This window comes from Flavobacterium sp. LB2P53 (assembly GCF_003970305.1).
Taxonomy (GTDB): Bacteria; Bacteroidota; Bacteroidia; order Flavobacteriales; family Flavobacteriaceae; genus Flavobacterium.
The window spans coordinates 403,700-461,370 of sequence record NZ_RYDG01000002.1 but is presented as its reverse complement, the minus strand read 5'-3'; the positions used below and the strand labels follow the sequence as shown (position 1 = coordinate 461,370).

45 protein-coding genes, 1 tRNA gene and 2 pseudogenes (2 of these 48 running past the window's edge) are annotated in these 57,671 nt (G+C 35.2%); 18 read left to right on the top strand and 30 right to left on the bottom strand.

The features are described 5' to 3' along the window. The 5 genes from EKL95_RS04475 to EKL95_RS04455 all read right to left on the bottom strand — a co-directional run. Positions 1 to 241, bottom strand: the 5' end (the start) of a protein-coding gene (locus EKL95_RS04475; protein ID WP_126553895.1) for a TonB-dependent receptor. 1,967 nt of this gene lie to the left of the window's left edge; only the first 241 of its 2,208 coding nucleotides appear in the window; it begins with the start codon at positions 239 to 241; the stop codon falls past the left edge of the window. 128 nt (positions 242 to 369) lie between these two features. Next, positions 370 to 723: a hypothetical protein gene (locus EKL95_RS04470; RefSeq protein WP_126553897.1), complete on the bottom strand. Its 354-nt coding sequence runs from the start codon at positions 721 to 723 to the stop codon at positions 370 to 372. 100 nt (positions 724 to 823) lie between these two features. Continuing rightward, positions 824 to 1,813 carry an aspartate-semialdehyde dehydrogenase gene (locus EKL95_RS04465; RefSeq protein WP_126457529.1) on the bottom strand — a complete coding sequence of 330 codons (990 nt, stop codon included), beginning with the start codon at positions 1,811 to 1,813 and terminating at the stop codon, positions 824 to 826. Positions 1,814 to 2,176: 363 nt separating this feature from the next. Next, entirely contained in the window at positions 2,177 to 2,593 is a 417-nt protein-coding gene (gene mscL / locus EKL95_RS04460; protein ID WP_126563629.1) for a large conductance mechanosensitive channel protein MscL, read from the bottom strand. 92 nt (positions 2,594 to 2,685) lie between these two features. Next, positions 2,686 to 5,127, bottom strand: a complete 2,442-nt coding sequence (locus EKL95_RS04455) for a bifunctional UDP-N-acetylmuramoyl-tripeptide:D-alanyl-D-alanine ligase/alanine racemase (RefSeq protein WP_126563628.1) — start codon at positions 5,125 to 5,127, stop codon at positions 2,686 to 2,688. 223 nt (positions 5,128 to 5,350) lie between these two features. Between EKL95_RS04455 and EKL95_RS04450 the strand changes: the two genes are divergently transcribed. Then, the gene (locus EKL95_RS04450) at positions 5,351 to 5,956 is read left to right on the top strand and encodes a hypothetical protein (protein ID WP_126563627.1); all 606 of its coding nucleotides are present in this window, start codon (positions 5,351 to 5,353) and stop codon (positions 5,954 to 5,956) included. On the opposite strand, the gene EKL95_RS04445 is transcribed toward EKL95_RS04450, so the two are convergent. The 6 genes from EKL95_RS04445 to EKL95_RS04415 all read right to left on the bottom strand — a co-directional run bounded on the left by EKL95_RS04445 (position 5,951) and on the right by EKL95_RS04415 (position 12,937). Further along, positions 5,951 to 6,652, bottom strand: a complete 702-nt coding sequence (locus tag EKL95_RS04445) for a porin family protein (protein WP_126563626.1) — start codon at positions 6,650 to 6,652, stop codon at positions 5,951 to 5,953. The genes EKL95_RS04450 and EKL95_RS04445 overlap by 6 nt on opposite strands. 1,039 nt (positions 6,653 to 7,691) lie before the next feature. After that, positions 7,692 to 9,170 carry a Fic family protein gene (locus tag EKL95_RS04435; protein WP_126563624.1) on the bottom strand — a complete coding sequence of 493 codons (1,479 nt, stop codon included), beginning with the start codon at positions 9,168 to 9,170 and terminating at the stop codon, positions 7,692 to 7,694. A gap of 617 nt (positions 9,171 to 9,787) precedes the next feature. Beyond that, positions 9,788 to 9,875: transfer RNA gene (locus tag EKL95_RS04430), tRNA-Ser, on the bottom strand. Between the two features lie 60 nt (positions 9,876 to 9,935). Then, positions 9,936 to 10,964: an asparaginase gene (locus EKL95_RS04425; protein WP_126553903.1), complete on the bottom strand. Its 1,029-nt coding sequence runs from the start codon at positions 10,962 to 10,964 to the stop codon at positions 9,936 to 9,938. Next, positions 10,954 to 12,090 carry a 1-acyl-sn-glycerol-3-phosphate acyltransferase gene (locus EKL95_RS04420; protein WP_126457536.1) on the bottom strand — a complete coding sequence of 379 codons (1,137 nt, stop codon included), beginning with the start codon at positions 12,088 to 12,090 and terminating at the stop codon, positions 10,954 to 10,956. Before EKL95_RS04420 ends, EKL95_RS04425 begins: the two co-directional genes overlap by 11 nt. Before the next feature lie 67 nt (positions 12,091 to 12,157). Further along, positions 12,158 to 12,937 (bottom strand): TatD family hydrolase, encoded by a 780-nt coding sequence (locus tag EKL95_RS04415; protein WP_126553907.1) that lies wholly within the window; start codon positions 12,935 to 12,937, stop codon positions 12,158 to 12,160. 155 nt (positions 12,938 to 13,092) lie between these two features. On the opposite strand from EKL95_RS04415, the gene EKL95_RS04410 reads away from it, so the two are divergent. Together EKL95_RS04410 and EKL95_RS04405 are read left to right on the top strand one after the other, a co-directional pair. Continuing rightward, entirely contained in the window at positions 13,093 to 13,530 is a 438-nt protein-coding gene (locus EKL95_RS04410; protein ID WP_126457538.1) for a retropepsin-like aspartic protease, read from the top strand. A gap of 28 nt (positions 13,531 to 13,558) precedes the next feature. After that, positions 13,559 to 14,314: a hypothetical protein gene (locus tag EKL95_RS04405; RefSeq protein ID WP_233584085.1), complete on the top strand. Its 756-nt coding sequence runs from the start codon at positions 13,559 to 13,561 to the stop codon at positions 14,312 to 14,314. A gap of 55 nt (positions 14,315 to 14,369) precedes the next feature. Here the strand turns inward: EKL95_RS04405 and odhB are convergent, their stop codons facing one another. Beyond that, a complete protein-coding gene (odhB, locus tag EKL95_RS04400) occupies positions 14,370 to 15,596 on the bottom strand; it encodes a 2-oxoglutarate dehydrogenase complex dihydrolipoyllysine-residue succinyltransferase (protein WP_126563623.1) in 1,227 nt (408 codons plus the stop codon). 159 nt (positions 15,597 to 15,755) lie between these two features. Next, positions 15,756 to 18,530: a 2-oxoglutarate dehydrogenase E1 component gene (locus tag EKL95_RS04395; RefSeq protein ID WP_126561484.1), complete on the bottom strand. Its 2,775-nt coding sequence runs from the start codon at positions 18,528 to 18,530 to the stop codon at positions 15,756 to 15,758. A gap of 120 nt (positions 18,531 to 18,650) precedes the next feature. Between EKL95_RS04395 and EKL95_RS04390 the strand changes: the two genes are divergently transcribed. Together EKL95_RS04390 and EKL95_RS04385 are read left to right on the top strand one after the other, a co-directional pair. Further along, positions 18,651 to 19,193, top strand: coding sequence for a hypothetical protein (locus EKL95_RS04390; RefSeq protein ID WP_126457541.1), 543 nt, complete (start codon positions 18,651 to 18,653; stop codon positions 19,191 to 19,193). 9 nt (positions 19,194 to 19,202) lie between these two features. Beyond that, positions 19,203 to 20,534 carry an alkaline phosphatase D family protein gene (locus EKL95_RS04385; RefSeq protein ID WP_126457542.1) on the top strand — a complete coding sequence of 444 codons (1,332 nt, stop codon included), beginning with the start codon at positions 19,203 to 19,205 and terminating at the stop codon, positions 20,532 to 20,534. Here the strand turns inward: EKL95_RS04385 and EKL95_RS04380 are convergent, their stop codons facing one another. Both EKL95_RS04380 and EKL95_RS04375 read right to left on the bottom strand, forming a co-directional pair. Next, complete coding sequence (locus EKL95_RS04380; RefSeq protein WP_126457543.1) at positions 20,535 to 20,885, bottom strand: hypothetical protein; 351 nt, start codon at positions 20,883 to 20,885, stop codon at positions 20,535 to 20,537. Positions 20,886 to 21,012: 127 nt separating this feature from the next. Beyond that, positions 21,013 to 21,987, bottom strand: a complete 975-nt coding sequence (locus tag EKL95_RS04375; RefSeq protein WP_126563622.1) for a polyprenyl synthetase family protein — start codon at positions 21,985 to 21,987, stop codon at positions 21,013 to 21,015. 201 nt (positions 21,988 to 22,188) lie between these two features. Between EKL95_RS04375 and EKL95_RS04370 the strand changes: the two genes are divergently transcribed. The 4 genes from EKL95_RS04370 (at position 22,189) to EKL95_RS04355 (ending at position 28,475) form a co-directional block, all read left to right on the top strand. After that, positions 22,189 to 22,788, top strand: a complete 600-nt coding sequence (locus tag EKL95_RS04370; protein WP_126563621.1) for a TetR/AcrR family transcriptional regulator — start codon at positions 22,189 to 22,191, stop codon at positions 22,786 to 22,788. Then, entirely contained in the window at positions 22,785 to 24,149 is a 1,365-nt protein-coding gene (locus EKL95_RS04365) for a TolC family protein (RefSeq protein ID WP_126563620.1), read from the top strand. The genes EKL95_RS04370 and EKL95_RS04365 overlap by 4 nt, the downstream gene beginning before the upstream one ends. A gap of 5 nt (positions 24,150 to 24,154) precedes the next feature. Next, positions 24,155 to 25,222 (top strand): efflux RND transporter periplasmic adaptor subunit, encoded by a 1,068-nt coding sequence (locus EKL95_RS04360; protein WP_126457547.1) that lies wholly within the window; start codon positions 24,155 to 24,157, stop codon positions 25,220 to 25,222. A gap of 76 nt (positions 25,223 to 25,298) precedes the next feature. Beyond that, the gene (locus tag EKL95_RS04355; protein WP_126563619.1) at positions 25,299 to 28,475 is read left to right on the top strand and encodes an efflux RND transporter permease subunit; all 3,177 of its coding nucleotides are present in this window, start codon (positions 25,299 to 25,301) and stop codon (positions 28,473 to 28,475) included. Positions 28,476 to 28,541: 66 nt separating this feature from the next. Here the strand turns inward: EKL95_RS04355 and EKL95_RS04350 are convergent, their stop codons facing one another. From EKL95_RS04350 to EKL95_RS04315, 8 genes are all read right to left on the bottom strand, one after another. Beyond that, positions 28,542 to 29,525 (bottom strand): Gfo/Idh/MocA family protein, encoded by a 984-nt coding sequence (locus EKL95_RS04350; protein ID WP_126563618.1) that lies wholly within the window; start codon positions 29,523 to 29,525, stop codon positions 28,542 to 28,544. 138 nt (positions 29,526 to 29,663) lie between these two features. Further along, positions 29,664 to 30,380, bottom strand: coding sequence for a DsbA family protein (locus tag EKL95_RS04345; protein WP_126455170.1), 717 nt, complete (start codon positions 30,378 to 30,380; stop codon positions 29,664 to 29,666). A 209-nt stretch (positions 30,381 to 30,589) separates the two neighbouring features. After that, complete coding sequence (locus EKL95_RS04340; RefSeq protein WP_233589372.1) at positions 30,590 to 32,668, bottom strand: TonB-dependent receptor; 2,079 nt, start codon at positions 32,666 to 32,668, stop codon at positions 30,590 to 30,592. Positions 32,669 to 32,974: 306 nt separating this feature from the next. Continuing rightward, positions 32,975 to 33,379, bottom strand: coding sequence for an alternative ribosome rescue aminoacyl-tRNA hydrolase ArfB (gene arfB, locus EKL95_RS04335; RefSeq protein ID WP_126457557.1), 405 nt, complete (start codon positions 33,377 to 33,379; stop codon positions 32,975 to 32,977). Positions 33,380 to 33,392: 13 nt separating this feature from the next. Beyond that, positions 33,393 to 35,513 (bottom strand): DUF4301 family protein, encoded by a 2,121-nt coding sequence (locus EKL95_RS04330; protein ID WP_126563616.1) that lies wholly within the window; start codon positions 35,511 to 35,513, stop codon positions 33,393 to 33,395. After that, on the bottom strand, positions 35,468 to 36,097 hold the full coding sequence (gene pnuC / locus EKL95_RS04325; RefSeq protein ID WP_126561472.1) for a nicotinamide riboside transporter PnuC: 630 nt from the start codon (positions 36,095 to 36,097) through the stop codon (positions 35,468 to 35,470). Before pnuC ends, EKL95_RS04330 begins: the two co-directional genes overlap by 46 nt. Beyond that, positions 36,097 to 36,816 (bottom strand): geranylgeranylglyceryl/heptaprenylglyceryl phosphate synthase, encoded by a 720-nt coding sequence (locus EKL95_RS04320; RefSeq protein ID WP_126553936.1) that lies wholly within the window; start codon positions 36,814 to 36,816, stop codon positions 36,097 to 36,099. Before EKL95_RS04320 ends, pnuC begins: the two co-directional genes overlap by 1 nt. Positions 36,817 to 36,954: 138 nt before the next feature. Further along, entirely contained in the window at positions 36,955 to 37,584 is a 630-nt protein-coding gene (locus tag EKL95_RS04315) for a 4'-phosphopantetheinyl transferase family protein (protein ID WP_126563615.1), read from the bottom strand. 281 nt (positions 37,585 to 37,865) lie between these two features. On the opposite strand from EKL95_RS04315, the gene ahcY reads away from it, so the two are divergent. The 3 genes from ahcY to EKL95_RS04300 all read left to right on the top strand — a co-directional run bounded on the left by ahcY (position 37,866) and on the right by EKL95_RS04300 (position 41,040). After that, positions 37,866 to 39,182 (top strand): adenosylhomocysteinase, encoded by a 1,317-nt coding sequence (gene ahcY, locus EKL95_RS04310; RefSeq protein ID WP_126457562.1) that lies wholly within the window; start codon positions 37,866 to 37,868, stop codon positions 39,180 to 39,182. A gap of 96 nt (positions 39,183 to 39,278) precedes the next feature. Then, on the top strand, positions 39,279 to 39,842 hold the full coding sequence (locus EKL95_RS04305) for a transposase (RefSeq protein ID WP_233589377.1): 564 nt from the start codon (positions 39,279 to 39,281) through the stop codon (positions 39,840 to 39,842). A gap of 133 nt (positions 39,843 to 39,975) precedes the next feature. Next, the gene (locus EKL95_RS04300; RefSeq protein ID WP_126553938.1) at positions 39,976 to 41,040 is read left to right on the top strand and encodes a serine hydrolase domain-containing protein; all 1,065 of its coding nucleotides are present in this window, start codon (positions 39,976 to 39,978) and stop codon (positions 41,038 to 41,040) included. A gap of 28 nt (positions 41,041 to 41,068) precedes the next feature. On the opposite strand, the pseudogene EKL95_RS04295 reads toward EKL95_RS04300, so the two are convergent. Beyond that, positions 41,069 to 41,500, bottom strand: a pseudogene (locus EKL95_RS04295) (transposase); the annotation flags it as partial. Positions 41,501 to 41,689: 189 nt separating this feature from the next. Between EKL95_RS04295 and EKL95_RS04290 the strand changes: the two are divergent. Beyond that, entirely contained in the window at positions 41,690 to 42,043 is a 354-nt protein-coding gene (locus tag EKL95_RS04290) for a hypothetical protein (RefSeq protein ID WP_126563613.1), read from the top strand. A 53-nt stretch (positions 42,044 to 42,096) separates the two neighbouring features. Beyond that, positions 42,097 to 43,374: a hypothetical protein gene (locus EKL95_RS04285; RefSeq protein ID WP_126563612.1), complete on the top strand. Its 1,278-nt coding sequence runs from the start codon at positions 42,097 to 42,099 to the stop codon at positions 43,372 to 43,374. 300 nt (positions 43,375 to 43,674) lie between these two features. Here the strand turns inward: EKL95_RS04285 and EKL95_RS15130 are convergent. Continuing rightward, positions 43,675 to 43,967: pseudogene (locus tag EKL95_RS15130) on the bottom strand (transposase); the annotation flags it as partial. A 210-nt stretch (positions 43,968 to 44,177) separates the two neighbouring features. Here EKL95_RS15130 and EKL95_RS04275 point away from each other — a divergent pair. After that, complete coding sequence (locus tag EKL95_RS04275) at positions 44,178 to 44,516, top strand: DoxX family protein (protein ID WP_126516301.1); 339 nt, start codon at positions 44,178 to 44,180, stop codon at positions 44,514 to 44,516. Between the two features lie 7 nt (positions 44,517 to 44,523). Continuing rightward, positions 44,524 to 44,862: a DoxX family protein gene (locus EKL95_RS04270; protein ID WP_126516300.1), complete on the top strand. Its 339-nt coding sequence runs from the start codon at positions 44,524 to 44,526 to the stop codon at positions 44,860 to 44,862. 163 nt (positions 44,863 to 45,025) lie between these two features. On the opposite strand, the gene EKL95_RS04265 is transcribed toward EKL95_RS04270, so the two are convergent. From EKL95_RS04265 to rplU, 4 genes are all read right to left on the bottom strand, one after another. Continuing rightward, positions 45,026 to 48,316: a reprolysin-like metallopeptidase gene (locus EKL95_RS04265; RefSeq protein ID WP_126563611.1), complete on the bottom strand. Its 3,291-nt coding sequence runs from the start codon at positions 48,314 to 48,316 to the stop codon at positions 45,026 to 45,028. A gap of 70 nt (positions 48,317 to 48,386) precedes the next feature. Beyond that, positions 48,387 to 51,974 carry a M4 family metallopeptidase gene (locus tag EKL95_RS04260; RefSeq protein ID WP_158614842.1) on the bottom strand — a complete coding sequence of 1,196 codons (3,588 nt, stop codon included), beginning with the start codon at positions 51,972 to 51,974 and terminating at the stop codon, positions 48,387 to 48,389. A 1,148-nt stretch (positions 51,975 to 53,122) separates the two neighbouring features. Beyond that, complete coding sequence (rpmA, locus tag EKL95_RS04255) at positions 53,123 to 53,389, bottom strand: 50S ribosomal protein L27 (RefSeq protein ID WP_086453627.1); 267 nt, start codon at positions 53,387 to 53,389, stop codon at positions 53,123 to 53,125. 23 nt (positions 53,390 to 53,412) lie between these two features. Next, positions 53,413 to 53,835, bottom strand: a complete 423-nt coding sequence (rplU, locus tag EKL95_RS04250; protein ID WP_126455145.1) for a 50S ribosomal protein L21 — start codon at positions 53,833 to 53,835, stop codon at positions 53,413 to 53,415. Positions 53,836 to 54,072: 237 nt separating this feature from the next. On the opposite strand from rplU, the gene EKL95_RS04245 reads away from it, so the two are divergent. Next, positions 54,073 to 55,398 carry a M16 family metallopeptidase gene (locus EKL95_RS04245; protein WP_126457567.1) on the top strand — a complete coding sequence of 442 codons (1,326 nt, stop codon included), beginning with the start codon at positions 54,073 to 54,075 and terminating at the stop codon, positions 55,396 to 55,398. An 11-nt stretch (positions 55,399 to 55,409) separates the two neighbouring features. Beyond that, a complete protein-coding gene (locus EKL95_RS04240) occupies positions 55,410 to 57,458 on the top strand; it encodes an insulinase family protein (protein WP_233589371.1) in 2,049 nt (682 codons plus the stop codon). Positions 57,459 to 57,553: 95 nt separating this feature from the next. Here EKL95_RS04240 and EKL95_RS04235 read toward each other — a convergent pair whose 3' ends face one another. Next, positions 57,554 to 57,671: the 3' portion of a DMT family transporter gene (locus EKL95_RS04235; protein ID WP_126563610.1), read on the bottom strand. 749 nt of this gene lie beyond the right edge of the window; 118 of the gene's 867 nt are visible here — the last part of the coding sequence; the start codon falls outside the window, past its right edge — the gene reads right to left on this strand; the stop codon is at positions 57,554 to 57,556.

Genomic DNA, 57,671 nt, shown 5'->3' with positions numbered 1-57,671 from the left:
TTTTGTTTTGGGTTGCAAATCCTATGAGTGTAAAGCTTATTTTTAAGTTTCTATTTGGCAGATTAGAAAATGTATATTTTCCGTTCTCATCTGTAGTAGTTCCTTTATGCAATTCTGATGCGTATACTGAAACGCCTTTTATGGGTTGGTTTTTTAAATCGGTTACGGTTCCCGATAGCGTATTTTGTGCTTGAAGCATCGCCGAAAACCCTAAAAACAGGGCTATGATAAATTTTTTCATTGAAAATGATTGTATAGTTTTTCCTCTCCCCAGCCCTCTCCAAAGGAGAGAGAGCCGAGACCGGAATTATTTAGTAGATAAAACGTGTAAAACTTGCTGAAATGAATTCAACAGAAGCTGAAATAAATTCAGCTTAAACTATTTACGGGTGGACCTCGGAGGGAATACAAACTGCCGGAAAACGAAATAACTGTTTCCGCTGCAGTAAAAAAATAAGGGATTTCTTCAATACTGGAGTACAATTGATAGGAGAAATCTTTTGGCGTAATGTAACTGCCAAAAGCAAATTCACAAACATAACAATGGTCAACTTTCTGGTGTTGGTGTGTTATCTCTGTACCGGTAACATTGTATTTATGGTGGCACTGCTTTTCGGAAAGCTGTTTAGCCAAATGCTCATAGGTGTGCAGTGACTGAAACAGTATTGAGAACAAGACCGTAACAACCAGAGAAAGACTTACTATGAGTTTATTCTTTTTCATTCGAGCCAAAGGTAACAAAAACAAGAAAAAAGAAAACCATTTATCTCACAAAATATATTTTTGCGAAACAAATGGTTTCATTTTAAAAATAAAAATCGATTTATACCAATTTAGCTGCGATCAAATATTCAGCAATCTGGATGGTATTTGTCGCTGCTCCTTTTCTCAAGTTGTCCGCAACAATCCACATATTTAAAGTATTTTCTTGGCTTTCGTCCCGGCGAATTCTACCTACAAAAACGTCATCTTTTCCTTGCGCATACATTGGCATTGGGTACGTGTAGGTGTCATTATTGTCCTGTACGACTACGCCATCGGTATGATGCAAAATGTTTCGTACTTCGTTTACATCAAAATCGTTCGTAAATTCTACGTTTACCGCTTCACTGTGTCCGCCTACAATTGGCACCCGTACCGCAGTCGCTGTAACAGCAATTGTATTATCGCTTAATATTTTTTTGGTTTCACGTACCAATTTCATCTCTTCTTTCGTATACCCATTTTCTTCAAAAGAATCACATTGTGGAATCGCATTTCTGTGAATTGGATATTTGTAGGCCATCTCACCCTGAACGCCTGCGTATTCATTTTCCAATTGTTGCACTGCTTTTACGCCTGTTCCAGTGATGGATTGGTAGGTAGAAACAATGACCCGTTTGATGTTGTATTTTCTGTGCAACGGAGCCAGAACCAATACCATTTGAATGGTAGAGCAATTTGGATTTGCAATGATTTTATCTGCGGCGGTCAATTCTGTTGCATTGATTTCCGGAACGATTAATTTTTTAGTCGGATCCATTCGCCAAGCCGATGAATTATCGATAACGGTTGTTCCTGCTGCTGCAAATTTTGGAGCCCACTCCAGTGAAGTGTCGCCTCCTGCAGAAAACAAAGCAATATCTGCTTTCATATCTACTGCAGTTTGCATGCCTACCACTTTATATTTTTTGCCCTTGTATTCAATTTCTTTACCCACTGAGCGCTGTGAAGCAACGGGAATTAACTCGGTTACAGGGAAATTTCTTTCTGCCAAAACTTTCAACATTACTTCGCCAACCATTCCGGTAGCTCCTACAACTGCTATTCTCATAGTATATTTTTAGTATTACTTCGTCCGTTCGCCTTTCAGGCTCGGGTGAATATTAAATTTGAAGTACAAAAGTAAGTAATATTGAAATCAAAACAAGGAGGTTAACAAAAAATAACAAAATGTTATATTTTCAACAAATTAAAAGACAACCTCAAATTTCCCATTAAAAAATCTGCTCTTTTTTAATCGCAAACCTATAAATAGTATTTTAAACCATTAAGAGATTAAGAAAACTAAGTTGTAAAGTATTTCTCCCGGCACCTTATTATGTTAAGGATGAAAATCATCTTGTTTTATATAACCTTTTGAATAAAGAAAAAAAGGCCTCTTTTCCAAAGCGGTTTAGCTATCCTGTAGTCGAAATTACTTTTTCAATAAATCTCTAATCTCAGTCAGCAATTGTTCCTGTGTTGGCCCAGCTGGAGCAGCGACGGAAACAACTTCCTTTTTCTTGGCCTTTTCAGCAGCTCTTAAAACCACAAAAATAAAGAATGCAATTATTATGAAGTTGATAATGGCTTGGACCAAATTACCGTAGGTGATCACGGCGGCACCCGCAGCTTTTGCAGCAGCCAGGGTTTCGTAACTATTTCCGTCTAAGGTGATGAATTTTTGGGTAAAATCAATTCCTCCGGTTAACAAACCAACAACTGGCATTATGACATCATCAACAGCTGAGCCTACAATTTTGCCAAATGCTCCAGCAATAACAACCGCAGTTGCTAAACTTAAAACGTCTCCCTTCATCAAAGAGGCTTTGAAATCACTAAAAAATCCCATAATTTATTTTTTTAGGTTAAAATTTACTTCTGACAAACGAATTTAATAAAAATTTTAAAAGTAGTAACAGTCCTTTCTTCTAAATTTAATCGCTACCTATAAAACACGCGTTTCACCCGTTGCGAAATACTGGTCAAAATTTCATAGGGAATTGTATTTAATTTCTGGGCTATAAAAGAAACCGTTGGATTTTCGCCAAAAATAAGTATTGAATCACCTTCTTTGCATTCAATGCCGGTGACATCAACCATCAGCATGTCCATACAAATACTCCCAACGATATAGGCTTTGGTATTTTTTACCATAACAAATCCCAAACCATCTCCCCAGCCTCTGGAAATCCCATCAGCATATCCTATGGGAATTGTAGCAATTTTTGTTGGTTTTTCGGCTACAAATCGGCGGCCATAGCCTACGCTTTCTCCAGCAGCAATCGTTCTTATTTGTGAGATCACGGATTTTAGTGTCCCCACATTTTCGAGTTGCTTTTGTTCTTGGGCATCATTTGAAACTCCATAGAGACCAATTCCTAGCCGAACCATATCGTATTGCGAATCCAGAAAATTGCTTATTCCAGAGGTGTTCAGGATGTGACGCAAGGGTTTTATTTGCAATTCAGACATCAATTTAGAGGATACTTTCTCGAACAAATTAATTTGGGAATGAGCAAAATCCATGTGTTCAAGATCATCGCTCGTAGCCAAGTGTGATAAAATACTTTTTATTTGCACGGTACTGTTTCCTCTTAGCGCAGCTATCAGTTCATCGAGGGTATTTTCTTCAAAGCCCAATCGATGCATGCCGGTATCGAATTTAATATGAATTGGAAAATGCTTTAAATTTTTTTGTTTTGCTATTTTCAAGAACGCATATAAACCTTTTAAACAGTAAATTTCCGGTTCCAACTGATGTTGAATAATAGCCGAAAAACTAGTATTCTCTGGATTAAGGACCATAATAGGCAAATTAATGCCCCCGTTTTTTAATGAAATTCCTTCATCGGCAAAAGCCACGCCCAAATAATCTACTTTATGATGTTCCAGTAATTTAGCAATTTCGAGTCCGCCGTTTCCGTACCCGAATGCTTTTACCATAACCATAGTTTTTACTTTTGGTAGCAACTTTGATTTAAAAAAATTCAGGTTGTAACTAATAGCATTCAGGTTGATTTCTAGGACCGTTTCATGTGTCTTCTCCTCTAATAAGTACACAATTTCTTCAAACTGGAACGATCTCGCCCCTTTTATCAAAATGGTTTCATTACCAAAGTCCAAGTTTTCAAAATCAGCGACAAATGCAGCCGTGTTTTGGAAAGTACTGCAGTTAGCAAACTTGTTTTTAAATGCTGAAATGGTTTCGCCAATACCAATTACCCGCGTAATCCGGTTGGAAACAATTAGCTCAGCCACCTTCGCGTACAACACATCGTTCGGCAAACCGCTTTGAAAAATATCAGATAGAATGACTGTTTTCTTTTTATACTGTTTTTGACTTTCAAGAAAATCCAACGCAATTTTTAAGGATTGAAAATCAGAACTGTAACTGTCATCAATAATACTGCTATTGTTGATTCCGTTTTTGACTTTTAATCGCATCTCTACCGGATACAACAACTCCATGCGGTTTTGAATCGTTCTGTTATCGTATTTAAAATACAACAAAACCATCAAACAGGAAATTGCATTTTCTATCGATGCCTCATCCTGAAATGGTATTTTTATGTCAAACTTATTGTTGTTTTGTAACACCGTCAAAACGGTCTTGTCTAAAACTCCCTTTTTAGTAATCAGAACCGAAGCCTTAGCATCGCTATAACTCCAGCAAAAAACGGTAGTATCGGGACGGATCAACAAATCAATTGTTGGATTTTTATGATAAATAATGACTTGGACATCCTGGAAAAGTTTCAATTTTTCTTTGATTTTGTCACTGATATCAGCAAAACCTTCGTCATGTGCCGTCCCTATATTCGTGAGAATTCCAATCGTAGGTTTAATGATTTTTTCGAGTTTTTCCATTTCTGAAACCGTAGAAATACCGGCTTCAAAAATTCCTAAATTGTGTTTTTCATTTATCGCAATCACAGACAGCGGAACACCAATTTGAGAGTTGTAACTCTTTGGACTTCGGATAACGTTATAATCCGGACTTAATAAAAAATTAAGCCATTCTTTGACTATCGTTTTACCGTTACTTCCCGTGAGCCCAATGACAGGAAAATCAAAGAAACTGCGATATGCTGCGGCAAATTGTTGCAAAGCCAACAAGGTATTGGTCACTACATAAAAATTAGCTTTCCCTTCACAATCTTCAGGAATATGGGTAACTACAAAATTCTGGACGCCACTTGCAATTAAATTTTTGAGATAAAGGTGCGCATCCGTATTGGCTCCAACCAATGCAAAAAACAGCGTTTTCGGGCCATTTTGCAAAGAACGACTGTCTATAGAAATAGAATCAATAGCCATCGTACTGCTGGTTCCAATAAACTTTGCGGGGATATTTTGTATGCTATTTAGAATTTTTTTGCTCATGGAATAAAAAAAAGATTGAGGTGAATTTCTTTTTTGAAAATGATACTTTCAACAGGCTGTTTATTTGCAAAACTTCCTCAAAAATAGCACTTCTTTTCAAAACGAAGCGACAGATATACGATAATTATGAGCAATTTCGTTTATTAAAAACAAGAAACTCTTTTGATATGCTTTACTAATTTTGACAGATTACCTATATTTGTTTGATACAAAATCAAAACTATTGAAAAAAACCCTTCCCCTTTTCTCTTATATTTTCCATCCAATATTCATTCCGGCAATGGCAACATTGTTCTACCTTTTTTTTAATGGATCTGATTTTGTGAGTCAAGAAAAGATATTCATTTTTTTTCAGGTGTTGATTGTGACGGTGTTAATTCCTGTTTTGACCTTTTTTCTCTTACGCGCTACAGGAAATATAGATTCCATAATGGTTTCTAAAATATCCCAGCGTAAAATACCCTTAATACTTCATTGTTTCTTGATCATCTTATTAGTTCGAAAAAGTATCACTATTGATTCCTATCCAGAGTTGCATTTTTTTTTATTGGGGGGACTTTTGAGTTCATTATTAGCTCTAATCCTATTGTTTTTGCAGATAAAAGCAAGCCTGCACATGATAGCTTTCAGCTCTTTGACTGTATTTATCATTGGATTAAGCCTGCACCTTCAAATTCAAAATATTTTTACTATTGCATTACTACTACTGTTGAATGGCGTGGTCGCGACTTCTAGACTGGAAATGAAAGCGCATACCATTAAAGAACTCCTTTTAGGTTTTGTTCTGGGAATTATTCCACAATTGCTTCTATTGGTTTTATGGCTATAAAATATAAAATACTATGCCAATATTTAATGCTTTCATGGTAATTGACTTGTCTTCTATTTTTGCCGATTTGAATATTGAATTTAAACCATAATAGGCATACAAATTAATTGTATTGTATCCTGCAGAGACATAAGCCCCGTATTGTAATTTATTAAAATCTTTATTTCCTGTAACCACCACTTTGCCTTGAGCACTATCAAAAACGGACTTGTCGTAGAGCAAATAACTAAACTTTATTCCTGTATAAATGCGCCAAAATTTATGGCTTTCATAAGTAGAGGTTCGCCATCTAAACTCAACAGGAACATCAACTGAAAGTAGGGAAAACTTATTTTTATTATAATCCCTATTGGCATCAATCAGGGCATAAACTGGCATACCGTCTGTTGCAGAAATGGCTATGTTTTGATTGTAATTATTATATGTAAATCCAATACCGGAAGCTATTGCAACGGTTCTCTTTTTATTTAAAGGCATATCCCGCAAAAAACCACCTGACAAACCCGACGAAAATTTGCTTTGTGACAACCCCGAAGGGCCGTCCGTCAATATATTGTAAGTGATCCCAAAATAGAACTGATCCTCACGATACAAGGAATCCACTTTCATAATTAGAGTATCTTGTGATGGTGTATTTTCCTGAGAAGAAACAGTAGCAACCATTAGCAGCAGAAAACAACTAAGAAAAATTCGCATAATTTTTTGGTTTTAAATCGCTCAATGATTCTATCAAACACCCTTGGCTTCCAATTCTCATTAAAACGATACAAATATACCCTTTTGATCGTTTTGTGATAAATAACAACCACAAATAATCCTTTTTAAGACCTTTAAAGATAAAAACGCTCTACAGTTCTTGCAGCCACGGAATTCTATTTGACAGAAAGGACTGAACTACCCTTGTTGACCTAAAGGAAGGACGGCTCACAAAAAATTAATACTGGCATTGCCTGCTGATCTTTTTTTGTTTACTCTCTTGACAAACTAAAAAATTGACCACGCCCTAAAACAAAAAATGCTCCCCTTTTAGGAAGCATTATTTCATCGCAGAGAGGAAGGAGTTGTTTGTTTTTATAAAGTGTCTTAAAATAAGGCTTTGCAAAGCTTTTATTTTAAGTGACACCTCAACTGACACCTCTCAATATGTTAGCAAATTGTTCTAAATTTCAATTATTCAAATATAAGGATTTTTTTGCTGGAATTAATGATTAATTATAATAATTTGAACTGGTTAGACAATATTTTTTGAACTGGTAAAGTTCAAAATTTAGTTGCCTAAAATTTAATTTCTATCCAATTATCAAGGGTTCAAATTGTTCAATTTTTAGGCTGGTGTATTGGCAAAATTCCTCAATAGATACAAACTCATTTTGGAGCTTATTGAGGTCTTGTCTGATTTTTTGAAGCAGTCTAATACTTTGACGATAACTCTTTCCTGTTATGCGTTGTATGTCTTTCGGGTAGATACACAATCTCTTGTTTTCGGTTCTCATACTCTATCTATGGCTTTGATTGGGCGTTGCCTAACTTGAAACCTCTATGATTCAAGTTCTGGCACTCAATAAAAATAGTAAATAATTCCTTTCGTTCAGAAGCGGCAATTTACTTCTATTTATGATGAGTATTTCTGCCATTTATGTCACAAAGTGACACATGGAATAGTGATGTCTTTTTTATGTGGTTTAATTGACTAAAATTTGTTTCATAATCAATCGAAAGGATTGCCCGTGTCTTTTTATACGATAATCTTTAATTTGGCTTCGTCGTGTTCTTTGAAAGCGTTACTTGAGTTTAATTGCAATTCTAAATCTTCCATAGTATCTGCTTTTAATGTTGCACTAAAATCTTGTGCTCGTTGTAGCATTTTTATATAGGCTAATGGATCTTGTTGCCTTGTTAATCTTCGTAAAGCTCCTAAATAATCATCACGATATACTGTTGGAATTATTATTCTTGTTTGTTCAGCTTTGACCAATTCGGCATTCATCATTACTCTTGCAATTCTTCCGTTACCGTCCAAAAATGGGTGTATTTCACTTACCATAAACATAATGTAAGCTGCTTTTGCAAATGGGTCTGTTAGTACTTTGTAGAAATCAAACCCTTTTATTAATGTGCCTTTTACTAATTCGAAATCGACAAAAAATGTTTCTCCAGCACGATTGTTTTTATCTTTAAATACGCCTGGCATTTTTGATATTCTTGCTTCCAAAAGTAATCGATGTCTGTATTGAAGAATGCTAATGAACTCTTCCGGAGAAGTTGGCGTAACATTCATTTCGATTTTATTACTGACCAATTTATACGTTCCTAATATGTCGTGTGAATCTTCATCACGATTGAACATTGGGGTATCGGTTTCAATAATGTTTTTTGCTTCAATCACTTCAAATCGAGTTCCTTCAATATAATTTGAAAAATAGGCTTCAAAAAAAGCGAAATTTTGAAAAGCTGTATTAGTTGTATTTCTATCTATCGCATTTTTGAATTCTCTTTGCTTTAACTCTAAAAATAATATCTCAAACAAATCTATTCTTGATTGGTCATAAGGATTTCCAAATGCTCGTGCAATGGCTCGTGGAGACGATAATATTTTGGAAGGCTGTGTAGATAATAAGGCACTAATTAGTTTGTTTAGTTTCTCAAACTCACTTTGCATTCTTAATTTATCGGCGATTACTTTTGCGTTATCTCTAATTTGATTTAGTCCTTCTTCGCCTTTAGCTTGTACTATTTTCTCTAGTTTGTTTTCGAGTTCAGCAATTGAAATAGTTTTAGATTCTGGACCCGATTTTCTGGACGGTTGTAGGTTTTCTAAAAATGCTCTTTCTTGTTGTGAAACAAATAACTCCCCCGAAAATGAATTGTCACCTTCAATTGCTCCAATACCTTCCATAAAACGAATGGTTATTCCAGGCAACTCTATTTTTTTGGTGTAGGTATAGGTAACAAATATTTGTCCTGTTGCAGTTGGTTTGAATTCTATTGCGGAACGGTGGCTTAATAATGCACCGGGATATAAATTGCCCAGAATAGAAAAAATATTTCTTTTGATAATAACCTCGTCCGTATTAATAAAATTGGAAGTAAAGATACGAGGAGCAATTTTTTTAATTTTACCTGTACTTTCAAGCAAAGCAATTTGTTTTCTTACTTTTTTATCGCTCGATGAATAAATAATTTCTTGAAGGTGTGTTGGGACAAAATTTTCCATTAGTGGCGCTTTATTGAAGCAAAATTATACTTTATTTTCCACTAAAAAGTATTTATCGGGCTTTTTTTTCCATTATAAACGAATGTTGGGGTAGGAATGGGTGTTTTTTTCCAGTAATAATTATAGTTTTTCTAAACCAGTTAGCCAAGTTTGTAATTCTTCAACAACTAAATCAGTTTGTGGAGTATTAGCTGGAAATAGAACATCAATAAAACGATGCAAATATGTTAATCTTACTGTATTATGTAAATTTATAAATTCCCATATTGTACGGTGACACGTACATAAATAGGGCAGATGCCATCATTATTGACTTTTGATCTCTTTATATAAAAGAGAACGGATACGGCTGTGTTCATGGTTGGTGACCTTTTAGTTATTATTAAATTTAAACTTTGTAATTCTTCCAAACAAGATGTTCAAATAGTGAAAAGGTATTTGAACAAATGTTGAACTGGTATCTTTTGAGATAGGTGTCACTTAAAAAATATAATTTCAGTGACACCTCAAAAGACACCTAAGTTTTGAGATTTAATGAATAATTTGATTTACCGTAAATGAAAAAACCCCACTAAATCCTAGAATTTAGTGGGGTTTGCTTCTTTTTGTATTTCTACTGGCAGAGAGGAAGGGATTCGAACCCTCGATATGTTGCCATATACACGCTTTCCAAGCGTGCGCCTTCAGCCACTCGGCCACCTCTCTATTTTATTACGGCTGCAAAGAACACGAAAAAAAACGAGTTAGAAAAGTAAAATCTAAATATTATGTCATTTCTCCTCGTAAAGAAGTTTCAAAAATAGTTTTGAAGTCTTTTGGGGCTATTTTTTTGCTCAATAAATACATCAATTTTGTGATTCCCGCCTCGGTGGTGATGTCTTTTCCGGAAATCACACCAATTTCTTTCAGTCCGGTACTGGTTTCGTATTGCCCCATACTGACACTCCCGCCAGAACATTGGGTAACGTTAACAATATGTAACCCGCCGGCAATCGCTTTTTTCAAGAGGTTTAAAAACCAATCCTCTGTAGGTGCATTCCCAGCTCCGTAGGTTTCTAAAACAACACCTTTAAGATTCGGAATATTTAAAATAGCGGATAAAACTGCTTCACTGATTCCAGGAAACATCTTTATAATGGCAACATTATTGTCTAAATTTTTATGCACTTTGAATTCCTCCGTTCCTTTTTTAGGCAAAAACAATTCAGGATTCAACTTTAAATGCACCCCAGACTCCACCAATTCAGGATAATTTGGAGACGTAAATGCTTTAAAATGTTCCGCATTAATCTTTGTAGTTCTATTGCCTCGGTATAATTTGTATTCAAAATAAAGACACACTTCACTGATAACCGGATGATTATTATTTTGCAGAGAAGCTATTTGAATGGCTGTAATCAGGTTTTCTTTAGCATCGGTACGCAAATCCCCTATGGGTAATTGTGAACCGGTAAAAATAACTGGTTTTGACAAATTCTCAAGCATAAAACTCAGCGCTGAAGCAGAATACGACATAGTATCGGATCCATGAAGCACAACAAATCCATCAAATGAAGTATAATTATCTGCAATAATTATAGCCATTTTTGCCCATTTTTCAGGATTCATGTTCGAGGAATCTATAGGATTTTCAAAAGAAACGGTTTCGATCTCACAATCCAATTGTTTCAATTCTGGAATTCGCTGTAACAATTTACTAAAATTGAATGCCTTGAGGGCTCCTGTTTCAAAATCTTTTCGCATACCAATAGTTCCTCCGGTATATATTAAAAGTATTTTGGCTTTATACAACATCGTGGTATTTTAATTTGTTCACAACTGGATTTGCATACATGGCCAAAAAACTTTCAAGAGCCACTGGATTGTCATGATCAATTCGCATTTCCAGTCTGCGCTCGAACAATGATTTTTCATTTTCAGTATACAAATGGGAATATCTATCGGTCTTATTTACAATATCAAAAGCAATAAAATTCGTTGGCCATAATTTGTAATTACTCAATATGGCATTATCAATTACTTGTGCCAAAGCTACTATTTGCTTATTTGAGTTCTCGTTTTCTGTAATAATGGCATCAATTTCAATATCTAAAACTTTCCCAACATGAATGTGTATTCTCTTCTTTTGCCCTAGAGCACCACTCAGAATCGTCATGAAATCTTCATTCTTTTCCTTGACATACACTTCATTATTGGCTTCAGCCATCAATTGTGGCATTTTCAGAGCATCAGTAGGATCATACTCGTACGAAATAGATACGGGTACAATTTTAATTTTCTTGAAATAATCCATTAAATTCTTTTCATCAGAACCCATACCCACCATTTTCAAAACACCCGGATTAGTCTCATCCTTGCCGTCTTTCGTTCTTCCTTCTCGCTGTGCTATCCATACAGAACGGTTTTCATGAAGCAATAAATTCCCTATATATTCCGACAATAGTTTTGAACTCTGCAGCATTTCTCTTGGAGTCAATCCCCGTTGTACTAAAAAATTACGGTTCAGTTTTGCCAAGGTATTCAGAAACGATTTTTTTACTAAATTATCCCCAATCGCTGAGGCTGTCATCACTAACCCATGTTCAAATAAGGCTGTGTTTAATAACGTAGTATCCAAAAGGATGTCCCGATGATTTGAGACAAACAAATAAGAAGTGTTTTTCTTTAACTTTTCAAAACCGGAAGTGGTCATTCCTTCTGAACTTTTTTCTAGTATTCTTTGAACCGATTGGTATATAAAATTACATTGAAAATCCCGAATGGAGTGCGTTTTCCTGAGTTGTTCTTTCCAAACTTCGTCAGCAGCACCCGGAAAAGTAAAGTTCATCAATGCTTTCATCATTGGGTGATTAATCACATCTTGAAGTGCTTCGTTTATTTCGGAATCATAAAATGGCCGAATAGCGTCAAATTTCTGCATTGTTGATTTTTCTATATTTGTGTGGGCAAATGAACAAAAAAAAAGTCAAAATAAAGTGAATTCTACTTTAAATCCCAAAAATAGCTTTAGAATTCTCGGTGGTTCGCATTGCTATTTCATGTGTTGAAAGGCCATAAATCTGGGCTAACTTATCGACTACGCTGACTATATAACTACTTTCATTCCTTTTTCCACGAAAAGGAATTGGGGCTAAATATGGGGAATCTGTTTCTAAAACAAGATGCTTTATATCGATCTGTTTCAAAAATTGATCGATTTTTCCGTTTTTGAAAGTAACAACCCCGCCTATTCCAAGCTTCATATTATACGAAATTGCCCTTAAAGCTTGTTCATACGTTCCAGAAAAACAATGAAAAATACCAAATAAATCATCCGATTTTTCTTGTTCCAGAATTTCGAAAATTTCATCAAATGCATCCCGACAATGAATCACAATAGGTAACTTATATTCTTTAGCCAATTGAATCTGCTTTTTGAAAGCAATTTGTTGCTGAGGCAAATGGGTTTTATCCCAATACAAATCGATCCCAATTTCACCAACAGCGTAGAATTTTCTTTTCGCCAGTTCGTTTTCCACATGCTGTAATTCTTTCAGATAATTCTCTTTCACATACGTGGGATGCAAGCCCATCATCAAGAATACGTTTTCAGGATACTTTTTTTCTAAAGTATACATGGATTCCGTGCACGTCGAATCGATTGCCGGAATAAAAAAACGCGAAACCCCCGCTTCAATGGCGCGTTGGATCATTTCATCTCGGTCTTGATTGAATTCCTCAGAATATAAATGAGTATGGGTATCGGTAATTATTACTTTTGTTTCCAAGTGTCGTCTTTTAAGAATACAAAATTACAAGAATTAAACTAGTCAAAAAAATGGTTTAACAAAGATTGCGACAGAAAAAAGATTCCAAAACTGCATACAACAACTTGTATCTTTGTAAAAGGGACACTATAATTCCGAAAACAAATTCTGCCTAGATGAAAAACCTCCACAAAATCCTTAAAAAAGAAAACTACAAAAAAGTAAAATTTAAGATTACTAAAACCCAACACCTTTTGATTAAAGCCAAAATCAACGGTATCAAAGGAAATTTCATTTTAGATACAGGTGCTTCAAGTAGTTGTATCGGATTTGAATGTGTTGATTTGTTTCTATTGGAAGCTAAAAAATCAAAAACTAAAGCTTCAGGAGCTGGAGCTTCCGGAATGTTGACACAAATAGCTACAAAAAATCAATTGCAACTAGGCACTTGGAAAGACAGTGCTTTTGACGTCGTAATTTTCGATTTATCTCATATAAACGAAGCTTTAACACAACACAAATCAAAACCCGTTCATGGAATCATAGGAGCCGATGTTTTAATGAAAGGAAAAGGAATCGTGGACTATTTTAATTATTGCTTATATTTACAATAGAAAAACGACCTTAAAACCTTAAAGAAACATGAAAAATATTTTCAAAAAATTATTGGTATTTATGGGACTACTTTTATTTTCTTGTTCTCCCGCCGACTTAACTAACGAAGATGAAACAATAACTAATTCAGATTCCAACAATCTCAGTATTTTAAAAACCAGCTATTCAAAAATTTGGGACTTCGATAATTTAACGGAATGGGAAGATGCTACTCAAGTTGGCAATCCAAATTACTGGATTGAAAATGGAAATTTACGTATTTTCACAAATCCAAATACGTGGGAAAGATCAAAAGTAAAAACGATTTCAAGTTTTGCCGCTGGAACCTATAGCTGGAATGTTTATATCCCCGAAATGGGCGTTGGTGACATGGCTAGCATTGGAGCTTTTTTATATAATAATGACACACACGAACTTGATTTTGAGATTGGCTATGGATCACAAGCCATTCGGAATCAATTAGCAGCAGAACCAGACGATCTTATCGTATACATGATCTCACAGGGCAATCCGTTCCAATCTGTTCAAAGGAAAATCAAAAGAAGACAATGGTATAATCTTACACTACAATTATCCCTTACTTCTAATGGGCGATACAATGTAAGTTGGAAAATCAATGATGCAATTATGGCAAGTGTCCGACTTAATTATGGTAAAAACACCAAATTTAACATCTATTGCAGTGTCGAAAATTTACAATTTATAGGCGACCACATTCCGAAAAGCCAAAATTACGCACTTTTTGATGTTGTGGAATTCAAAGGAATTTTAATAAAAAAATAAAAAATCCGTTTAGTTTTAGAACTAAACGGATTTTTTATTTTATGAATTAATTCAATTACAATTCTAATGCTTTTTTAGGATTGTTCTCTAACAATAATTCCATTGGGTTTTCTAAGGCTTCTTTTACGGCCACCAAGAAACCAACAGACTCACGACCATCAATAATTCTATGGTCATAAGACAACGCCACATACATCATTGGGTGAATTTCTACTTTTCCGTTTACGGCAATTGGGCGCTCGATAATGTTGTGCATTCCAAGAATTCCTGACTGTGGCGGATTGATAATTGGCGTACTCAACATACTTCCAAAAACACCACCGTTAGTAATCGTAAACGTTCCACCAGTCATATCATCCACTGTGATTTGTCCGTCACGCGCTTTAAGGGCTAATCTTTTAATGTCGGCTTCAACTCCACGGAAAGTCAAGTTCTCCGCATTACGAACTACAGGAACCATTAATCCTTTTGGTCCTGAAACTGCGATAGAAATGTCGCAAAAATCGAAAGCGATCTTATGATCCCCATCCATCATTGAGTTTACATCTGGAAATAATTTTAATGCTCTGGTCACTGCTTTAGTAAAAAAAGACATGTACCCTAAACCAATTCCGCCATGTTTTGCTTTGAATGCGTCTTTGTATTCATTCCGAATCAAGTTGATTGGCGTCATGTTTACTTCATTAAAAGTAGTTAACATGGCTGTTTCGTTTTTAGCAGCCACTAATCGTTCTGCCACTTTACGACGCAACATTGATAATTTTGAGCGTTCTGATCCACGAGACCCACCGGTAGGCGTCCCCATTGAAGGCGCCGCATGTACGGCATCGTCTTTAGTGATTCTTCCGTCTTTTCCAGTTCCTGTTACTGAAGTTGTTGCTATATTTTTTTCGTCTAATATTTTTCGTGCTGCCGGAGATGGAGTTCCTGAAGCGTAAGTTGCTGCTGCTGGTGCGGCTTTTGGTGTTTCTGTTTTAGTTTCCACTTTTGGCGCTTCAACTGTTTTTGTAGCTTCAGCAACTGGCGCATCGCCTGCTGGTTTTACGCCGTCCGTATCAATGTGACAAACTACTGCTCCTACTGCAACTGCATCTCCTTCTTCCGCTTTCAAAGTAATGATTCCGCTGGCTTCTGCTGGCAATTCTAATGTTGCTTTATCAGAATCAACCTCAGCAATGGCTTGGTCTTTCTCTACATAATCTCCGTCTTTTACCAACCAAGTTGCGATTTCAACTTCCTTTATAGATTCCCCTGGTGATGGGACTTTCATTTCTAAAATCATGTTCTATTATTTTAAATTATGAATTTTAAGTTTTAAATTGTTCTTGAACAACTTATGTGTGTTAGATGTATTGTTTTTTAGCCCTGATGGCAGCGACATCCTTTTTCTAGCTTCTTTAGCTAGGAAAAGATATAGCGTACAGCAGGAAATAGCTCCTTATTATCGGTATAAATTTTTATCAAAAACCATTCGCAATGCATCAGCCTGACGGCGTTTTGCTCTTGTATAACTTCCTGAGGCCGGTGCCGCATACGCTTTTAGTGAAGCCAATCTCCATTTTACTAAATCAAAATTCATTAGCATAAAGCTGTAAGCCCCCATGTTTTTTGGTTCTTCTTGTGCCCAAACATAATCATCTGCATTAGGGTATTTAGCGATAATGGCTTTTAATTGTTCTACCGGTAATGGGAACAATTGCTCGATTCTAACTACAGCCACATCATTTCTGTCCAGAATTTCTCTTTCGGCAGTAATGTCATAATAGAATTTTCCGGTACAGAAAACCAGCGTTTTCACATGCGCTTTATTCACTGTTTCATCATCAAATGTTTCTTGAAAACTCCCTGTTGCAAATTCTTCAACGGTAGATACTACCCTTGTATCCCGCAACAAACTTTTAGGCGTAAACACAACAAGTGGTTTACGAAACGTTGTTTTCATTTGTCTTCTCAATAAGTGAAAGAAGTTGGCTGGTGTAGTACAATCTGCCACATACATATTGTGTCTGGCACAAAGTTGTAAGTATCGCTCCATTCTGGCTGATGAATGCTCCGCTCCTTGTCCTTCGTATCCGTGCGGCAACAATAAAACAATTCCGTTTTGATTGTTCCATTTATCTTCGCCACAAGAAATATACTGATCAATTATAATTTGGGCACCGTTACTAAAATCCCCAAACTGTGCTTCCCAGATGGTTAATGTATTTGGGTTGGCTAAAGCATACCCATAATCAAACCCTAAAACAGCATATTCAGACAACAGCGAATTGAATATATTGAATTTCCCTGTTGCGCCCTCTAAAGTACTCAACAAAGTCACTTCTTCTTCTGAATCCTCTACTTTTACAACGGCATGACGGTGAGAGAACGTGCCTCGCTCTACATCTTGTCCCGAAATACGAACATCATATCCTTCTTTTAAAAGTGAACCATAGGCTAAGTGCTCTGCCATGGCCCAATCCAGCTTGTTGGTTTCAAAAAACATTGTTTTTCTATCCTTGACCAGTTTTTCTATTTTGCTGATAAATTTTTTGTCTGCAGGTAAGTTACAAATTACGTTTGCAACCTCAGTAAGTCCGGCTACTGGAAAAGTAGTGTCTACTTTTTTGAGCATTTCAACATCCGAAACCTGTTCAAAACCTTTCCATTCGTTTTTCATGAATGGCGTTATAATAGTCAAATCTTTTTTACGGGAGGCTTCTAAATTCACCTCTAGATTTGATTTGTATTCTTTTTCTAATCCTTTTACAAAAGTACTGTCAACAACTCCTTCGGCAAGCAATTTCTCCATGTAGATGTCTCTTGGATTTTTATGCTTTGCAATGATTTTGTACAATACGGGTTGGGTAAAACGAGGCTCATCGCCTTCATTATGTCCATATTTTCTATATCCCAATAAATCAATAAACACATCCCTACCAAATTCCATTCTGAAGTCCAATGCAAAGGACATCGCGTGAACTACTGCTTCAGCATCATCTGCATTGACATGCAAAACGGGCGAAAGGGTAACTTTAGCAACATCAGTACAATAGGTAGAGGAACGAGCATCCAGATAATTGGTGGTAAAACCTACTTGATTATTGATAACAATATGTATAGTTCCTCCCGTTTTATAACCATCCAATTGTGCCATTTGCACAATTTCATACAAAATTCCCTGACCCGCAATTGCAGCATCTCCGTGAACGGCGATTGGCAATACTTTTGAGAAATCGTTAGGGAAATATTTATCTTGTTTGGCTCTTGTGATTCCTTCGATTACTGCACCTACTGTTTCAAGGTGCGACGGATTAGGAGCTAAATTGATATTAATTTTTTTACCGGTACTGGTCACTTTATCCGCTGTAAGTCCTAAATGGTATTTTACATCGCCGTCAAAATATTCTTGATCGTAATCTTTACCGTCAAACTCTCCAAAGATGTCTTGGGTCGATTTGCCAAAAATATTTGCCAACACATTCAAACGACCACGATGTGCCATTCCCATAACAAATTGCTCAACTCCTTTTTCAGCTGCTTTCTCGATTAAAGCATCTAATGCAGGAATAATTGATTCCCCACCTTCTAGAGAAAAGCGTTTTTGACCTACATATTTAGTGTGCAAAAAATTCTCAAAAGAAACGGCTTGGTTTAATTTATTAAGAATGGATTTTTTTTCGTCCAATGAAAATTTAGGCTGATTGTCATTGTAGCCTAATTTTTTCTGAATCCACTCCACTACTTCCGGTTTACGGATATACATATATTCCACCCCGATGTGCTGGCAGTATATTGTATCAAGATGCGTTATGATTTCCTGAAGCGTACAAGGCTGTATTTCCATAACCTTGGCTGCATCAAAAACAGTATTTAAGTCTGCTGATGAAAGTCCAAAATTTGTGATTTCTAGAGTTGGTGATGATACTCGTCTTTCTCGAACCGGATTTGTTTTAGTAAACAAATGACCGCGAGAACGGTATCCATCTATTAATTTTAATACATTGAACTCCTTTTGAAGCTTGTCAGAAACCAAGCTAATATCTGTATTATTAGCCGCAAAATTTGCAATTTGCTCGACTTTATGATCCTCGCCGTAAGAACTCATCCCAAAGTCAAAACCTTGAAAGAAACTTCTCCAACTAGGCTCAACGCTGTCTGGATTTTCTATATATTGATCGTATAATTGAGCGAAAAATTCTGTATGTGCTGCGTTTAAAAATGAAAACCTATCCATAATATTTAGTGAATATACCTTTTTGATTAAAATAGTTTGGCAAAAGTACAATAATACAATAAATTTATAATTTATTTTAAGATACTTTTACATCTTAAATTGTTAAAAATCTAGAAACTTATGGCAAAAAAGCGCTTTTTCGAGGTTACCAAATCGTTTTTAGTACTTATTGCCTTGTTTTTTGCAAGTGCTCTGTTTGCACAACAAAATACAATGTATACCACTATGCCAAACCAGTTTTGGAGAAATGTACAATTTGGAGGTGGACTGGGTTTAGGCTTTGGTTCCGGCTACACGGACATTTCGTTAGCGCCAAGTGCCATTTATAATTTTAATGAATATGTGGCTTTGGGACTGGGAGTGCAGTATAAATATTTGAAGCAACGCGATTTTTTTGCTTCTCATTTGTATGGCGGTAGTGTTATAGGATTATTTAATCCAATCCCCGAAATCCAACTTTCGACGGAACTGGAACAATTAAGAGTCAATGTAAATCTGGATGGATCCAATAGCAATTCTCAAAACTACTGGAATACAGGTTTATTCATCGGCCTTGGTTACAGATCTGGAAACGCCACTATTGGTGGGCGATATAATGTTTTGACTGACAAAAACAACATTTACGGCAGTGCCTTTATGCCTTTTATTAGAGTGTATTTTTAATTATCTGCGATGAAAAAAACTTTTCAATTATGCTGTATTTTATTTATAAGTTACAGTTTTGCTCAAAACAATATTTTACAATCTGGGCCCATGGTGGGGTATTGCGAAATGACCGAAGCGATGATTTGGTTGCAAACCAACAAAAAAGCTTCGGTGAAAATAGCTTATTTTGCCCTTGACAATCCTACTAATATATTCTACTCCGACGTGTATTCATCTTCAAAAGAAGTTGGCTTCACGCATCATATTATTTTAGATCAATTAGAACCCGGAAAAAAATATACGTATGCTGTTTTCATAAATGACAAAAAAATCATCTTGCCCTACGAGACTTCTTTTTCATCAAAGAAACTTTGGGAATGGCGCGAAGATGCTCCTGATTTCACAGTAGCCATTGGAAGTTGTTCCTATTTTAATGAAACTCCGCTGGACAGACCAGGAAAAGCCTACGGAAGTGAGTATGGCATTTTTGAAAGTATTGCCAAAAAAAATCCAGAAATCATGATATGGAGTGGTGACAATATTTATCTCAGAGAAGCGGACTGGGATAGTAAAACCGGGATTTATCATCGGTATACGCATTCAAGGTCGGTAAAAGAAATTCAGCCTTTGCTGGCAAAAACTCAAAATTTTGCCATTTGGGATGACCATGATTTTGGTCCGGATGATAGCGATGGCAGTTTTTATAACAAATTTCTAACTCAAAAAGCGTTTAAAGATTTCTGGGCAAATAAAAGCTACGGTATGAATGCTGAACAAAACGAGGGTATTTATTCTACCTTTAGCTGGAGTGATGCACAGTTTTTTTTATTGGACGATCGGTTTTTCAAGACCCCAAATAACAGAATTACGGGCGAAAGAACGGTTTTAGGAAATACCCAATTAGAATGGCTGATTAACGCACTAAGTTCCTCTAAAGCCAGTTTTAAAATAATTGTAATGGGCGTACAAGTATTAAATTCCGTAGCGGAAAAGGAAAACTACAGCAACTACCCCAAAGAGAAAGAAAAATTGCTAAAAGAAATTCTTGATAATAAAATTAAGGGCGTTTTATTCCTAAGCGGTGATAGGCATTTTACTGAATTTTCCGAAGTTCCCCGCGAGAATGCCTACTCTTTATTTGACTGGACCGTTTCACCGCTAACTTCCGGTGTTGCCGCTGAAGGGGCATTAAAGGAAAACAATATTTACAGATCCAAAGGCAGTTTAATTACGCAACATAATTTTGGTATGATTTCATTCTTGGGTTCAAAGGAAAACCGCCAAATGAAACTAACTGTTTTTGATACTGCGGGAACTGAATTATGGAATAAAACAATCTTAAAAAAAGACTTACAATAACTAATACTTATTCCGGAACCACACTTTTTGCCATTCTCTTTTTAGGATCAAAAAAGCGACTTGTTCTGCCAGAACTACTAAATCAGATCCGTCTAGTTTTTTTATTTCTTCTTCGGAAACATCAATTATGTATAATAAATTGAGGTATTCAGCAAATTTGTATTGAATAAGTCGATATATTTTTTCGTGAAGCTGCAACTTCAATTCACTGGGAGAAATACCCAACGGAAAATCAATTGCTTCGTTAGCGAGATTGAAATCCTTATTCATTTGTTCGATTAATTTCAAATATAAGTTTTCACCCGCGGCTTCAGCAAGTAGTAAATCGGTATTTTTTGGAACTATAAACATATCTTTAAATATCAATGGCAATATGAATGTCAATTTTCAATATTGTTATTATTATACACTATACTTCTTGTTAAATTATAAATATAAACTTTCAAAGTCAATGTTGAAATTGATTATTGAAATTGAATTACACTTTTCTGCCCATTAAATTCTCCCCAAAAGATTTCAACATTGCTTTTTTATCGGCGCTAATATTCATTTTATCCAAGGTCTGAAACGCCTCAAAAGTAAAATCTTGTATTGCTTCCTGTGTTGCCGTAGCCGCACCAGAACTATTAAAAAGTGCTTTCACCGTCTCTATTTTATCCGTACTATTTTCCGGCTGAACAGAAAACAAATACCGCAATTCTTTAGCTTCCTCTTCTTTTGAAAAAGCTACTGCTTTTAGATACAAATACGTTTTTTTATTTTCTATAATATCACCGCCTACTTGTTTTCCAAAGGTTTCTGGATCCCCAAAAGCATCCAAGAAATCATCCTGTAATTGAAAAGCCAAGCCTAAATTGAGGCCGAAATCATACACCAGATTTGCGTTTTCCTCGGTAGTTTCTGCAATAATCGCTCCCATTTTCATGGCTGCTGCTACCAAAACAGCCGTTTTGTATTGAATCATCATCAGGTATTCTGGAATGGTAACATCATTGCGTTCTTCAAAATCGACATCCCATTGCTGCCCTTCGCAAACTTCAAGCGCTGTTTTGCTGAACAACTTGGCCAAATCCCGAAAAATAACGGGCTCATATTGTTCAAAATATTGATAGGCTAAAATCAGCATCGCATCCCCAGATAAAATTCCGGTGTTTATATTCCATTTCTCATGAACCGTTGCTTTTCCTCTTCGTAGTGGCGCATCATCCATAATATCATCGTGAACCAACGAAAAGTTATGAAAAACTTCAACGGCTAATGCGGCAGGCAATGCTTTTTGATACGGTGCATCAAAAATTTCGGCACTCATTAAGGTCAGTACCGGACGAATTCTTTTTCCGCCAAGGTCTAAAATATACCGGATGGGCTCGTACAAATTTTTTGGTTCTTTGGTTTCATATTGTGCCTGCAAATACTCCGAAAGAAACCCCTGATATTGATAAATGGAATGCATAAAATAAATTTTTGGCTAATTTACTCTATTCAAATTGTATTACAAACATCGTTTTACCTTCAAATGTTAAATAAACCAAAATACATCGGAAACTATTTTGGTGTTTAAAGTTTCCGTCTTATATTCGCACTCGAAATTAATCGTTCAAATCAACAAATTTGAATTTAATTAAAAAATACTGAAACCATTTCAGCCTTAAAAATGAAAGAAAAAATTATAACTAAAGCAAGCGAGATGTTTTTAAAACTAGGTTTTAAGAGCATCACCATGGATGATATTGCAGGAGAAATGTGTATTTCTAAAAAAACGATTTATAAATATTTCTGCAATAAAGAATTACTTATTGAGGAAAGCACCACTGCAATTCACAAACAAATCCATCAAATTATTGACCGTATTATTGCCCAGAATTATAATGCTATCGCAGAAAATTTTGAAATACGAAAAATGTTTAAAGAAATGTTTCAATCCTCAGACGACTCCCCCATTTACCAATTAAAAAAACATTATCCTGAAATTTATGAGAAAGTGATGACAAGAGAAATCAATGAATGCAACACCACTTTTGAACAAAACATAAAAAAAGGAATCGAACAAGGTTTTTACCGCGACAATATAAATATTGAAAGTTACACGCGATTTTATTATTATTTAATTTTCAGTATAAAGGGCTGTACCAGTTCCGAAAAAGAAGCTCAAAAGATAGAACTTGAGATTTTAGAATACCATACCAGAGCTATGGCAACTCCCAGCGGGATAATTGAACTTGAAAAACATTTACTTAACTATACTACAAAATGAAAACTATAATTTTACTAGCCATCCTGACCTTTGGTATTTCGGCTCAATCACAAAACTCAGGCAACCCAGGTACAAGTCCCGTACAAACACTTACGTTAAAAGAAGCCGTCAACTATGCTCTAGAAAACAAAGCAGATGCCAAAAAAGCAAAATTACAAGTAGAGAACAGTGAATACCAAATTCGGGAAATACGCTCCAGAGCTTTGCCTCAAATTTCAGCTAATGGCAATTTGACGTACAATCCTGTAATACAAACAACTGTTATTGACGGAGCAGGATTTGGCGCTCCGGGAACTACCATCCAAGCCGCTTTTGGCCAACCATGGATTTCTACTGCCGGAGTTTCTCTGACACAGGCTATCTTCGACCAAACTGTTTTTACCGGCCTAAAAGCAGCAAAATCTACCAGAGAATTTTACCAGATCAACAATCAACTAACAGAAGAGCAAGTAATTGAGCGTGTGGCCAATAATTATTACCAAGTCTATGTGCAGCGACAAAAACTAACGGTGATTGACAGCACTTTAAGAAATACCACCAAAGTAAGAAACATCATCAAAGGACAATATGACAATGGTCTAGCCAAGAAAATTGATTTGGATCGAATTATAGTAAAAATTTCAAACATCAATACACAACGTCAACAGGTACTGAATGCCGTACAAATACAAGAAAATACCTTGAAATTTTATATGGGAATGCCCATAGAAACCCAAATCGAGATTCCACAAACTGCCTTTGAAGTAGGGTCACAAGCATTGTCTGAAATTCCAAATACGGCAAACAGAACGGAATACTTGCTTTTGAAAAAACAAGAACAACTATTATTTTATCAAAAAAAGGCTATTGAAGCTGCTTATTACCCAACATTATCACTGAATGCCGGGTACAATTATATTGGTCAGGGTCCTGTAATGCCTTTGGGCGGAAAACCTTCTAAAGGAGTGTACTGGTCTGATTTCTCTTCGATTGGCTTGAATTTGAAAGTACCGATATTTACTGGATTTGGCACTCGTGCAAAAGTGAGACAAGCCGATGTTGACCTACGAACTATCCACGAAGAGTTGGTTGATACCAAGTTGTCACTTGACCTGGCTTTTGCCAATGCAAAAACGCAAATTGACAACAGCTTAACCACAATCAAAAATCAGAAAGAAAATGCCCAATTAGCCAAAGAGGTTTTAAATAACACCCGAAACAACTATATACAAGGATTAACCACACTGACTGATTTACTGGATGCTGAAAACTCATTGACCGAAGCTCAAAACAACTACACATCAGCCATATTAGAGTACAAACTGGCAGAAATACAATTAGTCAAATCCAAAGGGGAATTAAAAACACTAACCAATAAATAATCAAAATGAAAAAAATAATAATAACAGTAGTAGTAATTGTAGCATCCTTAGGACTAATTGCCTACGTATTAACCAATAATAAAAAAGAAAACGAAGCTAAAACAACTATTGTTGCGGAGAAAAACGCCTCCGTTTCTGTTAGAGTTGAAACCGTAAAAACCGAAGCTGTTTCATTAGATTTCTCATCCAATGGAAATTTTGAACCCATACAAGAATTAAAATTTTCTGCTGAAAAATCAGGTAAAATAACAAAGATACTTGTAAAAGAAGGCGATTATGTTTCAGTAGGACAAACACTCGCCATTGTACGAAGTGATGTTATAAACGTAAATGCGCAAAACGCTAATGCGGTGTATCAAAATGCGGTGGCTGATTACACCCGATTTGAAAATGCATACAAAACAGGCGGCGTAACTAAACAACAAGTAGATCAGGTAAAACTAGCAATGGTAAATGCTAAATTCCAGTTAACACAAGCAAATATCAATGTTGGAGATACAAGAATCAAAGCGCCAATTAGTGGGTTTATCAATAAGAAATACATCGAGGTTGGATCAATCATTTCTGCTACACCTGCTACGGAATTGTTTGATATTGTAAATGTTTCCAAACTAAAACTAAAAGTTAACGTTAACGAAAGCCAAGTGGCCAGTTTAAAAGTAGGTACCGTCACAAAAGTTGTAGCAAGCGTTTATCCAGACCAAATTTTCTCAGGGAAAATCACTTTTATCGCCTCAAAAGCGGACGAAATTTTAAATTTCCCCATCGAGATTGAAATTACAAACAACGCTTCCAACGGTTTAAAAGCGGGTATGTACGGAACCGCTGAATTTGCATCGAAACAACAAAAACAATCGTTGATGATTGTTCCTAGAGATGCTTTTGTAGGAGGTGTAAGCAGCAATCAGGTTTTTGTAATTGAAAGCGGAACTGCCAAATTGAAAACAGTTACAGCTGGAAGAATTCTTGGGGACAAAGTAGAAATTCTAAACGGACTCTCAAATGGCGAAACTGTAATTGTCACAGGTCAAATCAACCTTCAGGACGGATCTAAAGTGGATGTCATTAAATAGTCGAAAGTTGTAAACCCAAAGGTCAAAAGCAGAAAACGGCATGACCTTATACGTTAAGACCTAAAAATATAAATATATGAAATTAGCAGAAATATCCATAAAACGTCCTTCGTTAGTAATTGTATTGTTTACGATTCTAACACTTGGTGGACTGTTCAGTTACAGCCAATTGGGTTACGAATTGATTCCAAAATTCGAAACCAATGTAATTACTGTTGCCACTATTTATCCGGGTGCATCACCAAGTGAGGTAGAAAATACGGTTACCAAAAAAATTGAAGATGCCATTGCATCCTTAGAAAATATTAAAAAAATAGACTCGAAGTCCTACGAAAGTTTATCAACAGTGTCCATTACATTAACGTCTTCGGCTGATGTTAATATTTCCATGAACGATGCGCAGCGTAAAATAAATGCTATTCTTAGTGATTTGCCTGATGATGTTGAAACGCCTTCATTGACTAAATTTTCTTTAAGCGATTTACCAATTATGACTATTGGTGCCAACGGAAAAATGGATGAAGTTGCTTTTTACGACTTAATTGATAAAAAATTAGCACCCGTTATTTCTCGAGTAGAAGGTGTAGCACAAGTAAATATTATTGGCGGACAAGAAAGAGAAATTCAAGTAAATCTTGATGCGGTAAAAATGCAAGCCTACGGACTTTCGATTCCGCAAGTGCAACAAACTATTTTATCTTCTAATTTGGATTTTCCAACAGGAAACATTCAAACTCGTGAGCAGAAAATACTAATTCGTTTAGCCGGAAAATATAAAACTGTTGATGAATTAAGAAACTTAATTGTATCTTCTAAAAACGGAATACAAGTTCGTTTAGACGCTATTGCTGATGTTCAGGATACTCAAAAAATTCCTGAAAAAATAGCGCGTGTCAATCAAAAAAGTGCTATTATTTTACAAATCATCAAACAATCGGATGCCAATGCGGTTGCGGTAAGTGAAGAGTTAGTTAAAACAATTGCTAAACTGGAAACGGATTATAAAGCAAACGGATTAAAACTTGAAATAGCAAAAGACAGTACTATTTTCACATTAGAAGCTGCCGATGCTGTTGTGCATGATTTACTAATTGCGGTACTTTTAGTGGCTCTTGTAATGTTGTTTTTCTTGCACAGCATTAGAAACTCATTGATTGTAATGGTTTCTATTCCTGCTTCATTAATTGCTACGTTCATTGGAATTTATTTGATGGGGTATACCTTAAACTTAATGAGTTTATTGGGACTTTCTCTTGTGGTGGGTATTCTTGTGGATGATGCCATTGTGGTTCTCGAGAATATTTACAGGCACATGGAAATGGGTAAAAATAAAGTTCGAGCTGCTTATGATGGAACTGCAGAAATTGGTGGAACTGTTGTATCGATTACTTTAGTAATTGTAGTAGTGTTTCTACCAATTGCAATGAGTACCGGATTGGTTTCTAACATTATTACACAATTCTGTGTAACTGTTATTATCTCAACATTGCTGTCATTAGTCGCTTCATTTACAATCATTCCATGGTTATCTTCAAGATACGGGAAATTAGAACACATTCAAGGTAAAAATCTTTTTGGAAGAATCATCCTTGGATTTGAAAGCTATTTAACACGATTTACAAATTGGGTCTCCAGATTATTGGAATGGTGTTTGGATCATTATTTTAAAACACTAGCTATCGTTTTAGTACTCTTTTTTGGATCGATGATTAGTTTATTTGGCGGTGGATTTATTGGTGGGGAATTCTTTGCCGCGTCTGATAGTGGTGAGTTTTTAGTTCAGATAGAAATGCCAAAAGATGCTTCATTAGAGCAAACCAATTTCATGACGCAAAAAGCAGAAGCATTCTTGCAGAAAGAAGAGTATGTTTTTAGTCAAATTACAACGATTGGTCAAACCAGTGAAGGTCTTGGTGCTTCGCAAGCCACTGCTTACAAATCGGAGATAAATGTAAAAATGGTTGGATTAGACAACCGTAATGAACCTGCAAATGTGTATGCTGCAAAAACCAAACGCAAATTAGAAAAAATACTAGTTGGTGCCAAAGTAAAAACAGTTCCAGTTGGTATTTTAGGAACTGCAGAAGATGCTACTTTAGGATTAATTGTAACGGGGCCAAATGTAGAAAGCGCCATGCAATTTGCAAAAGCAGCAGAAAAAGAATTACGTACCATTCCTGGAGCAACAGAAATCGAATTATCCGTAGAAGATGGAAATCCAGAAGTAAACGTAAAAGTCGATAGAGATAAAATGGCCGCTTTAGGATTGAGTTTGCAAACAGTAGGTATGACCATGCAAACTGCTTTTAGCGGAAATACTGATGGTAGATTTAGAGCTGGTGAATACGAATATGACATCAACATTAAATACAATGCATTCGACAGAAAAAGTATCGCAGATGTCAGAAACTTAATTTTCATAAACGATAGTGGTCAACAAATAAAACTGAATCAATTTGCAACCGTAACCGAAGGTTCCGGTCCAAGTGAATTAGAACGAAGAGACAAATCAGCATCGGTAACTGTAAAAGGCCAAAATGTGGGTGTGGCTTCAGGAACTATTGTAACACAATGGCAAGAAAAAATTGAAAAATTAAAAAAACCAACCGGTGTAAATTATATTTGGGGTGGTGATCAGGAAAACCAGTCCGAAGGTTTTGGTACATTAGGAATTGCGCTATTAGCTGCGATTGTCTTGGTTTACCTGGTAATGGTTTCGTTATACGACAGTTTTGTACATCCATTTGTGGTATTGTTTGCCATCCCGCTTTCCTTTATTGGTGCAATGTTGGCTTTGGCTTTAACCAATAATACACTGAATATATTTACCATTTTAGGTATCATCATGCTTATTGGTCTGGTGTGTAAAAATGCGATTATGCTTGTAGATTATACCAATCAAAGGCGTAAAGCTGGCGAAACGGTCAGAACAGCATTAATCCAAGCAAATCATGCGCGTCTTCGTCCAATTTTGATGACCACTATCGCGATGGTATTTGGTATGGTACCAATTGCACTGGCAAGTGGAGCTGGAGCGGAATGGAAAAACGGTTTGGCTTGGGTAATTATTGGGGGATTAATTTCCTCATTATTCTTGACTTTAGTAGTAGTTCCGGTAATTTACCAAATTATGGAAAAAGCCATCAGTAGACTTTCGAAAGGAGAAAAAGTTGATTATGAAGCTGAAATGGTTGCCGATTATGAGCATAAAGAACTAAGTGAAGATGGATTTAATCCAAAACATACCGTTTAAAATCTGAATTTATTATAAAAGATAAAACCTGTTCATTAGTTTGAACAGGTTTTTTATATTTAAACACTACAAATTTCCCATAATTTGGTCCATAACCCAGCTTGTATGCGTTGCTGTCAAACCTGTGGAAGGATGCTTACTGTTCCTAAGAAGGTCTTCTCGCATTTGCTGCACATGATACAACTGAATATTTTCAGGATGGTCAATAAATACTTCTGTTTGTCCTTGTGCGTTCGAAAGCACTACAGGATCATTTTCAAATACAGAAAACGTTATTTTTCCTTTGCTTCCATAAATGTCCACTTTATCTTCCCGTTCATAGCATCCAAAATTCCAGCTGCCTGAACCTGTAATTCCAGACTCATGCAACCAACAAGCGGCAACAGCATCTTTGGCCGTGTACAATCCCTGCTGATTAATACTAAGCCCCGAAACTTCTTTTATATTTCCCAATAAATGCGTGAATAAATCCAGACCGTGACTTGCTAAATCATCAAAATAACCGCCTGCAGCAATCAACGCATCAGTTCGCCAATTGTATTCGCCTGATAAATCCGTAGAACTTGCAGGTTTACTCAAATGCCATCTTATGTGTCTGATTTCACCAATGCTATTGGTATCAAGCCACGCTTTTATTTGTTCAAAACGAGGTAATGTTCGGCGATAATAGGCTACAAACAACGGAATTTTTTTTGCTGCGAAAGCAGTACAAATCGAGAGACTGTCTTGATAATTTGGAGACAAAGGTTTTTCGATACAACATATTTTACCGGCTGCAGCCACCATGAGTCCATACAATTTATGCACATCCGGAGGCGTGGCAATATAAATCGCATCAATCTCAGGATCATTAATCAAATCATCGGCATTTGTGTAATATTTGCTGATTCCGTGTCTTTTAGCATAATCCGCAGCCTTAACCGCATCTCTTCGCATTACTGCTACCACTTGAAAACCATCCGTTTTCTGGTACGCAGGACCACTTTTCAGTTCGGTAACATCGCCACAGCCTAATATTCCCCAGCGGATTACTTTTGTAGGTTCACTCATAATGATAATTTTTCATTGCCTCAGACGATTGTGCGCTACTGCGACTGTTTTGCGTAATAGTTAACCAGAAAGAAATTATGCTTCTTGTAGATACAACGCTGGATGGAACTTAATTGCTTATCGTTTGAAATTCTCGTTTTACTCACAACCATCAATTCCACAACTGTCTCCATCGGTGGTATTCAATACCGTGACTTTCGAATCAAATTTGCCTTCCTCCCATACTTTTTCAAGTGTTTTCACAAAGGTTTCCACATGTTGCGCACCCGAAACTGCATATTTATTATCGAAAACAAAAAAAGGAACTCCTTGAACCCCGACAGATTGCGCCTCATTTATATCCTGCTGCACTTCATTTGCGTAAGCATCAGAATTTAGCACTTCATCAATAGCTTCGCCATTCAGTCCTACTTCCAGTCCTAACGCTTTCAATGTATCCAAATCATTAATATTCTTACCATCCGTTAAATAGGCTTTGAACAGTAATTCTTCTAAGTCATTTGCCAAATCATATTTTTTAGCCAAATGCAACAAGCGATGTGCATGCAGCGAATTGGCCATAACCGCTTTTTCAAAATTGAAATCCAATCCTGCATTTTTAGCATTTTCAGTCATATTATTCAGCATCTCTTGTGCCCAATCTTTATCTTTTCTATATTTTTCGGCCAAATGCTCAACCATATCATCCTCTGGAGAAGCAACAAAGCCGGCGTCTAACTGAAAACTTTTCCATTCAATTTCAACTGCATCTTTATGCTCAAAATTCTGTAAAGCACCTTCTATTCTTCTTTTTCCAATATAACAAAACGGACACATGATATCCGACCAGATTTGTATTTTTAATGTATTTCCCATTTTCCTTTAATTAAATTCAAAAATTAATTTTATAATACAAAATTAATCAATTCAGTTTTGAGCTTTTGGGGTTTTAGTGTTTAATTATAGATACTGGAATAGTAAATATTTATTTGAATCAGAAAGTCAGAAAAGTAATCCTTTATAATAGAACCAAAAAAACCATCAAAATTGCTCGTGATGGTTTTTTGTCAACTATAATCATTATACTAAAACCTCAACGTCAATCCCACCAAGAAATTAATTCCTGCTTGTGGATAATAATACGGATAGATGTCATACATGTATCCGTTAGAAACGTATTTTTTATCTAAAAAATTGTTTACAAGACCTGTTACAATTATTTCTTTAAAAATTGATTTGGGTTTAAAGGTGTACGCCACATTCAAATCATTCACAAAATAATCCGCCAACTTTGCAGCCGGTAATTCAATGTTGTTCATGTATTGTTCCCCAACGAATTTTTGCAACCACGAAATATGAAGATTCTCCACTGGTGTGTAGACCAGAATATTTCCCGCAATAATCGATGGCGAATATGCGATATCTGTAGTGCCGTAATCCTTTCCTTCAACAGCTAAATCAATATTTTTATTGGCACTCAAGGTAAAATTAGGACGAATAATCAATTGGTCTGTCAACGCTATTGTAGCATCTATTTCCAGTCCTAAGCGGTAACTTTTTTCGCTGTTCGAACGTATCGGAGCACCTACATCGTCTAAACTCCCTGTCAAAATCAATTGGTCTTTATAGGCCATATAATACACATTCGAGTTAAATTGTACTTTTTCCGCAACATATCTCCACCCCAATTCAAAGTCATTTAGCTTTTCTGGTTTTACGTTTCCGCCTTCATAATCACTTCTATTTGGTTCGCGATTGGCTCTGGCATAAGACAAATACACGGAATTTCTGGAATTGATCGTATAAGTTAATCCCGTTTTAGGGTTAAAGAAATTAAACGTATCATCCACAAGTGTTGGTTGAACACCATTAGCCTTGTAATTCACTGAACGATATTGCAAATCTCCAAATAAACTTAGCTGTTCTGTGATTTGGTAATTGGCTTTCACAAAAACATTCCCGTCCGTTTTATTGGCATAATCATCATAATAGCGATCTCCCAATTCACTCTGAGAAGCATTTCGTGCCCAAATCACTTTTCCAAAATGGTCGCCTTCATACTTATTCCATCCACCACCAAAAATCACATCCAGATTTTCATCCTTATAATTAGCAGAAAAAGTAGTTCCGTAGAAATCATTTTCCAACCATTTTTGACGCACTAAATCCGTTGTTGAAACTCCACCAGTAGGCTCTAATCCATAATCCCTATAATCAGCGTCTTCCTTATAATTTTCAAAAAAACCTTCTCCTTTGGTGTAATGCAAAGCAAAATTAGTACTCCAGTTTTCAGATATTTTTTCGTTCCAATGCAATTGAGAGTGATCTTGCTGGTAATTATCCGTTTCATTATCATAAAAACGAGCATTTCCTTGCTCGTCCGTAAAAGCACCTGATGAATTAAACGCTCGGTCATTCTGCAGCGTTTCTGCATCTATTCCGTTCCAAGACTGGTACGTTTTTTCAGTACCTCCAAAAACCAATGCTTTTATCAAAGTCGTTTTGCCGACATACGTTCCCTGCAGAAAATAGGATTTCAAATCAGAAGCGCCACGATCTACAAACCCGTCAGACTTGATGGCTGATAACCTTCCTGCGATTTCAAAATGGTCGTTCATCAAACCCGTACTGAATTTTACGGTGTGTTTTCTGGTATTGAAACTACCCACAGAGTTCGATATTTCACCAGAGCTTTCTTTGGCAAAATTGTCCGTCAACATGTTTAAGCTCGCCCCAAAAGCACCCGCTCCATTCGTAGACGTTCCTACGCCACGTTGCAATTGCAAACTTTCTAATGATGAAGCAAAATCTGGCATATTTACCCAAAAGGTTCCCTGACTTTCAGAATCATTGTAAGGAATTCCGTTGATAGTGACATTCACTCTTGTTGCATCGCTACCACGTACGCGAATTCCGGTATACCCTACTCCATTTCCCGCATCAGATGTAGTGACAACTGACGGCAAATAATTCATTAAAATAGGGATATCCTGTCCTAAATTTCGGAATTTGATTTCCTTTTTGTCCAAATTACTGAAACTTACCGGCGTTTTAGTAGTGACCCGCACCGCCGAAACCAAGACTTCATCAAGTTGGTTTACTTTCGTAGTGTCTTTAACTTGAGAAAAAGAGATAAATGATGTAAAGAGAAAGACAGAAGACATAAAATATGTCAGATTCTTGGACTTTGAAACTTTAAGACTTTGAGACTTTGAGACTAAAATAGTATTCATCCGTAAATAAGATTACGAATAAAAGGGGGAATTATTCCTTTTGTTAAATTAATAAATGATTGTTTCCTATGACAAATAGATAGTGTGCACGCTATTTTCTTTGTCATTTTTTCCCTTAGCGACATTACTCGCCCAGGTTCGTTGGGTATGATCTCAGCTCGTTATTTAGAGCACCCCTTTGAGACAGCGCAAAAGTAGTTTTTTTTGTTCGAATTTTAGAAAATAAAAAATAAAATCTTATTCTAAATTTGGTTTTCTCCTGTTTTTCTTGACTTCAGAAATAGTCTTTTTATCCTTTATTCTTTTTCTAATGACTGATTTAGGGATTCTGGTGGGTTTTCTTTCTTTTGGAACAAGCAATGCATTTTTTATTAATTCCAAAAATCGTTTGATTACGAGTTCTTTGTTTCTAAATTGACTTCGGTCTTCCTCACAATTTAAAATTAAAACAGCATCAGTGGTAAGTCTGGACGATAATTTAGTTGCAATCAAAAGTTTTTCTTCGTCCGTTAAAGCCAGAGAATGGTGCAGATCAAAAGTCAACACCACTTTAGAGGATACTTTATTTACGTTCTGACCGCCGGCTCCACTGCTCCGGACTGCTTTAAAACTTAATTCGGATACGATTTTTTCTATTTCCATTGATGCGTAAATTTTAGAACTGATGTGCCGGTTTCAACAAATCATTCACCGTTTTGACCGGATTAAAAGTAATCAAAGGCACCTCAACAAACACAGTCAGCCATTTAGCCATTGCGCCGTTCCATAAACCAGGCAATTCATACCCTTTGATGTTTTTGCCCGCTACATTTTTTTCCACAATAAAACCACTACTATAATCCACAAAGTGAGTGAGATCAAATTTCTCTTTTTTATAATTTTTTAGGCTACAGACTAAATCAACCGGATTAAAATGGGTAGCAGCATCCAGAATCGTCTTTTGATTGTCGTTTGCCAAATCGACTTGGAAACCTTCTACGATTTGCAATGAAATTCCTCCTTGAAGATCCCGGACCCAAAACGGCCCTCCTCCGGGTTCACCCTCGTTTTTTACCATTCCGCATACGCGAATCGGCCTGTTTAAAATCGCTTTTATTTCCTTGATTTTATTGTCCAGAGTATATGTATGAAAACCGTCCTTCATTGTAGTATTCAATTTTTCCTTCAAAAAAAGAATAATTTCATCTACAAACGCGGACTCAATTGCCACAGTATCCAAGGCGTTTAAATACCTGAAAACCTGCTGCTGTATTGCCAGCAAAATTCCCGCCAACCCTTTTTTGTACAAAGAAATTTTCTCTAAATTGTTTTGAATTACATTGTCAATGTTTTTGATAAATACTATATCAGCCTCTAAATCATTCAAATTGGCAATCAAAGCACCGTGTCCTCCGGGCCTGAAAACTAATTGTCCCTTTTCATCTCGGAACGGCTTGTTTTTCATAGTAACCGCAAGTGTATCAGTTCGCTTGCTTTGATAGGAAAAACTAACCTGTATTGTTACACCCGATTGCTTTTCAATTTTAGATTTAATTGCATCAATGCGGCTTTCAAACTTTTTTTGATGGGATTCTGACACTGTAAAATGCAAATAAGAACAGTTATTAGTGCTCGTATAATGCGTACATTCCTGTAAATGCTCTTCCACAGGAGTTGCAATATGGGTTTTGTATTTATGAAAAGGAAGAGTCCCTTTTGGCTGATTTGCAAAGTCAAAATAATCAGATGATAAAATGAATTTTATAAAATAATAATTTTTCAAACTTGGATCTAAAGTATCAAAAGCGGCATACTCGGCTCTGAGTCGTTTATCGATTGCTTCAAAAAAGGGAAGTTTTTCCATTCCCACGATAAAAACAGCAAGTTTATTTGCTTTTTTTCGGTTGATATAGGAATTAATTGATTCATTTTCAACATCAAATTCATTTATAAATTCCGCCAAAAACTTAAACATTCTGCTGGCTGCTCCGGAAGCAGGCACAAATTTCTGTAATTTTAAATTTGATTTATGGGTATCAAAAAAAAGGGATTTTTCTTGAAAATCTTTTTCAGATAGCTTTAAAATACCATTAGACACTGTTGCCGGACGAACCAAATCTGCTTTGGGGATACCGTTTTTAAAAAAATTCAATTGCTTTTGAATGTCTTTCATTGAAATTCCATACTCCTGAATATACAGAAAATCATCCGAGGAAAACCCGAGTTCCCTTGCTAAAGTTAAGTCATCAACACTTGCAATTGCCTTTTTGAGACGCAAATCCTGGTCTCCGGAAAGGGTTATAAATGGTTTATTATTATCGATTAAAGATTGTTTAAACACGGCAAAAACAGATTCTCTTCCTTCTGCTTTGTCTCGCAAATCATCTTTTTCCCAGGGTACATCAATATCTGTCAGAAAAAACAAATCGTATTCATGTGCGCGAGCTGCTTCATGCAACAAAGGATCACAATAGTTGTAATACACCTCCGAAAAAACTTTGGTCACCATTAGATTCGTATCACAAAAAAGATATTTATTGGCAATCAGCGTTCGTTCATTTTCTAATTTAGCTTGACCGTAAGCAATGGGCAGCATATCATCAACGGTACATATTTGCTGACTTGAATCCCACTTTTCTTGCAGGTAATCACGTGCAAACTCCGGAACCCATTCCGTTTTATAATAGTCTGCAAGCTGTCTGGCCAAGGTAGTTTTGCCAGTGCTTTCAGGACCAAATAAAGCTATTTTAATTATTTTTGTAACTCCGTTTGAGAGCTGTCTGAGATTTTCTTCCATTCTAAATAGCCAAAAATGGCAACTATTGTAAATACTATGTATTGAAAACTGGTAAAGGTATAGCCTTTGGCAAAATACAACGGAATGGAAATTACATCTCCAATAATCCAAAACACCCAATTCTCGACTTTCCTTTTGGCCATGAGCCACATTCCCACAAAGAAAATCCCTGTAATAAATGTATCTACATAGGCATACCAAGTGGTAAATTTACCAAAATAGTGGTATACTGAAACCACAAAAGCGACCGTAAATATAAAAAGAATTATCGCAATTCGTTTTTCAGAACTTGAAATTTTTGAAATTGGGAATTCTTCCGTATCGCCTTTTTTTCGGGTCCAATGGTACCAGCCATAAATACTCATTACAAAATAATAGCCATTAATCATCATGTCACCCCACAAGGTCCATTTCCAGAGCAAATACACAAATATGGACGTACTCACTAATCCGGTTGGAAAAACCAGAATATTGTCTTTTTTGGCGTACCAAACACTCCATAGTCCAAAAATGACAGCTATAATTTCCAAGATAATATCTAATGTTGAATACTCGCTGTACTGCGAAAAAAAATAGTCTATCATTAATTAAGGTTAAAAAAATTAATATCCTTTTCAAAAGCGGTTCCTATAATTACTAGATCGGCTCCGGCAGCATACGCGTTTTGAATTCCCTGCAAATCTACAATACCACCACCAACAAGTAACGGAATTTCAATATTTTGCGTAACTAATGCAATCATTTCTAACGGAACAGCTTGTTTAGCGCCACTTCCCGCTTCGAGATAAATCAGTTTATTACCTAACATTTCTCCCGCTAGTGCCGTAGCCAATGCTAAATCCAGATTATTTCTATCTAAAGGCTTTGTTTTACTAATGCGTTCTACTGCGGTTTCAGTGCCGCTTTCAATCAAAATATAACCGGTAGAAATGATCTCGAGTTGGGTTTGTTTTAAAATGGGTGCCACTTTTACTTGGTGTTCGATTAAAAAATCAGGATTGCGACCAGAAATTAAAGACAAAAATAAAATTGCATCGGCTTTATCTGAAATTTGAGATGGGTTTCCAGGAAATAAAACGATAGGCAATGTGCTGCTTTTTTTTATTTCTATAATTAATTCGTCTAAAATGTTGTTTTCAACCTGGCTTCCGCCAATGAAAATATGTGTTGCGGGTGATTGATTGATTTTTGAAATTAAACTAGGTAAATTTTCCAAAACTATTTTATCAGGATCCAGAAGAATCGCCAGGAGCTTTTGACATTCGACTTTAGATTGGATGATTTCGTTATAAATGTTTGTCATTTTTGGTACGCAGATAACGCGGATTTTGTGGATTTAAACGGATTTCTGATACTTTATATTGTTGCTTATTAATTGTCTTTTCATTGCTTAACCAGTACGGGCAAAGCAATGACAAACTGCGCGATGAAATACTGTGTACTATTTTTCGAAAGCATAAACTAACGTAAAATCCTCTATTTCTTCAAAATGAATATTGAAATTCTTCAATACATTATTAAAATGAAGTTTAGCTTTATTTTGTTTAGCATTTAATTCAAATGAATGAACGTTTATATGGTCTTTGAAACTGATTCCTCTTTCGTTTCTAATTTTGAAAATAGCCTCTTTGGCACCCCAAATAACCGTTAATTTTCGGATATATTCTTCACTATCCATATCCAAGAATTGAAACTCGCTGTCACAAAATTTATCAGCGATTCGAGTGATTTTGTCTCTTTGCAATTCAATGTCGATTCCTACAGTTTCGTCACTGATTATGATGGCCGAAAACTCATGAGAATGTGTGATGGAAATGTGCTTTCCATCGTGTAAATGGGGTTTTCCGAAGGTGTCATAATACAAATCAAAATCAGTATATCCGGCTTGTTGCAATGCCTTACGAACGCTCAGGAAGGCGCGTTGGTGCATTTCGGATTTCATTCCGTCCAGTCGATTTTGATTGTTTACATTAAGAACAATCTGCTGGTTTAATTCGGAGAAAGGTTCCGTTATTTTCCAAATTAAAATTTGGGTGGCGGCATTAGGACGTATGATTTTATAAAGCGGCATCGTGTTGTGATCTTGATTTTTAGCCCCGGTAGCAGTGATATCCTTTTTTCACGCTTTTTTGCGTGTAAAAAGATATAGCGAATAACGGGAAATAGCTCCAGAAACTGAAACAAGTTCAGCTTAAAGAAATTATTTAGTTAATGTTCAAAAGATTAGCGAATTAAACAATTCATAAATCTTCTGGAAAACCGTAAAATTCTAAAGTTATTGCGTAAATTTGCAAAAAATTTTCACCCGAGCCTGAAAGGCGAACGGACGAAGTAATTACAAATATACTATAAATGAGTACTACAACTATGCCTTTTGTGGCTTTCAAAGTAAAAGACATTTCCCTGGCGGCTTGGGGAAGAAAAGAAATTGAATTAGCAGAAGCTGAAATGCCAGGTTTAATGGCGCTTCGTGCGGAATACAAAAACGAACAACCACTTGCTGGTGCTCGTATTGCGGGATGTTTGCACATGACAATCCAGACTGCAGTTTTGATTGAAACGTTGATCGCTCTTGGTGCTGAGGTGACTTGGAGTTCTTGTAACATTTTCTCTACACAAGATCAGGCTGCTGCAGCGATTGCTGCTGCTGGAATTCAGGTATATGCTTGGAAAGGGTTGAACGAACCTGATTTTGACTGGTGTATTGAGCAAACATTATTTTTTGGTGAAGACAGAAAACCATTGAACATGATTCTTGATGACGGTGGGGATTTGACCAATATGGTTATAGACCGTTACCCGGAATTAGTTGCAGGAATCAAAGGATTATCTGAAGAAACTACCACTGGAGTACACAGATTATACGAAAGAGTAAAAGCAGGAACATTGCCAATGCCGGCAATCAACGTGAATGACTCGGTTACTAAATCGAAATTTGACAACAAATACGGTTGTAAAGAATCAGCAGTTGATGCAGTTCGTCGTGCCACTGACTTGATGCTTGCTGCAAAAAGAGTAATCGTTTGTGGATACGGTGACGTAGGTAAAGGGACAGCAGCTTCTTTTAGAGGTGCTGGTTCTATTGTTACAGTTACTGAAATTGACCCAATTTGCGCGCTTCAAGCAGCAATGGACGGTTTTGAAGTAAAAAAATTAGATACGGTTATTGCAACTGCTGATATTATCATTACCACTACTGGAAATAAAGATATTGTTTTGGGTTCTCATTTTGAGAAAATGAAAGACAAAACTATCGTTTGTAACATTGGACATTTTGACAACGAAATTGATATGGCTTGGTTGAACACTAACCACGGTGCATCAAAAATCGAAATCAAACCTCAAGTTGATAAATACACTATTGCTGGAAATGATATTATTGTTTTGGCTGAAGGCCGTTTGGTAAACCTTGGTTGTGCTACAGGTCACCCAAGTTTTGTAATGAGTAACTCCTTTACTAACCAAACACTGGCTCAAATCGAATTATGGAAAAACAGTGCGGCATACAACAATGATGTGTACATGTTACCAAAACATCTTGATGAGAAAGTAGCCATGTTACACTTAGCTAAATTGGGTGTTGAATTAGAGACGTTACGTACTGATCAAGCGGATTACATTGGCGTTCCAGTTGAAGGCCCGTTCAAACCAGAATATTACAGATACTAGTCGAGTCATTGCGAGGAAACGAAGCAATTCTCACTATTTTAATACAAACCCTTGCAGTTCCGAAGTTTCGGGAGCAAGGGTTTTTTGTTTTTGGCCGTGACCCTTCGCAAAAACTACGGGTCGGATACTTATACGTGCCCTGCTAATGAAACCCCAACGACCAATGGAAATTGCTACGCCAAAAAGAACGGCGCGTCAATAAGCCAGATGAAGCATTATAAATCTAGTGCTTGTCTGAGTTGTGAACTTTTTAAAAAATGCACCAAAAATGCCAAAGGCAGACTCATTGAACGCTCCCAATATGCCGATTTTATTTATCAAAATAAAGTCAGAATCCAAAATAATTATGAAACATACCGCAGACGACAAGCCATCGTCGAACATCCGGCAGCCTGTCCCGCTCTTTGCAAGAGAGTAATAAAGCGGCAATGGGATTTTTACTATATCATGACAACCAAAACCATAAAACGCGCCGCAGCTGATGTTGGATTGATTTTTACAGCCTACAACCTGCGCCGAATCTTCAACCTGATTGATCACAATCTACTAAAACAGTATCTAAGAATACTGGCGTTGTATTTTGTGATGTTAAGAGCAATTTTTAACCCTTTATACGGACTGTTTTATTTTAATAATCATCAGCGACTTTTGCCAGAATGAATTTTAATTGTAGTTTATATAACATATATTTACTTAATGATTAACAAAATACAGTTCGTTTAGAGGTTTTTAGACGAACTGACGTTAGCGGGAATCGCACCCACTATAAACGTAAAATCAAACAAAAGAAAACATGAAAAAAACATTGCTTTTAATCGCTCTTTTAACGGTTTTTAATAATACTTATTCACAAGAAGACAAAGTCGATCTTGCAATAAAAGAACTTATTCAAAAAAATAAAATTGTCGGTTTACAATTATCGGTTATTAAAGAAAATGTTATTGTAAAAACAAGTCATTATGGATTCGCCAATATTCAAGATTCAATTGCTGTAAATAGTCAAACCGTTTTTAGCATTAATTCTATTACCAAAGCATTCACAGGAGTTGCAATCATGCAATTAGTAGAAAACGGAAAATTAAATCTAGAAGAACCTATTTCAAATTATTTAGATAAATTACCCCAAACTTGGCAAAAAATTACCGTAGAACAGCTTGCAACCCATAAATCGGGACTTCCTGATGTTTGGGATTCACAAGGCAATATGCTTTCCGAGGATGGTAATATTTTGTTCGAAAACGTCAAAAAGCTACCCCTTGCTTTTGAACCTGGAAAACATGTGAGAGAAGGCTTGGCAAATTACATGCTTCTAGGAATGCTTATAGAAAAAATTAGTGGACAGTCGTTTGAAAAATTTATTATGGAAAACCAATTCAAAAAAGCAGGAATGAAAAACGCCATGAAGGCAGGAATTGGGGATTTTTATAACATTATTAATAACTCATCAAGACCATATACTTATTTTAGAAATAATGTTCTAACTAATGTTTATCAACCAATGCCTTCAAATTTATTGCCTGCAGGTGGGATATATGCAACAGCAACCGAAATGGCACAATGGGTAATTGCATTACAAACTAATCAATTAATTAATGCTGAAAATCTTAAAATTCTTTTAAAACCTATTGAATTAGAAAACGGAAAACCATATGAAGAGAATGGTTTGCTCGACAGAACTTCAATTGGTTTTTCATTAAGTTCAAGAGCTGAAAATCCAATAATTGCTTCAATGGGTGGTGCAAGAAATGCATTATTTATTTATCCTAATAAAAATGTTTCAATAGTAATTTTGACAAATTTAATGGGTTCTCATCCTCAAGCTTTTATAGAAGAAATTGCTAAATTATACATTAACTAAAAATAACAACTGCCGCTAACAGCTAGGGCTTACAAGTGCTACTTAAAAAATCGTAATGCCGGATCTTGACAAAACGTTTGGGCAAAATATGCAATGAAAATCGGCGAATAAACTCTTTGTGCGTTAGTGTCATCAACTTTTTGGCTCCAGCCACTCGGTAATCCTTGTACTCAAAAGTCACGATTTCATTGTCTATACTTTTGATTCTTTGATTGCTAATGGCAATTTTACGTGCCCCGTTAGAAACACAAATCCAAAAAAAATAGTAATCAAAAATGTATCGGGGGTTTCTAACGGGGTGAATGTATCTTCCCAAATATTCCACCACCGATTTGGGATTTCCAAAAGACTTCTTAGCAAATACAACCCAAGGCTTGCACCATAAATCCTGACGGATTTGTTCGTATTCAGTGCAATCTCCTAAAAAGGATGGCTTTATATTTTGGGACTCTAAAAACAATTTTTAACTCTTTTTACGGACTGTTTTATTTTAATCATAAGCGACTTTTGCCAGAACGAATTTTAATTGTAGTTTAAATAATATATATTTACTCAATGATTAACAAAATACAGTTCGTTTAAAGGTTTTTAGACAAACTGACGTTGGCTGTAATTTTGGGGAAAATCGCATAAAAGGAGAAATAAACAAATGACAGATGAGACTAATTTAAAAGATTTTAATAAGGAATTAAACGAAGTATTTGATGACCAAACTTTTGGATTTAGGGATAATTATATTATTACAGGTATAAACAAATCAATAAATTTCACAGTATTTATAACTAAAGAAAATATTGGCTTAAAATATCCTTTCAAAAATATTAGTCAAAAAAAAATAGAAGCATTGTCAATTTTAATAAATGAAATAAATATTAATTTTACACATAGAAAATACAGTACAACACAATTCAATAAATATTCTATTTGGGAAATATACATCAAAGATTTTAATAAAAATCAAATATATAATTTAATAAAAAAAATTAAAAAGCATAATTTATAAGCTATAAATTAATTGCGTTCAGCATTAATAAATTAACTTGAATCAAAAATAAAATGGATACAGAACTACATCAAAAATATGTTGGTTATGAAAACGAAATAAGAAGACATTTAAGAGCAAGATATTCAAAAAATAATGACACTTATAATCTAGTTGATGTACGAAAAGAATCATTATTCTTTTTATTAGTTTATCATTTTTTAATTTTTAATGATATTAAAAAAAAAACTAACCAAGATGTAAATTCACTTCCAGAGAATGAGAGAAAAATTATGTTTGATGGTTTAATTTATTCATTGGGAAATATATTCAATGAAACTATAATTGATAAAAAAGAAATTAATATAATATTTGCTAATTATTTCGATTATCTAAAATATGACTTTATTATTGAAATGATAAACGAACATTATTGTGAACTTTATAACGATTATAGTAGAGACGTATTGAACGTAAAAAAAACGAAACAGGAAGTTTTAAAGACCAAAAATGGTTTTGATAATTTTGAAACTTTTACAAAATTAGATCATCTAGAATTTGGTTTTAAAGTTACAAATTACGAAACGTGGAAATCAGGCGAATTAGTTGATAAAGGAATTGTTGATACATTAATAATTGCAAAAGTCATTATTGAAAACGGTACTAATAAAACTAAAATAGAATTTGTTAAGAATACTTTAGACAATCAAATTTCAACTTTTAATATTTTTGACATAGTAATTACTTCAAACGATAGAATTCAACTATTAATTATACCCGAAGAAACTAATTCAGAAAATATAGCTATTATGCTATTTAAAATGAATATAGGTGTAACACGAAAATTAAAATATTTTAACGAGCAAGAACCTTATTGTTGTAATCTTTTTTTTCATAATGGTAAAATAGTAAAAATGACTTTCTCATTTAGTTCTCCAGAAAAACTTATAGAGTTCTATAATCAAGATTTAATTGATAACTTTAATAAAAAAAATGAAGAAATCATTAATATAAAAGATAATGATTTTGATAAATTAAAAATTGAATTATTAAAATTACCAAAAAATACAGCTTATAAATGCAATATTTTTGATTCAGAAGGTGATTATCGTACTAATACAATAAATTGTAATATTGAAATAAACAATTTTGAAATAATATTCAACATTAATAATGGAAAATTTGATAAAGTGATTTTTTATATGAGAAACAAAAAATTATTTTTTAAATATATAAAACTTACTGAAATAGGAACTATATCAAATGAAACATTCCAAAAAATAGAATTAAGAAATCCAAATAATAATGAATTAGTAATTGAATTTAACTGTTCCAAATGGAAATTAAACTGAAAATTAATGGCTAAAAATTAAATTAATCCTTTAAAAAAACTATTGCCAACAGCTAGGGTTCGTTGCGTGCGCAGCACGAACAATGAATTATAATCACCGAATACCAACAAAAATAAATTCAATAAGGTAAACCCGGGTTGAACAGAACCGATTGTACGTCCGTTAACACTATGGAGTTGTCGTAAAGTTTTTAGAGAGAATATGAAGAGGATTTAGGGTCCTCTTTTTTTTGGAGAATTTTCAGCTTGGTTTTTTTCGTATGTTCCTTCACTTTTGAGCATACATGCGCTTACCCATAAATTAGTTAATATAGGAATTTGAACTTTGGCTACCGCCAAGATACCAAGCTGGAGGACCACACTGGTCAAAGACTGCTATTCGGTGTAAATTTCCTGTTTTACAACACGGACACTTGGGTAAAAGGGTTTCTTTTCTACTTTTTCTAAAACTTTTACCTTAAAATTTTCCTGTAAAAGTTTCAGCTTTTGTCGCTTCCAAGTGCTGCTCAAAAAACCATAATGCCGGATTTTGACAAACCGTTAAGGCCAAATATGCAACGCAAAACGCCTGATAAATTCTGATGCATTTTTGACCCAAAAAAACCAACCTGTTTTAGTTTCAAATTGAGAGCTAATCCGATAAAACAATAAAGAAACCTCTCGATTTACAAATAAATTAATTTGGCAAGCCTTATAATAATATAAGTTTATGGTATCTTTGAATAACATAAATTCTAAGAGACATACAGCTGCTAATTAATTTGTATATCACAACAAAAGATAAAACCCTTTAATTATAAAACCATGAATACTTATTCTATTATCGCTCAGCTTGTAATCGCAGTGTCCGTAGGTTACGTATGGATTTTTAGGTTTGATAACATTGTTAACGAATTTAAACAATACGGCATATCGGATTTGACAAGAAATGTTGTTGGAGCCACAAAAACAGCCTTATCAACCTTGTTAATAACAGGAATTTGGTATCCTGAATTAGTATTTATACCGGCAATTATAATGGCCTTTCTAATGATAAGCGCACAATTTTTTCATTTTAAAGCAAAAAACCCATGGTCTAAACACCTTCCTTCTTTATTCCTTTTGGCATTATCTCTTTTTGTTGCATTATGCGCTTCCAAATAATCAAAACATGAATCTATTGCATTTACTTATTTTATTTTCGGCAACTTCCTTTCTTACCTACGGAATAGCTTATTTTGCCTCGTCGAATATGAAAAATGAATTTAAACGCTTTGGACTTGAAAAATTTGGACCATTAATTGCTGTTTTAGAATTGGCAGGGGCTATCGGTTTATTTATTGGCCTTCAAAATCATACTGTTTTAGTTCTTGCTTCCGGAGGCCTAGCTTTACTTATGCTTCTTGGTACAGGGGTAAGAATAAAGATGAAAGATTCTTTATTGGTTTCTTTACCCGCGTTTTTTTACTTTGTGTTGAATCTCTATATTTTATGCAGAACCTTAGAATAAATCAACACTAAGTTGTTTTTAATATTTACCACCAAACAGTTCACTATTTGTTCTAATTTTAAATTAAAACAAAATACCCATTCCAATAATAATTGAAATGGGTACTATAATAATTGAGAAAATCAATAATGCTTCAGCATAACGCTTTTATCACATTTTGAAATTATTCAATAATAATTTTTTTACTGGTTTTATTATTCTCATCATCAATTAGCTGCATGATATACGTTCCAGACGAAAGAGAAGAAACATCTATCGTATTACTAGAAGACTTTAGTACTGTACTTAAAATCTGTCTTCCTAACAAATCAAATACTGCAACATCTAAGTGCTGTGTTTTTTCAAATTGAACCGTAATGCTGTTTTTTGCAGGATTTGGATAGACCCGAATTAGGGAAGTATCAAATTTTTTAGCACTAAGACTTAAGCTTTCTACTCCACAATACGCTATTGCCCATGAGGTCAGTATACCATCATCCCCTAATCCTGTATCCGTTATACTGAGGGTCCATTCCCCCATAGCACTTTCTCCATTAAAAGCAGAAAGCGGTTGCGCCGGCTTTAAAACACCTGAGATTGCTGGACTTGTTAAAGAACAGTTTATTACAGCCAACCCTTGATCATCAAAAGTAGCATCCAAATCTGGATTAGAATCACATTTACTAGCTATCAGTGAAACATTGGTTCCGGATGGACTAGTCAATACGGCAACGATATCTCCAATATACCCATGTGTAATTTTCATTGAAACATTAATATCTGAAATTGGGATATCTGCTGCAATATCCATTGTACTTGTTGTTGTTAATGTTGATACGATTACAGAAGGAATAGTGTTAGTACTGCTAAAACACTTGTTTGAACCAGTTGTAAAGCTACTTGGCCTACTAAAAACACCGTTTGCACATTCGTTTTTAGGCCTAACTCTCCAATAATATAACGTATTTTCGCTTAACCCTTTATTTTGATTATATCCATTTTTTGAGACAGTTGCGGTTTCTACTATAGATTGAAAATTTGAATCAGAAGCAACTTCCACATCAAAAAATTCAGCACTGTTATTCCCATCTTTAGACCAGATATAGGATGGATAAGTTGATTGTTTCACACTTGTATTAGCTGGACTACTCAGCACAGGCTCCGAAAAAACACCTCCCTTTAGCGTTAATACAACAACTTGAGTTTTGGTTTCTGACGGAGAAGTACCCGCGAAAATGATAGAATAATCCTTAGGGTTTGAATTAGAAAATCCGCTAACGGTCATTAGTATTGTTTCTTTTGAGGTACTTGCTGTTGTTGGTGTAAAGCTAGCTGTGGAACCAGATGGTAAACCTGTCGCAGCAAATCTCACTACCCCCGTAAAACCCGCAGAAGGAATATAATCAAAACTAAAAGTTGATTTATTATCATTTGCACATTGGATTTTCGAGACTTCAAGCGCTGTCAAAAAGAATGTTGGAGTTGTAACTTGCTTAATTATTATAGTTGCGTCATTTACATCTAAGAAAACATTGTCAGCCGCTTTTATCATTAAACGCCCTGATTCCGTCAAAGAAGAGGGTACAATGATGCTTTTAGAACCACTATTTAAAGCCTTATCCGCTAATATAATAGTATCGGTAAAATCTCCTAAAGCCGAAAATAAAATATTTACAAACAAACAGTTTACCGGAAGTAAATTGGTCTTTGCAACATCCCAAGTTATCAGTTGAGTTTCTCCTTGTATCCAAGTCGTGTTTGAGTTTTGACTTGAAACTTTAAAGGGTCCTGCCGTTTGGATTGTATTTAACGTCATCAAATCAGCTGCCGTCTGGCCTCCGTAAACAACATTATCCCTAACCGTAAAAGCAAACTCAAAACTCCGTTGAACCTGGGGGATTACCTCCCAAGTAGGCATCAGATTATTACTTAAAATATCTGTTAATTGCGGGAAATACCTATTAGGTTTTGTAGTTCCTCTTCGGGTTCTAAACATAGGACCTTGAATAGACGTTGGGAGAGGCTGAATAGGACTTTGCATCTCTTCATTGTCGTTTTGTTCCCACGTATAAGTAAGAAGATCTCCTGAGTCAGGATCAGAACCTGTTCCTGACAACTGAAATGCGGTACCTACAGGAATACTATAATTTGCTCCTGCATTGGCTTTTGGCGGTAAGTTGCTAACCTTGATTTCATCAAAACAGGCAGAACTCACACCCCCTTGAATATTAGCACTTATGTCTCGTATGTTCACATAATTAAAATAATCATCCGAATTTGCCTGTACATTTTGCCCCGTACAAATTCCGGCATACCCCATTATTGACGATCCGCTTCCGGGTTCCACTTCGGTATTATTTCCACTTTTCAAACAGGTAGTTGTTCCATTATGGGTATGATACCCTCCCATTTGATGCCCAATCTCATGAGCGACATAATCAACATCAAAAGAGTCTCCAGTAGGATTTGATCTACCAGTCATACCGCTTCCTTTATTTCCGGAATTACAAACACAACCAATACAACCTGCATTACCGCCGCCAGCTGTATTAAAATTATGGCCTATGTCGTAGTTTGCATCTCCAATATTAGCATCTATGGTCAATTGAGTTTGGTCATTATATTCTGTACCCCAAGGGTCAGTAGTTCCATCATAATACATAATGTCAAAATTCTTAGGTACAAACTGATAGGTGATACCTAATTCTTTCTCATAAATACCATTTACTCGTGTCATTGTGACAACCATTTGTGCCATGATATTTGATTTTTTTTCAAAATCAGTCGTGGCATTACCAATAAACAAGGCACCATACTCTCCTGTACACGACATTGCTAATTCATACAACCGAATTTTACTATCATCAGTAGCACCTATCGTTTTATTTATTTGCGTATTTCCAGTTTTTTTAGAAAGTGAATTATCTGTCTCGCAAGTAAAAACATCAGATGAATTATTGACTAGATCATCTCTCTTGTAAGCAATATATACTGACTTATCACTTGTATAGGGATCTATAAAATAAGTTGATTTTCCAGCTTCAAAAACCTGAGCATGAAATCCGGCTTGCGATAAACTAAACCGAATATATTTACCAGGATGTACTAATGAACTACCAACATAACTTTTAATATTTGGTAATTTTGCAGCCAAATCCGGATGCAAAATTTGGGCATCTAAAACTTGGTAGTTTTCAACAGAACCGTCTTCATTAGGCACATTGATTATATTTTGAGAAGTCCCAAAAAACACACCTCTTTTAGGAGTATTCTGTAGTTTATTTTTAACAGAGGCTATACCAACGGTATAAAGTTTGAATTTTGTAGGCATTTTTTCTTTATCAAAACTAATATTATTAATTTTGAGCCGACTGTTTTCGGATAAAGCGGTCCAATCACTTTTATTCTGCCCCCATGATATGCTTAAGGAAAAACAAAACAGTAGGGGTAAAAGAAAATTATTTTTAGTATTCATTATCTTTAAATTTAGGTAAAAAATAAATCCCCCATTGCATTTCTACGATGGGGGATTTTGAATCAATTATTTATTGCATCAGAAACTTAAATGTATCTGATTTATTACCATTTATAACAAGAAAATACATTCCGCTGGATAATTTACTAACAGGTATTTTAGCTTCATTACTACTTTCTAATTGCAAAGCGCTTATTAAACCTCCATTTAGGGTATAAATGTCAACTCGATCAATTGGCGTTCTTGCACTGGAAATTGTAATTACTTTATCAGCCGATAAAACAGTTGGGTATATTTTAAATTCTTCCCCATTAATTTTTTGCGTAGATAAAGTCGCTTGTGTTACCAAAGCAAAAGTTCCAGATCCGGTATGATTTCCTTTATAAGTACGATATTGCTCCGCAGAATATGCAGCACCTAACCCTCCGTTTATTTGAAAATTCTTAGGGTAATTTTTAGCATCATTGATAGAGTTGCTATTTACTTTTATAACTCTTAACCCGCTAGGGTCTGAAAATTCACTTGTTTCAGCATCTGTAAAGAATAGTGTTAAGTCATAGGAAGCTGTTGGTGCATTCAATCCATCTGCTTCTACTTTGATAACTTTCCCTGAATGAGATCCTGCTATATTAGTAAAGTTAGATTTACTACCTGATTCACTAATAGTTAGCGTAACACAACCCAGATCCTTAGTCGCATTTTCTATCATCCCAATGACATCTCCATCCTGATCGCTCAAAAAGTATACTTGGTTACCAATTTTTACGGTTTCACTATCAAATTGCATCAAATCAGATTCTACTGAAGCTGGTGTTCCGCTTACTACTACGTTGTCTAAAGTAAAACTAAAAGCAGTACCTAGTAAAGCATCATTATACCATCTCCAAGCTAAATGAAATTGTGTATTATTTAATGCCGGTGTCGCTTTATTATACTTACCTGAAGACATAACAGCTCCTGATGCTGTACCTGCAAAAAAGGCTAAAGAATTATAATTAGCGCCATCTAAAGAGTATACAAATTCACCATAATCAAACAACGCAGTATTATCTACTTGGTCCGTTTCTCCTCCTGCTTCCCAGTCAAAAGCTACAGTAACATCGCTCATCCCTTTTGTATCAATCAATTTGCTTATGAGAAGTAGATTTCCGTTTTGGGTTGAATCATAAGTGGCGCCTTGAGATGCAGTGCCATTTGAAACGTATGCTTTTCCTAAAGTATTTGGCCCATTAAAAAGCCAAACATTGGGATCCAATCCTATTACACTTTTAGTTTCCCAACCAGATGGAATATTTGAAGTAGTAAAAGTTTCTTTAAAAATCTCTACCGTACCTATACCAATAGCTGGTACATAATCATTATCAACAATTGTGATGTTTTGAATTCTAGATTGCGCTACAGGAGTATTTACATTAAACTTGATTATAATATTTTCTACACCTTCAACTATACCATCATTAAAAATGTTGAGTAAAATTGTTTTAGTCCCATCTTTATCAAAAGACAAACTAGTTGCTGATGTAGTAAAGTCTTTATTAATAGTTGCTGTAGAACCTGAGAAGTCTAAATTAATGGTTTGAGGAGAAGTGATGTTTACCCCAGTAACCTTAACCTCTATTGTATTAAAAACAGCACACCCTTGTGTTGCTGTCTGTTCGTTGACTACAGAAACATTAGCCGATTCAAAGAAAAGTTGGTTTGGATCAGGCGCAATAAATTCATTCCCTACATTAACCGCATACCAGGCATTCGTTACTTGTTTCACTTCATTAGAAAACGTTCCATATTCTTGTCCTGCAACAAGTATACTTGCATCTCTCATCTCTTGAAAAGTAGCGTTTGGAGTAAGTAGCACTTCGGCCTTAAAAGTAATCTGTTCAGCAATAAGAAAACCTAAACCTTTGACACTATAGACCTTCAAAGCATCATTTATTTGATCATCTGCAGCCGCTTTAGCTTTCCCACGAGTAAAACTCTTTCCAGAACCTTCTACTAATAAATAATACCATTTATTTAGAACTCCACTATTACTATGGACTCCGCATTGGTCATTCGCTAAGCTAGGTTGTACACATTGTGGGTCAGACCAAAATTTACCTCCATAACTGTCGGGATCTGTATTTGCTTTTGGATCATCCATCCAACGCAAAGCAGTAGATCCAGCTGCGCCCGGAGCTAACCCACCATCACGTTCATCAATTTGTTCTCCAATTCCCCACGGATCGTAAGGCAACGAACTATCAATTGTAGTCAATACATAGTTTTCTACAGATGCTGCCCAGATATCCGAAAAACCTTCATTCATAGCACCGGATTCTCTGGCGTAAACTAAATCAGATGTATTAGAGCAGACACCATGTCCTATTTCATGTCCACAAACATCCATGGATGTTAAAGGTCCAAAAGAACCATTAGGCTTCGTACCGCCTTGATAACTTCCATCTCCGTAGGTCATTGCAGTACCATTCCAGAAAGCATTGTCATACGCATCACCATAATGTACATAATTAATAACTTTGGTACCACGATTATCATAACTACTTCGATTATGAATAGCTCCCCAATATTTAATTACTATTTCAGCTCCCCAATGCGCATCTAAAGCAATATCATCATTTTTTGTTTCATTGTCAACAGGGTATTTTAGAGTAGTGAAACGACTTCTCCAGTGTTCATCTGCGGTCCAGTTGTTGTCTCCAATTTCAACTTTTAATTGTCCTGATGGAGCATCACCATCATAAATAGAATACGATGGAATATTAGGCACACCAATAGGCGCTCCACCTACTCCATTATAAGAACGCGTTTCGTTTTCTATAACAACCGGCAATCCATTCACAAGAACCGGAATAGTCCCGAATAATGAATAGCGATTATTGACTGCATCTAATGTAGTCTGAAATTTTCTGTTTCCAGCATATCTTGTAGCTCCGTTCCCTTCAACTGAGGCTAAAATTGCTGCTGAATTAGTGGTGTTTATTTTATTCTTTTCGATGTTTTTATTAATTTCATCTGCATGTTTAATAATTGCATCCGTTAATAAAATCTGGCCATTGGCAGCATCAACAAAAACATTGTTTCTTGATAATGGTTTTGATGCGTATATATTGAATTTGTATGCAAGCGTTAAGTCAACCTCTTTTGTCTTATAATTATCAACATATACTAATTCGCCTTTAGGCAAATATTCATTATATGATTTTTGTAATTGTTGTATCTCTTTCTGATTCACCGTAACTTTTAAACTTTTTGAAATATCTTCCCAAACATAATTCTCAGCACCAACATGTTGCTTTGCCTTTTCTAATGCTTGGTCTTGGGACAATGACTTTGTCTTAGAAACATTAGCACCCATAACATAATGCTCTAGTGTAATTGCAGTTACTTTATCTTTTTTAAGAACAATATTATATCGCGCATGCTCCACTTTCACCCCATTATAGAAGGCAGAAAAAGTAACGATATTAAAATTTCCTTTGGTGGTATTGGTGTGAATTTCTTTAAATTCAAATGAATTTTTATCTAATTGCAGTACTTCCACTAAAAAAGCAGGAACACCAGCTAAATTTAAAGTATAGTCCGGTTTAATTTTTAGTAAAGAAGGACTCTGGCGACTTTTATTAAATTTAAATTCCTGGATATTTGTATTTGATTGCAAATATTTTTCATTATTTTGAGTTTTACTTTTTTGAGCGAAAATTAAAAAGGTAAAAAACAAAAAACTAGATGTGAGTAATAGTTTATTCATAGTTGTGCTGTAAAATTTGGTGTACTAATTGAGTTTGTCCTTATTGTTTAATGCTGTGTAATTTGATACTTTATTTCATTAGCGCTAATATTTATTAATTAATAGTATTTGTAGTCTTTAAAATCATTAATTCAAACGAACAATCAATAAACCACTTAGACAAGATCATTTTTAATGTCTAATCTGATTAAACAGAATCATATTAACTATATCACGGTATGCTGTTTTGACTCGTAAAACCAACATTCTCGTAACTATTATTCCAAAAAAAATATTTGATTAAAATTGATTAAAATAAATTTTAATCAAAATTTTGACTTTAAAAAACATAATTATTATATTTTAATCCAAAAAAGAATTAATTAATTAATTTTTTATCAAAAAAAAAGGTTAAAAAAAAATAAACTTAATTTCTAATCAATATTAAAACAATAAATTATTTAAAAATTAATTTCAATTTATTAATTAAAAAAAAATCCTATAGATTTAAACTATTAGAGAGTAATGAATCTAATCTTTATGTTGCTATATAAAATCAGATACCGTTTAAAACTAGAAATAACCTTCTGAATTAGTGAAATTATATCAAAAAAAGAGATGCGTTTATAAAGAATATAATGGAGAGGGAAAATTTGAAAGAAAAAAAACACTACAGTGTCTTTGAGTGTCCAAAAAAATTACAGACAAGCAGTAATCACCTATACAAGTGAAAATTTATATTTTAATTAGAAGATGATTTTCTAAAAACAGTTCTGATTTGTAAAACCTATAAAAGAATCACAACAGTTTCTAATTACAAAATATCCCTTCCAAAACAGTATACGGCATTTTATTTGAACCGAAATTTAGTTTATTAAACTCCCCTAGACCAGCAATAAAAAACTACGAATATAATCAATACTTATACCCTGATAAAATCAAATATAATTTAAAAATCAGGCAAACCATCAATTTTGATTCTGCCTTCTTTTCCTTTGAAGATTCCGGAGGCCCTTGGCTAAGGTCAAAAAAAAACCCGTTTCTTTCGAAACGGGTTTTTTAATAATTGAGAAAATCAATTATGCTTCAACTTCAAATGGAAGTATAGATACATAAGATTTGTTATCTCTTTTCTTTTGGAAAAAAACAACTCCATCTACTCTTGCGTGTAGGGTGTGATCTTTACTGATGTAAACATTTGCACCTGGATTATGTTTTGAACCTCTTTGTCTTACGATGATGTTCCCAGCAATAGCAGCTTGACCACCAAAAATCTTAACACCTAAACGTTTTGATTCTGATTCTCTACCATTCTTAGAACTACCGACACCTTTCTTGTGAGCCATGACGTATTAGTTTTATTTTGTTATTATTCTTGAGTATCTTCTTTTTTAGCTTTAGCTACCTTTTTCTTAGGAGCTTCAACTTCTTCTGTAGTTGCTTCAACTGCTGCTTTTTTAGGAGCCGCTTTTTTAGCACCTGCTGCAGTAATACCTTCGATTACAATTTGAGTAAGATACTGACGGTGTCCGTTTCTCTTTTTGTATCCTTTTCTTCTTTTCTTTTTGAAAATGATAACTTTATCTCCTTTTAAGTGTTGTAACACTTTGGCTTCTACTGAAGCACCTTCTATAGCTGGGGCGCCTATTGTGATTGTACCGTTATCATCTAACAAATAAACTTTGTCGAAAGAAACTTGAGTTCCTTCTTCATTTGCTAAACGGTGAACGTAAACCTTTAGGTCTTTGCTAACTTTAAACTGTTGCCCTGCTATCTCTACGATTGCATACATAACAAATTGTTTTATAAATTTTTAAGGTTGCAAATATACAATTAAATAATTACCTCGCAATTTGTTGAAGAAAAAAAATACCCAATACATCATAATTACTTATTAAATAGACTTTTGAAATAATTTTACAAAATAAAACGCTTAACTAGTGTTAAATTTCTCACAGCGAAACGCTTTTTATGTAACAAAAATTAAAAACCACTACTAATTATGCATATTAACAAAATTATTAACCTTATGAAAAATTCATTAATGGCTTTAGGTGCTTTGTTTATGCTAGGAGGAGTAGCTTCTGCTCAGAAAGTAGCTTTTGAAGAATACAAATTAGACAATGGACTGCATGTGATTTTGCACAACGATCCTTCTGCCCCTACTGTTATTACCTCAGTAATGTACCATGTAGGCGCTAAAGATGAAAATCCGGAAAGAACTGGTTTTGCTCACTTTTTTGAACATTTATTGTTTGAAGGAACCGAAAACATCAAACGCGGTGAGTGGTTTAAGATTGTAACTGGAAACGGTGGTGTAAATAATGCCAACACAACGGATGACCGAACCTATTATTATGAGGTTTTCCCATCTAACAACTTAGAATTAGGTTTATGGATGGAAGCAGAAAGAATGCTGCACCCAGTGATCAATCAAATTGGTGTTGATACTCAAAACGAAGTGGTGAAAGAAGAAAAGAGATTGCGCGTTGACAATCAGCCTTACGGAAATTTTTTGGCGGAAGTAAAAAAGAATATTTTCACAAAACACCCATACCGTTGGGCAACTATAGGTTCTATGAGCCATTTAGACGCTGCAACATTAGAAGAATTCCAAGCTTTCAACAAGAAATTTTACATTCCGAACAATGCTGTTTTAATTGTCGCTGGTGATTTCAAAAAAGAGCAAGCAAAAGAATGGATTCAAAAATATTTTGGACCGATCAAAAAAGGAGCTCCCATACAAAGAGAAACATTTGTTGAAGAACCGATTACTCAAACTATAAAAGCAGAATTTCAAGATGCTAATATCCAAATCCCCGCAATTGTAGCAGCCTACAGAACGCCATCTATGAAAACCAGAGACGCAAGAGTACTGGATATGATTTCATCCATCTTAAGCGATGGAAAAAGTTCTAGACTATACAAAAAAATAGTTGATGACAAAAAGATGGCCTTGCAAATTGGCGCTTTTAGTAACAGCCAAGAAGACTACGGCAGCTATATCATTTACGGTTTGCCTCAAGCGCCTAACACAACCGAAAATATTCTTGCCGAAATTGACTCTGAAATTGTAAAATTACAAACAGAATTAATTTCAGAAAAAGACTTACAAAAACTACAAAACAAATTCGAAAACCAATATGTCAACAGCAACTCTACCATTGACGGTATTGCAGACAATCTGGCTTCCTATCATTTGTTATACGGTGATGTAAACTTAATCAATACCGAAATTGAAATCTATCATTCTATCACTCGGGAAGAAATCAGAGATATTGCTAAGAAATATTTAAATCCAAACCAAAGATTAGTTTTGGATTATGTTCCATCTAAAGACAAAGCTCAAAACTAAGATACATCATTATGAAAAAATCAATATTAATTTTATCAAGCTTGTTCTTAACCGTAATTATGCAAGGACAAATCATCCCTCAGCCAAAACCTGGTGTAGCACCATCAATAAAAATCGGAAAACCGTTAACTTTTGAATTAAAAAATGGATTAAAAGTTATGGTTGTCGAAAACCATAAACTTCCTAGAGTAGCATTCAGTCTTACCTTAGACAATGATCCGTATGCTGAAGGCGACAAAAAAGGGGTTGCCGACATGACCAGTACATTAATCGGAAGCGGCACCACTAAAATTTCGAAAACAGCTTTCAATGAAGAAGTAGATTTCTTAGGCGCTAACATCAATTTTAGTTCTAATGGCGCTTCAGCAAGTTCCTTATCTAAATATTCGGGGAGAGTTTTAGAGCTAATGGCTGATGGTGCATTAAACCCAAACTTCACCCAAGAGGAATTTGACAAAGAAAAAGCAAAACTTATTGAAGGTTTGAAAGCCAATGAAAAAAGCGTTTCAGCAGTAGCAGCAAGAGTTGTAGATGTTTTGACTTATGGAAAAAACCATCCTGCAGGCGAATATGTTAGCGAAGCTACCTTGAAAAACGTAACTCTTGCAGATGTAAAAGCAAACTACACAACATATTTTGTGCCAAGCAACTCTTACCTAATTATTGTGGGTGATGTAAAATTCAGCGAGACAAAAAAAATGGTAGAGAAATTCTTTGGCTCATGGAAAAAAGCAGCTGCTCCATCGATCTCTTATAGCGATCCAATAGATGTTTCCGCTACACAAATCAACTTTATTGACATGCCAAATGCAGTTCAATCAGAAGTTGCGGTTGTAAATATGTCAAATCTTAAAATGACTGATCCAGATTACTTCGCAGTTTTGGTGGCCAATCAAATCCTTGGTGGCGACTTTAACAGTTACATCAACATGAACTTAAGAGAAGCGCACGGATGGACTTATGGTGCAAGAACAAGCATTTACGGAGACAAACGCATTTCTACTTTCAGTGCTTCTACGCAAGTTCGTAATGCCGTAACGGACAGTACTGTTGTTGAAATTTTTAAAGAATTCAAAAAAATCAGAACTGAGAAAGTGACGGATGAAATGTTAGCCAGCGTAAAAGCAGGATACATTGGACGTTTTGTAATGCAAATTGAAAAGCCACAAACCGTGGCAGGATATGCTTTGAGAATTCAAACACAAAGCTTACCAGCTGACTTCTACGAAAACTACATCAAAAATATCAGCGCTGTAACAGCAGATGACATTTTAAGAGTATCAAATAAATATTTTTTAACGGACAACAGCCGAATTGTAATTGTTGGAAAAGCAGCTGATGTAGCTACTAATCTGGAAAAATTGAAAATACCAGTTTCCTACTTTGATAAATACGGGAACCCTACTGCGAAACCAGAATTAAAGAAACCAGTTCCAGCAGGAGTCACTGCCAAAAGTGTCATTGAGAATTACATCAAAGCTATCGGTGGAGAAAAAGCAGCATTGGCTGTAAAAACAATTGTAATGAACGGGACAACAACTATTCCGCAAGCGCCTTCTCCATTAAGCTTCACCTCAAAAATTGATGCCAAAGGAAAATTGATGGTTGAATTAACGATGGGCACAATGAGCCTAATGAAACAAGTGGTAAATGAAAAAGGAGCTTACGTAATGCAACAAGGGCAACGCCAAAATATTGAAGGCAGTACACTTGCTGATATGAAAGCAGCTGCCACACCATTTGAAGAATTGTCTCTTGCTAAAAACCAAGGTTTAACGCTGGAAACTATTGAATCCATTAATGGGAAAGATGCGTACGCCGTCAAAAACGGAAAAACAACCTTGTTTTACGATGTAACTTCCGGTTTAAAATTAGCCGAATCTAAAATTGTTGAACAAGGCGGGCAAAGCATCACTCAAACTACAAATTATGGAGATTACAAAGAAGTGAAAGGAGTTAAAGTTCCTTTTAACATCATCCAGAATGTAGGTTTTGAATTAGACATAAAAATGTCTGATGTGAAAATTAATGAAGGTGTTTCAGATGCTGATTTTTTATAATCAAATCTTGAATAAATAAATAAAGGCTGTCTATTTTTAGACAGCCTTTATTATTTTTAATAAGATCCTAAACACAAACTGATCAAGAACAGCTACTACTTCTTAGCCGACAAATACACGCCGATTAAAATAATAAAAGCACCAAAAAACTGAACTGGCGTTAGCATTTCATTATCCAATAATCCCCAGCAAAAAGCAACTACGGGAATCAAA

Excerpts from the sequence above, each read along its gene's own strand:
- EKL95_RS04425 (WP_126553903.1), bottom strand. The coding sequence starts at position 10,964 with ATGTTGTATAAAGCCAAAATACTTTTAATATATACCGGAGGAACTATT.
- EKL95_RS04330 (WP_126563616.1), bottom strand. The coding sequence starts at position 35,513 with ATGGAAGAAAATCTCAGACAGCTCTCAAACGGAGTTACAAAAATAATT.
- EKL95_RS04385 (WP_126457542.1), top strand. The coding sequence starts at position 19,203 with ATGAAAAAAACTTTTCAATTATGCTGTATTTTATTTATAAGTTACAGT.
- EKL95_RS04410 (WP_126457538.1), top strand. The coding sequence starts at position 13,093 with ATGAAAAACCTCCACAAAATCCTTAAAAAAGAAAACTACAAAAAAGTA.
- EKL95_RS04320 (WP_126553936.1), bottom strand. The coding sequence starts at position 36,816 with ATGACAAACATTTATAACGAAATCATCCAATCTAAAGTCGAATGTCAA.
- EKL95_RS04270 (WP_126516300.1), top strand. The coding sequence starts at position 44,524 with ATGAATCTATTGCATTTACTTATTTTATTTTCGGCAACTTCCTTTCTT.
- EKL95_RS04395 (WP_126561484.1), bottom strand. The coding sequence starts at position 18,530 with ATGGATAGGTTTTCATTTTTAAACGCAGCACATACAGAATTTTTCGCT.
- rpmA (WP_086453627.1), bottom strand. The coding sequence starts at position 53,389 with ATGGCTCACAAGAAAGGTGTCGGTAGTTCTAAGAATGGTAGAGAATCA.
- EKL95_RS04300 (WP_126553938.1), top strand. The coding sequence starts at position 39,976 with ATGAAAAAAACATTGCTTTTAATCGCTCTTTTAACGGTTTTTAATAAT.
- EKL95_RS04245 (WP_126457567.1), top strand. The coding sequence starts at position 54,073 with ATGAAAAATTCATTAATGGCTTTAGGTGCTTTGTTTATGCTAGGAGGA.
- EKL95_RS04340 (WP_233589372.1), bottom strand. The coding sequence starts at position 32,668 with ATGTCTTCTGTCTTTCTCTTTACATCATTTATCTCTTTTTCTCAAGTT.
- EKL95_RS04470 (WP_126553897.1), bottom strand. The coding sequence starts at position 723 with ATGAAAAAGAATAAACTCATAGTAAGTCTTTCTCTGGTTGTTACGGTC.
- EKL95_RS04240 (WP_233589371.1), top strand. The coding sequence starts at position 55,410 with ATGAAAAAATCAATATTAATTTTATCAAGCTTGTTCTTAACCGTAATT.
- EKL95_RS04290 (WP_126563613.1), top strand. The coding sequence starts at position 41,690 with ATGACAGATGAGACTAATTTAAAAGATTTTAATAAGGAATTAAACGAA.
- EKL95_RS04315 (WP_126563615.1), bottom strand. The coding sequence starts at position 37,584 with ATGCCGCTTTATAAAATCATACGTCCTAATGCCGCCACCCAAATTTTA.
- EKL95_RS04405 (WP_233584085.1), top strand. The coding sequence starts at position 13,559 with ATGAAAAATATTTTCAAAAAATTATTGGTATTTATGGGACTACTTTTA.
- EKL95_RS04345 (WP_126455170.1), bottom strand. The coding sequence starts at position 30,380 with ATGGGAAATACATTAAAAATACAAATCTGGTCGGATATCATGTGTCCG.
- EKL95_RS04435 (WP_126563624.1), bottom strand. The coding sequence starts at position 9,170 with ATGGAAAATTTTGTCCCAACACACCTTCAAGAAATTATTTATTCATCG.
- EKL95_RS04375 (WP_126563622.1), bottom strand. The coding sequence starts at position 21,987 with ATGCATTCCATTTATCAATATCAGGGGTTTCTTTCGGAGTATTTGCAG.
- EKL95_RS04455 (WP_126563628.1), bottom strand. The coding sequence starts at position 5,127 with ATGAGCAAAAAAATTCTAAATAGCATACAAAATATCCCCGCAAAGTTT.
- EKL95_RS04390 (WP_126457541.1), top strand. The coding sequence starts at position 18,651 with ATGGCAAAAAAGCGCTTTTTCGAGGTTACCAAATCGTTTTTAGTACTT.
- rplU (WP_126455145.1), bottom strand. The coding sequence starts at position 53,835 with ATGTATGCAATCGTAGAGATAGCAGGGCAACAGTTTAAAGTTAGCAAA.
- odhB (WP_126563623.1), bottom strand. The coding sequence starts at position 15,596 with ATGATTTTAGAAATGAAAGTCCCATCACCAGGGGAATCTATAAAGGAA.
- EKL95_RS04380 (WP_126457543.1), bottom strand. The coding sequence starts at position 20,885 with ATGTTTATAGTTCCAAAAAATACCGATTTACTACTTGCTGAAGCCGCG.
- EKL95_RS04350 (WP_126563618.1), bottom strand. The coding sequence starts at position 29,525 with ATGAGTGAACCTACAAAAGTAATCCGCTGGGGAATATTAGGCTGTGGC.
- EKL95_RS04355 (WP_126563619.1), top strand. The coding sequence starts at position 25,299 with ATGAAATTAGCAGAAATATCCATAAAACGTCCTTCGTTAGTAATTGTA.
- EKL95_RS04445 (WP_126563626.1), bottom strand. The coding sequence starts at position 6,652 with ATGCGAATTTTTCTTAGTTGTTTTCTGCTGCTAATGGTTGCTACTGTT.
- arfB (WP_126457557.1), bottom strand. The coding sequence starts at position 33,379 with ATGGAAATAGAAAAAATCGTATCCGAATTAAGTTTTAAAGCAGTCCGG.
- EKL95_RS04265 (WP_126563611.1), bottom strand. The coding sequence starts at position 48,316 with ATGAATACTAAAAATAATTTTCTTTTACCCCTACTGTTTTGTTTTTCC.
- mscL (WP_126563629.1), bottom strand. The coding sequence starts at position 2,593 with ATGGGATTTTTTAGTGATTTCAAAGCCTCTTTGATGAAGGGAGACGTT.
- EKL95_RS04285 (WP_126563612.1), top strand. The coding sequence starts at position 42,097 with ATGGATACAGAACTACATCAAAAATATGTTGGTTATGAAAACGAAATA.
- EKL95_RS04360 (WP_126457547.1), top strand. The coding sequence starts at position 24,155 with ATGAAAAAAATAATAATAACAGTAGTAGTAATTGTAGCATCCTTAGGA.
- pnuC (WP_126561472.1), bottom strand. The coding sequence starts at position 36,097 with ATGATAGACTATTTTTTTTCGCAGTACAGCGAGTATTCAACATTAGAT.
- EKL95_RS04275 (WP_126516301.1), top strand. The coding sequence starts at position 44,178 with ATGAATACTTATTCTATTATCGCTCAGCTTGTAATCGCAGTGTCCGTA.
- EKL95_RS04365 (WP_126563620.1), top strand. The coding sequence starts at position 22,785 with ATGAAAACTATAATTTTACTAGCCATCCTGACCTTTGGTATTTCGGCT.
- EKL95_RS04370 (WP_126563621.1), top strand. The coding sequence starts at position 22,189 with ATGAAAGAAAAAATTATAACTAAAGCAAGCGAGATGTTTTTAAAACTA.
- EKL95_RS04420 (WP_126457536.1), bottom strand. The coding sequence starts at position 12,090 with ATGCAGAAATTTGACGCTATTCGGCCATTTTATGATTCCGAAATAAAC.
- EKL95_RS04465 (WP_126457529.1), bottom strand. The coding sequence starts at position 1,813 with ATGAGAATAGCAGTTGTAGGAGCTACCGGAATGGTTGGCGAAGTAATG.
- ahcY (WP_126457562.1), top strand. The coding sequence starts at position 37,866 with ATGAGTACTACAACTATGCCTTTTGTGGCTTTCAAAGTAAAAGACATT.